The organism is Halorientalis marina, from assembly GCF_023028345.1.
GTDB lineage: Archaea > Halobacteriota > Halobacteria > Halobacteriales > Haloarculaceae > Halorientalis > Halorientalis marina.
Genome location: NZ_CP095488.1, coordinates 287274 through 342736, shown reverse-complemented (window position 1 = coordinate 342736; position 55463 = coordinate 287274). Strand labels below are relative to the sequence as shown.

The following is a 55463-nucleotide window of genomic DNA, read 5'->3' as shown; positions in this document are numbered from 1 at the left end:
AGGTGGACCGCCGGATGGGTCGGGTGACGGCACCGGGGACGCCGACGCGGCCGGAGACGACGACACGGCGACCGACGGCTCCGACTTGACCGGCGACGACGAGGCCGTCACCGACGGAGGCACGGACTACCCAGACACGGCAGCCGACGCAGGCGGACCGCCGGACGGGTCGGATGACGACACAGGGGACGCCGACGCGGCCGGAGACGGCGACACGGCGACCGACGGCTTCGACTCGACCGGCGACGACGAGGCTGTCACCGACGGAGACACGGACTACCCAGACACGGCGGCCGACGCGACCTCCAAAGTGTCGACCGATCGCGACGGGACCGAGGCCGACGAGTCTGACGCGGACGGCGACGGGTCGACGGACACCGATGCTCCCTCGGACGACGACGGGACCGAGGCCGACGAGTCCGAACCGGACGGCGACGGGATCAAGGCCGAGGACCCCACGAGCGGATCCGAGAACACCGCGGACGGATCGGGCGGCGGTGGCGGAGACGCCGGAAGCGACGGTGACGGTGCCGCCGGTTCCGCGACCGAGTCGGCCGACGGGTCGGACGGTGACGGCGGCTCCGGGGCGTCCGGTAGCACCGACGACGGGTCCACGGACAGCGGAGGAGACGACGTCGGGTCGCCAGACAGCGGTACCGACGGCGGCGGCTCCGACGGCCAGAGTGACGGCGAAGGACCGACTGCGGCCACCGACGGGACGACGTGATGGCTCCGAGCGTCGGGAGCAGGGGGCCCAAGCCACCGGGGATGGTCGCCGGCGCCCCGCGACGGAACGCAGTCGTCCTGTTCGTCTACCTGCTCGTTCTCATCATCGCGGCGAGCTACCTCGTGCGGCTTTTTTGATCGCTCGCCCTTACACGCGCCGGCGCACCCTCTCGTGCAGTTCGATCGGCCCGACGGTAGCGATCCCAGTGCGAACTGTCGAAATCGAAGTGTTCCGGGCTGCCGAGTGGGAGCACATCGTCTTCGAAGAAGTCTCTCAGATCCACGTCGGTGCTGCCCCAGATCCTGACGGTCTCCAGCTCACGCTCACTGGCGAGCGGGAGGGGCGCCCGAACCAAGTCGAGACCGGCATTCTTGACGTTGCCGAGCGCAACGAGCCGCTACTGAATTCGTCCATCCCCCGGACGGACGACGGAACAAGTCTCGCGTTAGCAGTCCGCGACAACACGCTATCTTAACCAACAATCTAGAAATTTCCAGCAGATTCTCGACAGGACCGACGTATTGTTGGTTAAGAAAATGCCGTCGGCTCTCGGCGAGTTTGTTCTCTCCGGGCCGGCCGAGAACATGGCTATCCAGACTGAAGCGACCGACGGCCAACAGACTACGTTCAAACAGGTTACAGCTACCGAATCCCGACCCGACAGCCAGCAGATCCGGGCCGCAGTCCAAGAGCAAGTTAGCGACAACAGTTCGCTTCGGACGATCCGTGATCGCGTCCTCAAGACGCTCTGCCAGCAAGTCCCCGGCCTCGGCGTGGCCGACATTCACGACCTTCGGGTGAGTCTCGACATCGACGTTGACGCCGATGCGCCCGTCGACGCCCAGGTCTCGTCGATTCTCTAGGCAACCGTCGCGACGCTCGCCGAGTGGAATCACATCTGAGAAGATTTAAATGTCAGAGAACTTCACGCTCGGAGATTCCGGCGCCGGCGGCCGCCGCTCTCGTGCTGGCGACGTTCGGATCGATGTCGAACAGCGGGCCACCGAGACCGCCGCCGGCCAGTGGGAGTATCTCGCCCACACAGAGAACCGGATCACGTGACACATTCCCGGCGAGACGTCGACGCTAACGCTACACAGAGGCGACACGGGGACGACACTGAAACGAGGGACACGGATCGCCGGGACCGAAGACAGGCTCGTCGACGGACTGGAGTTGGCTGCCGCGTACATGCGTGACCATCCGAAGGGGAAGTCGCGATGGTCCTGATCGAACGCAACGGCTGGCCTGCGGTCGAGCGCCAGCGCGTCGACGAGGCACTACGGCGGGCCCGCTGGTCGCAAGCCATCGAACCGCACAAGTGCCGGTTCTGGTGCGTGTTCGACGACACACTCCTCGCGCACTATCCCGAGTGTCGCTTCAAGCGGGACGAGCAGGTTTCTCTCAGCGATTTTGGTGACGCATGACCGATCCCGACCCAGCGCTTCGCAAGCAGTTGCCGCCGTCCAAACTCCCCGACACATCCAATTTCGACTTGATCAAAGCCGGCATCGCCTGTATGCGGCGCGAGGAAACTGTCCGCGAGTATATCGGCTACGAAAACACCCACCAGCAGCGCGTGGCCATTATCGAGTCGCTCGCGCTCCGGCACGACGAGCTGAAGGAGTAGCTCGTCGACGACCAGCGAGAGCAATCCGCGCTAGCAGTTTGTTCTCCCCGAGTCGAGTGAGGGCCGTGCCAGAGAGCCCGGCCCGTTCGTACCTATGTCCGTCGACGAATCCACAGCCACAAGTCCAGAGACCGACCAGCAGCCGACTCACGTCTGCGCTCTCTGCGAAGCATCGCTCGAGCAGAGTTGCCAACACCTCGCGGACAACCGAGAGACGCTCGTTTACGCGTGTCCCGACTGCCGGATCGGGGCAAAGGCCGTCGTCCAACAGTCCGGCGTGCCCAGTGAACGGTGTCAGCGCCGCCTCGACAGCGTCCAGGCCGATGCCGTGACCAATCCGTCGGTTTACACCCTGGCCGCCTTCGCGACCGACGAGTTTCCCGACGGCCAGTATCACGTTACCCGAACCGGCGAGCATACCTTCGAGATTAGCCTCCCCGAGTCAGCAACCCAGTGGGACATCTTCCGGCTCGTGGATCGGCTCTCCGTGGGGTCACTATCGGCTGTCGCCGAGAACCGGTGTATCGTCGTTCGTGATACGCGCTGGCCTGATACCTCAACAGAGCCTGTCCCTGACGGCGGTATCTTCCAGGCCCGAATTGCAGACGGAACCGTCCCTGATCCCGCCGACGACCCCTTTGCCGTCGCCGACGACCCCTTTGCCGTCGCCGACGACGAGTCCCGTACCAAGCGCGCTAAGCGCGAGGAGATGGACGTTTCGTTTCACCAGAAACCTGGTGTGTACGAGGTCCATTCGGCCTCCGGGAGTTACTACGATATCGACGTCGTCGCGGAGACGTGTACCTGCCCTGACTTCAAGCAGACCTGCAGTGATCCAGACACACCCGTCGACAAGTGCAAGCACTTGCGGCGGGTCGCCATCCAAATCCAGGCCGGCACCGTGCCACGGCCAGACGGGAAACTCCCCGACAGATAGGGAGTCCGAGGAGGAACGAACAGGGAACGCTGTCTAGAACTGGGGTGGGTCTTTATTCACCCGACGTGGCATCATTGGGGTATGTCTTCGTTCGGCGGGCAGTCAGCCCGTGAGCTCGCAGGCGCGGTGCGAAATGGCTCGCTGTCCTCTCTGGAACTCGTCGAGACGGCACTGGAGCGAATCGAGGCGAACGCGGCGTTGAACGCGTTCATCACGGTCATAGACGACAGAGCCCGTGAGCGCGCTCGTATGGCCGACCGAGCGGCCAGCCGCGATGAGAGTCTCGGTCCACTGCACGGCGTCCCGGTTGCGATCAAGGACCTCCGAAGTCGGAAGGCCGGCGTTCGAAATACGATGGGGCTGGCGCCGCTTGCGGAGAACGTCGCCGACGAGGACTCCATCGTGGTCGAACGGATAGAAGCCGCTGGCGGGGTCATCATCGGGATCACCAACACACCGGCGCTTGGCCATACCATCAAGACGGAGAACCGCATCGCTGGCGCAACACCGACCCCATTCGATCACGATCGGTCCGCTGGGGGCTCTTCGGGTGGATCCGCGGCTGCACTCGCGGTCGGCGCGGTGCAACTGGCGACCGGGTCGGACATCGGGGGATCGCTCCGGGTCCCGGCCGCCTGTTGCAACACCCTCGGCCTGAAACCGACGTTCGGACTCGTCCCCGAGCGCGTCCCGAGTGACGGATTCAGTACCCATTCGCCGGCGTTCGTCAGCGGGCCGATGGCTCGGACGACCGAGGACCTGGCCGTGTTTCTCGACGTCCTTGCAGGCCAGGACAGCCGCGATCCGTTCAGCGTGCCACGGCCGGAGATGGATTACGTGGTAGCGACTGAGCGGCCGACAGACGATCTCGCGGTGGCATACAGCCCGAATCTGGATCTGCAGCCAGTCGCACCGTCGGTGCGTGAGACGGTCGATGCCGCCGTCGATTCCCTCGCGGCTGCCGGCGTGACCGTCGATCCCGTTGACCTGTCGCTGCCCCCGTACGAGGAACTGTCGATGGCGTACGTCGAGCAGGTTGGCGTCTTTTTCACCTCGTTCGCCCAGCAACTCGCTGAACAATACGACATCGACTTCGAACGGGCGGACATCGAGGAGACGGTTCGCTCGACGATCGCACTCGGAACGGGGATCGATGCCACTGCCGAGCGGTTGCAGAACGTCCCTCGGACTGCCGCGTACGACGGCATCGAGGACGCGCTCGCTGGCTCTGATGTCCTCGTGACACCGACACTAACTGTGCCACCATATAGCAAACACCTGGCTGATGGGTACCCGACAGAGATCGACGGCCACTCGGTGCGGGGCGTTCCGACTGACGCGATGCTGACGTGGGTGTTCAACCTCACAGGACATCCCGCAGTGTCCGTGCCTGCCGGGTTCACTGACGACGGCCTGCCCGTCGGGCTCCAGATCGTCGGAAGGCGGTTTGCTGAGGCTGATATACTGAGCGTCGCCGCAGCACTCGAACGGGTCCGACCCTGGATGGCACAGTATCCCGAATCCTGAGCGACCGAACTATCTCTGCTCCACTGCCGACCCGCTTCCAGTAGTCGGCCAACAGACCACCCGAGCAGTCACGATTGGCTCACAGCATAACCTTCCCCGAACTCGGTCAGGCCTCGAAAGCAGCCAACCGCGGGGTTTCCAGCCCATCAAGGTCCTGTTCGGCTATAGTGCGAGCCAATCTGAGTACGCCATCATTGCTTGAACATCGACACTGTCCAGCGTCTACCACAGTGGTATATAGTATCCTGTAGCATAAAGATAGATATGGGTGCCAAGCCGAACGAGATCGGTCGGAACACGCTCGGAGACGCCGCAACCCGGGCGGCGCGGCGAACACCAAACAAGACTGCGTTCGCCGTTGTCGAAACCGGTCGCGAGGTGACGTTCAAAAAATTCAACGAGCGTGCGAACAGAGCTGCGCATGCATTCCGAGCTGCGGGGCTGGAGACGGGGGACCGGGTTGGCTTCGTCACGGGCAATTCCGAACGGATGCTCGCGGCAGAGTTCGGTGCGCTGAAAGGGGGGCTAGTTGCGGCCCTCAACAATACCGACCTCGACACGGGGACAGTGACTTACCAACTCGACAATGCCGACGTGGAGGCGGTCGTCGTCGACGAGCAACTGTATTCGAAGGTCGAGCCGTATGTAACGCAGGCAAACGTCGACACTGTCGTCGCAATTGAATGGGACGGCACTGCGGAGGGCGAGCGGGAAGCCTTCGAGTCGTTCATTGACGGGCATTCGAGTACCGAACCCGATGTCGAACGTGACGGTAGCGATCCGGCACTCATCCTCTATACGAGCGGGACGACATCTCGACCGAAAGGCGTCCTGCATACGCACGCGTCGTACTCGTACAATACGGCCAACGTAATGATCAAGCACGATCTGCAGAGTTCCGATGTCGTGGCGAGCGTCCACCCGCTCTTTCATATCGTCGAGACGTATCTCCGTGCCGGCGTCGAACTCTCGGCAACGAACGTGATACTGAGGGAGTTCGAGCCAGAGCGGTTTCTGACGGCGATCGATGAGTACGACATTACGGCGTTTTATCTCATGAGTTCCATCTACCGCCGCCTCAGCAACGAGACCGACTTGGACTCCTACGACCTCTCCAGTGTCCGCCACTGTGGATACGGGATGCCGATGGAAATGTCGCTTCGGAAGCGGGTGATCGACGCGTTCGACGCTGACCTCCAACTGGGAATGGGCCAGACAGAGGCGGGCATGATCATGTTCTTCGACCCGAAGTGGCAGCTCAAGAAAGATGGAAACTACATCGGTCGGTCGGGCCCGTACGCGGACGCGGCAATCATGGACGACGACGGAACCATCCTCCAACAGGGCGAAGTGGGAGAGATCGTGGTCCGCAGTCCCGCAGTCATGGATCGGTACCTCAACAACGAAGAGAAAACGAGGGAGTTGTGGCGCGACGGCTGGCATCGCACCGGCGATATCGGAAAGTTCGATGAGGATGGCCTTCTACTGTTCGTTGACCGCAAGAAGGACATGATAAAGACCGGCGGTGAGAACGTCTCGACGACGAAGGTACAAAACGTCGTGAGTGATCACCCTGCCGTTGAAGAGGCAATCGTCGTCGGACTGCCACACGAGAAGTGGACCGAGGCCGTCACGGCATTCGTCATTCTAGCCGATACTGCCGACGCGACCGAAGCCGACATCCGCTCTTTTCTCCGCGAGCGATTGGCGAGTTTCGAGGTTCCGAAAGACATCGAGTTCGTCGACGATCTTCCGCGGACTGCAACCGGCAAGATCCGGAAAGTCGAAATCAAAGAGGAGTACGAGGACAAGTATCGATGACCGTCGGTTTGCGAAACACCGCTACAGCGGATTAAGTCTCGGACGCAAACTCGGTCGGATCCTTTCCCGGGTCAAACCCAGGCGGTGCACCGACCGCTAAGACGACGCCGATGTCGTCGCCGACGTATCTGTGCCCGTGGCCGGTCTTCGGGCCTGCGACGTAGAACGTTCCGGGCCCTGCCTCCCTGTATTCCGGGTCATCGGGATCACCGAGTTTGAGTGAAAATTCGCCTTCGAGAATGTAGTAGAACTCCTCCTGCTCGGTGTGCGCATGATAGATTACCTCGTCTGCGGGCTCAAAGTACCAGAGTTTGATCTGTAAGTGTTCGGCACCGAGCGCGTCGTCGATCGGTAGCAACGACAGGTTTCGAAACTCGTCTTTCTCGCTCGGGTCGTCGACGGTGTCTAGATTACGTGAGTAATACTCCTCGATGGTTGTCTTCTCGATGTCGTCCTGATCGACCACTTCGTAATGCATAACACGGAATTTCGACTGAGCGCGTACTAAAGCCACCGGTAACACCACCTGTAATGGATTTTCCACGGCCTGACGTGACCGGGACAGACCTGGAGTCGCCGAACAGTCGCATTGAAACGTGATGTCAGCCATGTTAGGAAATCGCTTACATGTGTGACTACTGGATGTGGGACCAGTAGCCATGAGCAAGACGACAGCATCCGGTAGTGCGCCCATCACCCTATATCGGTTGCAGGCCCGTCCGTTCTGTGAGAGCGTGGCCCGAACACTTCGAGACCTCGACTTGGCCTACGATTCGCGGTTCGTCGAGGCACTACACTCCGAACGCGACGAAGTCAAACGCAAGACCGGTGTCCGGACCGTCCCAGCGATTGTTGACGAGAACTCGGGTGTGACCATGGCCGAGAGCGGGAACATCATCGAGTATCTCCACACGACCTACGGCGACCCGGCGGACGCGGACAGTACGTTCGAGGTGAAAGAATTCGACGAAACCGACTACCCCCGCGTCGGCGAGACAGCTCCGGACTTCGTCCGCCCGCTCGTCAACGGCGAATATTGGGAAGACGTAGCGCTCTCGGAATTGACGCCTGATGGACCGGTACTGCTGGTGTTTCACTCGATGGACGGGGCGTTCCCTGGGACGTACATCTGGAACGAGATCAGCGATCGGGCGTGGGACGATCGCTACGACGTCACGCTTGTCGGCCTCTCTATTTCCACACCGAACGAACATCTGGAATTCGTCCAGCAGCGAGAAATTGATTATCGGCTGTTCAGTGACCCACAGAACGGCGTCGCGGAGACATACGATCTCGTCAACGATCTTGACGGTATGACCGGTGTCAGTGAGGCACGGCCTGCTATCTTTCTCCTTGACGAGGACCGGATCGTGCAATACGTGTGGACCGCGGACCAGTGGCCCGAACTACCGGACTACGACGATATCGGGGAGGCGCTCGAAGCAACAACTTCTGGACGAGAGTCTTGACCAATTGATACACTGAACGGAGAGCCAGACACCATCTCTCACTGCTCACTGTTCCTGCCAACCTACCGCGGTCAATTCTACCAGATTGTGTTAATTTTCTCGGAGTGCTGCTGAATACAGAGTACAGATACCTTGTTGCACGTTCAAAATTAATTCACCGGACGACGCAGTCGGACCAGAATCTGGCCCAGCAGTGACGAGTCAGACTCAGATACCACTCTCAATCTGATAGATCTGGCTGAATTCGCTGGTAATCCACCCTGATCAATCAGAATTTAGTCACGAATACGAACCGCCTGAGAGCGATGCCTCTCAGGCGGTGGCATGCGCGCGGGTTCCCGAACCGGTCAGATGAGTCGGCTTGGAGATTTCACCGTGGATTCGGAGATACTCACGAACGGCAGTCTTATGTGAATCAACTGTGTTCTGGCTGCTGTCGGATTCGGTAGTGGACATACCTTGAATCCGACTTCCCACCTAGCGAAAGTGACTATTTCTATCGTTGGTGAAAGATATGCTATAAGTCTGAGCTAATCTCGAAACCGTGCAACGGGCTATATGAGACTGATTCTATGACGCCCTCGTTGTGTTGGCTATCCTCTGGCTCTGTTGAAATCCTTAAGAACTGATAGGATCGGCGTGCGAGATACAGAGGATCAAGTCAGCACGGGCTCACTTTCATTCGACGCTCTCCCGAATGAATCGGCTGCTCACTGCGTGTGCATATCGGTCAATTCTCAACGGGTGCGTCAAAACCCGGAAGTACTACCCTGGTATAATATACAAAATACGTGGCTGTGATTAACAGATATAGTCCAGTGGTCAACAGAGGGGGCCAGTCCAGCACAAAAATCAAAAACACGGCCCAGAACCCACCGAACACAACACCACCCACCGAAATGATATGCAGTCCCTCCGTAGACTGAATCTGTAGATCGTTGCCGGTTATCAGCCGAATTCCGATCATTCCAACTGTGAGAGACGCCCATGTTAGAATCGGAAGTCCGAGAACTGTCCAGACGGCGGCTGGCAGTTGACTGGATGAACTAACGAGTATTGCCCACCCGAACAAACCGAGTCCGGCCCACCCAATACTCCGCAGGAGTTCTTCACGGAGTATCTCGTGGACTTGTGGGTGCTGTAGGAATTCACGGAGTGGATTCTCTGTGCTGGCTGACTGTCCGTTCAATGCTTGTTTTCCCTCTGGAGAGACTGGCCACTCAGATTCAGGATGATTGATATAATACAGGGTCAGTGAGTCCGAATACGTCTCTGTCGCAACGATACCGCGCTCTTCTAGATCACGTAACCGGTTACGGACGGTAACTTTCGAGACATCTGGTTTGACTCGGTCTCGAATCTGCTGCACCGAGAAGAGTGGCCGATCAGCCTCGTGCATCGTCTCGACGACGTGCTTGTCGGTCAGTTTCGTATTCACCTTCCGGTCGTTCTCCAACTCTCGGGAGATCCACGACGGAAGTGACATGTCTTAGGTGAGTAGCGATGGACGATTATCAGTTTCGGATAGCTACGCGAGTGGACGGTGTACGGGGCGAGATTGGCAGACGTATGTCGTCCAGCAGACGTCCCTCCAGTAGCGATACCTGACTCTGACGGGCAAGCGTGCCAGAAGGGAAAATCAGTTGCGGACTATGCAGTCGTTTCGGAGGGCAAATCCGGCAGTCGCAGGTACCAGTACCAGCCGACCGCAGCTATCGTCACGACGACATACGCGACCGTTATCCACAGGGCAGAGTAGCCACCTGCTGCAACGAGGTACACTGCGCCGACGCCACCAAGCATGATCCCGAGCGCTAGACTCATCGAGAGACCAGCCGGTGTCTGAACCTGCAACTCCGTAGACGTCACCGTACGGGCCCCGATCATGCCTGCGGTTAAGAGCGCCCACGTGAGGACGGGCAGTCCGAAGACCGTCAAGACGCTCGGCTCTACCCAGGCCACCTCTGAAATCACGATTGGCCACCCGACGAGTCCGAGACCGATCCACGCGATACTTCGAAGCAGTTCTTCTCGGATGATACGGCGTCGTTGTGACTTCATATCTACACGTCAATCAAGGGGTTCTGCTCATAAATCACCACAGAGATTTTTGTGCCCGGACAGGGGTGTTTTGGAGCGACAAAATGCACTTTATACCAGCAAAGCCGGCTTTCCGTCCCTGAAATTGCACTGTGCGCTTTTTGTGCAATCTCTCCTATGGGTGTACCGTGGCCGAATCAACATCCCTCCGTGAGCGACTGCATGCTGACCTGACAGACAATCTGCCCGTGACAGTAACGGCCATCGGTTTGGCGCTGGCAGCGTTTGCGCTGGTATCGCTCGACAGTATTCCACTCGCTCTCTCGACCGACTTCGGTGCGAGATTCTTGCTATCGTTGAGTCTGCTGGATATGGCGTTTGCATACGACGAGTACTGGCCTGTTGCGTACAGTCCGATGTACGCTGTCACGTGGACGCTTGTGTTTGGAGTACTCACAGCAGGACTCTTCATCAGTATCTACGAAGTCGCACTCCCGAATCTTGGAAATACGGTTGCAAGCGTCGCGGCGTTCGTGACGGTAGTCAGTATCCAATTCGGAAGCGCAATGCTGTACGCTCGCATTCGCTAACAGAACGTCGCCACTATGAATTCATATTCTAGTCGCTGCCCCCGGATTGTTCGTGATCTACAAGTTTCTGGTCGTGCCGAACAACGTGTATTAGAGGGAATTATTTGATGCGTATGAACCAGTTCTATCTGTACCACCTCTCGCTTGGGGTTATGGGGGCAGTATGGGGGCTGAGTGCAGTCTGGAGCATACTGGCCGACGGAATGAGTCTTCCTCTGGGGCTGGCGGGGGTTGGTGGCGTTGGATTGGTCGTCGCAGTCGTGTACGAACTCGCTACGGCGGACCCCGAGGAGTTTTCTGTGGGACGAGTTTCGGTTGGCCTCGTCGTTACAGGCGCTGTCCTCACACTTGTCGGAGCCGGTCTTGAGCTGATTGGGTAAAAGGCAGTTCCTCGTGGCTTCACTGGCTGAAGCCAGCCAGAGACACTGGGACGGCACAACACATATTGACACGACAGGAGATGAACCAGGTATCGTGTCCGACGTGCGAGATCCCGAAGCGCTCGCAGACCTGCTCGGTGACGAGTGTGCACGCACGATTCTTATCGAGGCGAAAAAGGAGCCCCGCTCGGCGGCAGAACTCAGCGACTGCGCCGGAGTTTCGGAACCGACAGTCTATCGTCGGCTCGAACGACTCCGCGAGTACGATCTCGTCACCGAAGACATCCAGCCAGTCACAGATGGGAAGAACTATAAGCTCTATCGGACAGAACTCGACGGCATCGAACTCGATCTCAGCGAGGACGGCTTCGAGATTACTGTCTCGCGTCGTGAACGGATGGCCGACCGCTTCACACAGTTCGTAGAGGGAACGTGATATGCTCGATATAACGCTTCAGTCAATCGATCTCGAAACGCTGCGAACGGTCCGCCAAGCCAGCGAGGCGATCATCATTCTCTTCGGGCTGGCGATTAGCTACATCGCCTACACGGCATACCGACAAAATCAGAGCCGTCCGATGCTGTTCATCGCGGTCGGGTTCGTTCTGGTGCTGTTCGTTCCGGGCGTTGCGGCGGTTGTCCTGTTTCTGTTGCTGGACGTGCCCAGCCCGATTGTCAACAGTATCAACCAGTTTTTCGAACTCGCCGGTCTTGGACTGATCCTCTACGGATTGTGGATGCCGCGGCGGGACTGATGAGCGGGCCAATCTGCGTGTTACTTGTGGCTGACGAGCGAAGGTGGACCTGTATCTGTCCGGGACATTCGTCGTGTGTAGCCTGCGCCGAGTACAGGTCTACGAGATTGCCGCTTCCAGCCCCGATAGCTCGAGGGACTACGCCAGCAGGGATGGTCAGGCTCGAAATGAAATCGAGTGTGGCAGTACCATAGCTTCAGCGAGTGAAGCCAAGCCCATCCAGAATTACTTTTCCCCCCACAAGCTGCTACTGTGATGAGCAAACGCAGACCGTCTCTTGCACGCCTCGCAAATGACTACCCGGTCGCCCTGTTCGCCCCGTTAGCGCTGCTGCTCTCGTGGAGCGTCTGGGTCGGCGTCTTCTCGCTGACGCCCGCGCGGTCGCCAGTATGGTTCCTCGGAACCGGCGTTGGTGCCTGCGGTCCCGGGATAGCAGGGGCCCTCGTTCTCCGTCTTCGCGGAGAGTCGGTTCGAGCGTGGCTCTCAGACGGGTTCAGATCGCGTCACAGTCTCCGGTGGGCGATCCTTGGACTTGGGGCTCCTGCTGCCGCCGCCCTCGGCGTCGCCGCGATCGTCTTCGCCTACGCGGGCGTCCCAGACGCGGGAACCCTCGTCCGGTTGGCACCCCAGCTCGCGGTGGGTTTCGTCATGACGACGCTTTGGACGGGAGGGAACGAGGAGTTCGGCTGGCGGGGCTTTGCGCTCCCGCACCTCCAGGAGCAGTACAGTGCACTCACCTCGGGGCTGCTCATCGGCGGTCTCTGGACCGTCTGGCACACGCCGTTGTTCGTTTACGGGCTCTATACGATGCCGCCAGTAGTGTACGGGGTGGGAGTCCTCGCGCTCTCGGTCATCCTCACGTGGTACTATAATACGACCGGTGGGTGGCTTCCCGGCGCGATACTGTTTCATGGCGGTGTCAACACGTTCCTGAACATCCCTCAGTGGGCACTCGGAGGCGACGGAGCGCTTGATGCTCTCCCGATCCCGTACTTCGGGGTGGTAGCCATCGTTATGCTCGCCTTTGGAGGCATCCTGCTATTGCGCTACGGTGGCGAAACGCTGACCCATGGCGGTGTCGTCGGCTGCACGTGGACTGACCGTGGTTCGGCCTCCGACACAGAGACTGCCACAGAAACTGGACGCAGTCGGTCACACGCAACTGAGGGAGTGAACTAACGGACATGCCGGGAGCAGGCCGCTCGGAGTCAACAGTAGTGAGAACTGTCGGAGCGATCGTCGCGCTGATCGCCGCCGTCGGATACAGGGCTTTCGGAAGGTCATTCAACTGTTCTGGGGCCACTGTCGCCGCAGCTATCGGTAGAGACAATACGCTGATATGTGGCCCGTCGTAAGCTCGGAGTATGGACAAGCCGATCAAAGGATACGGTGGCATTGGCTGGATACTTACTAGCGTTTTCATTTTTGGTGCGGCGCTCGTGATCGAACCGCTCGCGGCCCAGGCTCTACTTGCGCTGTTTGGGTTGGGGACACTGATTTGGGGTGTTCGTACGCTCAAGGAGGGTTTGGCTGGCTCATAGAACTCTGGAAGGTGCTGAGTTCACGCTGTGAACTACCCCTGCCTACTCACTCGCGGCGTAGCCGCTCGTTCCGTGAGGCAGGGGCTTCCTGCTTCTAAGACGCGCTTTGCAGGAACCGGGGTGGTTCCCGCAGGGAGCGCAGTCTCTGCAGGCGTTGCTTCGGAGTGAACCACTCCTAGTTGCTCCAATCCACGCTTGAGAACGTTCGCAGCTGCATTCAAATCCCGATCCGCCTCAAACCCACACGTTGGACACGAGTGTTCACGCACCCACAACGGTTTTTTGACGGAACAACCACACTTAGCACACTGCTTGGTCGTGTCGTTCGGATCAACTGTCTCGACATGACACCCATTCTTCTTACCGTGGTGCTTGAATACCGTGATTAAGTCACGCCAGCCGACCTCAGCCATATTCCGCGCACTCCCATCCCCTTCCATGAGACCAGTTACGTTCAAGTCTTCGAGGAACACCGCGTCGTACGCGGTCGTGTAGAAGTGCGCGAGTTTATGCTTGAAGTCACGCTTCTTGTTCGCCATCATCGCGTGCACCTCTGCAACGGTTTGTCGTTGCTCCGACCAGTTATTCGACGCGTGTTGTTTCCGTGAGAGCGACCGTTGCTCCCCTTCGAGACGTTCCCGATTATCTGAGAGGTCGAGTCGGGTGATCTCACGCCCATCGGAGTCGTGGATGAACGTGTTGATACCGAGATCAATCCCAACGCAATCATCGGAATTAATCGTGTCCGGTGAAGGCTTCTCCCGTTCTTCAGTTTCGATTGTGAACGAGACGTACCATGCACCGGTTGGTTCTTGCTTAACGGTTAGCTGTTTGATCGAGTCGTTGTCGGGGAGGTCGCGGTGGAGGCGGATTGGAACCGTGATGTTGGTACCAGCGATTTTCTTCAGCGTTAGTTCACCTCGGCCGGAAGGACCGCTCTTCTTGTCGAGCTCGAAGCCCTTCTTGTTGTAGGTGAAACTCCGAAAATCGCGTGGTGCTTTCCACTGCAACTCCCCGACGTCGTACCCTTGTTTCTTGAGTTGGCCGAGACTGTCGATGTTTTGCTTGATACGCATCACTGCGTTCTGCAGCACAGTCGAGTACACACCGTTAAGATCGTCCCACCATTGCTTCATCGATGGGAGTTCGTCTCGAACTTGGATAACTCGCTGTCGAACCGTCCCAGCATCTTCAGGAATATCGTTGAATCGGTTCAACGCGTCGTTGTAGACTTGCCGCACAACGTCAACAGTCCAGGCAAGTCGCTCCCGTTGCTGCTCGTCAGGGAGCAATCGATACCGTGGACTGTACTTCATGCGACTGTACCAAAATCGATGGACTGCATCGACTTAAACGCCGGCAAAACGCGTCGCCGCAGCACTATACGCAACAGGTGGTTCTGTATCTCCACCCTACTCACTCGCACCGCTCGTTCCTTAAGCACGGAGGCTTAGAACCAACCGAGGCTAACCAACATCACCAGAATATCAACTTGTCCGGGTAATTTGTTGGTTAAGCTTCTATCCTGCTCGACCCGGCGTGAGTTTTTGTCCTCCGGCCGGGTGAGAGTATGTCTTTCCAGATCGATGCACCCAGCGGCCAGCAGCGTGCGTTCGAACAGCTCATGGCCACCGGTTCCCGGCCCGACAGCCACCAGATCCACAGCGCGGTCGTCGAGCAGATTGGTGACGAGAGTTCGCTGCAGACGGTCCGCGACCACGTCCTCAAGACGCTCTGCCAGCAAGTCCCCGGCCTCGGCCCATATCGGGGCTTTAGTCACGAGCGACGGGAATCGACACATCGTCGATCACCGCTGCCTGCCGGATTGCACAGAGGTCAAAACAGACTCCGTGTTCGTCGAACTGAGCGCAACTACACCACCCGACGTGGCCATCCTCGCGTTCCGCGAGACTGCAATTCGCGGGAATTTCACCGCTGGCGTCGACGAGGAACAGATCCGGTCGACCTGCTTCAGAAATTTCAACCGATTCTTCGAGTGCAGTCTGCCAGATGTCCGGTCGCTGTTCGCGCTCGGCGTGGAAATCAACCTCCACGGCGTCGTCCGGGATTCGACTAACCAGGGTTCGAGGCGTCGACGGAGTATCGCGGTTCGGAGCAGTGGACTCGGCTGTTTTCATCGGGAGTCCTCACTGTTTCTTGTTACACTATCTAGAAGTAAGATATTACCGGAATCGGTCGCTCTCGGTCAGTTTTTCTCGCTCTCTGGGGTGCGAGCATGGCGTCACTACAAGTCGACACGGATCCGATTGTTTCGATGCTCAACCAGATCCAGCAGCGCGGCCACAGCGCCTACACGATTTTCGAGGACTGGGTCGATCTGATGCTGTATGCCCTCCAGCGTCGCGATGATCCGTACCTGGAGATCGTCGACGAATACAGTGAGTCACGTGATATGGACCACCCCAGGGGTGAACGTACGGTCGACCTCTTCGCCAACGCCTTCGGCCAACTCCAGAAACAGATGGCCGATACAGACGCCGACGTCCTCGGCGCCGTCTATGAGGAGTACGGCATGAGCAGCGACAATTTCGGCCAGCATTTCACGCCACATTCTGTCTGTGAGGCAATGGTCAGGATCACTCACACCGTTGACGACCAGCCCCGAGGCGACGGCTCCCAGCAGGTCGTCACAGACCCGACCTGTGGGAGCGGGCGGATGCTCCTGTGTGCAGGCCGCCGGCTTCCCGAGGTTGTGTTCGTCGGCCAGGACAAAGACCCCCTCTGCGCGAAAATGACCGCGCTGAACCTCTGCTTCTTTAATCTTGACGGGTATGCGATCCTCGGGGACTCACTTACACTCGAGTACCGGCGCGTCTGGCAGACGACCCACTCGCCCCAAGGCGGCGCTGTTCGCGAACTCGACGATGAACAGATCCAGACTCTCCGAGACAACCTCGCTCCAGAAGACGGCACCGACACGCCCGAGGACGGTTCAGCAGTTTCGAGGCGGAGCCTCCGGCCTCAAGTCGTGAGGGACCGGAGGTCCCTCTGACCATTCGAACGGGCGCTTCGCGCCCGTGAGAAGAGAGCGAGGACTTCCGCAGAGTTCGACGCGTACGACGCCCTTCTGACCGATCTGGAGTACACCAAAGCGTTCGATAACGATGTGGCGAATGTGTACGAGGGACGAATTGTCCGGTATGCGAAACCAGTTGGTGACAACGCGGTCGAATTTGACGCACTCGTCGGCGCACTTCGCTGTCGGCAGACCGACGCGGAATGGTCGTACCGTTATCTCCACGAGCACAGCGTCGTCGAGTCTCTCGAAGTCACAGAGAGTCTGACAGCACGGATTCCCGAGCCGGCACTGCTATTCGCGCTCAAACTCCACAGCGGTCGGCTCGCGGATGCGCGGGACCTGGTGATCGTCGGCGCCGAGGCAACTTTCGATAGCGCCGAACAACACATCCATCGCGGAAATCAGAAGCAGTTGGCCGAGCAAATCGAACGCGTACTTGTGGAACTCGAAAGCGACGAGTTCGCAGACTCGTTCAAGGGTGTGTTCCAACAGAAGGAACTCCCAGAGGACAACATCGACGACCTGATCCAGTTCTTGCGAACCCAACTCGACGGGCTATGATCGGAAGTTGTATCTCGGCAAGAACGAATGGCACAAGACGACACTCATCTACCGTCGGAAAGAGGACTCCGAAAACGACGACCACCGGCAATACTCGGTGGTCATGACGAATTGCGGGAGTGGTCACCTCACGGAGTATGGCTACAGGTGGGAAATTGAGAGCGGCTACAGATCGATAAAGCGATTCATGGCCGCGACAACGTCGGATAATTTCGGGCTTCGATTCTTCTACTTCGCGTCCGCCTGTCTGCTATACTCGATCTGGCGAGCAGTCGATCTGTTGGTACAGGTCGAGTTGACCGGTGAATATGAACATTCGCCGATCGTGACGGCCGACAACACGCTGACGCTGTTGAAGAAGGAAACCGGAATCGGATAGCGAGAATCGCTCATCTGTAGAAGTCAGTACTTAGGATCTGCTCGAACCAGTTGTCGCTGTTGAGGATCCAGCCCAAGAAGTTCAGATAGCCCTGTAAGTGGTGTTTTGAGACGCCTCGGAACCTTCGCAACCAGTTGCGAAGGAAGCTATGCCGGTTCTCACAGCTGTTTGTGTGAGCGTCACCCACTACGTAGTGTTCGTCGTGATTGATGGCTAAATGGCCATCAATCTCGTCGTACTCGTCGATTCCGTCGTAGATGCTGTACTGGTCAGTACAGAGGATCACGGTTTCATCGCCGTACTCGGCGATGTCTTCGTCAACGCCTTCGAGATCATCGCGGACAAGGAACCGAACTCGTCCGTCGCTCCGACGGACGAGTGTCACGACGGGTGGTTTGTCTGACTCGAAGGTTCCGCGTCCTTTTTTGAGAGTCCGCGCGAGCGCGGACTCCCCTCCTCATCTTCGAGTCCCTTCTCGCCAGCAACGACGTAGACCTCGTCAGCCTCACAGACACCGGAGAGGTCAAACTTAGAATCCTCCTCCAGAGCGTCTTGGACTTCATGAACGAAGTCCAAGACCGTCTTGTAGGTACGGGTGAGTTCTTGGAAGATCTCGTTCGTCGTGTGTTCTTCCATCCCTCGGATGATGTGGAACATCTCTGGGATGGTGAGCTGATGTTCCGCAAATACCGTCGCTGTGAGATCATTAAATATACTCTCACAGTCCTGACAGCGATAGCGTTGAGCGCCCTTTCGTGTCGTTCCCTTCTTGATCGTGTCCGCACTCTCGCAGTGCGGACACGTCACCCCCTCCGGCCATCGCTGCTCACGCAGATACTCTAAACAGTCCTCTTTGTCAGGCAGAAAGACCTCGTTGACACTCTCTCTGCTGACCATGCTGGGTAAGGCTACGAACTCCAGTCATGAGAAAGTACTCACCGCTACAGATGAGCGTAAGGAATTTTTATTTATCAAAAGTCGTTTTATTTAATTCACTGAATACCCAGAGAACGTTAGTAAAAAGATCATAAGACTCGCTCCCTCTATTCAGCACTCGATTCCCGATAGAGATTGGGAAGGTTCCTGGTCACAGCAGTATGTGTTTTCTCCGTTACCGTCGGCAGAGACGTGCGAAACTCTTCTCTGACACCGTTCAGGTTTAGCTAAAGACCAGGGAGATGAGGACAAACGACGAGCCATCCTGAGAGGATCTTCGTATGATATACTTAGATGAATATTGATAAATAAATATATTTAAACGAATATTGCAGAAGGGCATCCGTCTTATTTGAGCCGTTCTTGAAGAACAGCCGGGCAAGCCGTGGTCACGCCCTGAATGGAGAGGATCTGATCGCTAACGATTTCATTCAGCTCGGTACTTCCTGTCGCCTCGAGTTCGGCCATCAACATGTGGTCCCCGGTCGCGGTATATAACGCAGTCAGCGAGTCGAGATCTCTGAGTTTACTCGTCGCCTCAACGTACTGGTCGCTCTCGACGTCAATTCCCACCATCGCAATGCTCTGGTGGTTGACTTTCTTTGGGTCGATCTCGACAGTGTACCCGACGATAGCGCCTTCCTCCTCGAGTTTCTGGATATATTTTCGAGCGGTAGGTCGCGCGACGCCAGCCTGGTCGGCGATCTCTCCGAGAGAAGCTTTCGGATCCTCTTTGAGAATGGAGAGCAGACGATGCTCGAGTTCCTCAGCGTCCATTGTACCTGATTTTATATGAAGCGGTGATCATCGTGCTGGCAGTCGTGTTCAGGTGCGGAAAGATTCGCCACAGCCACACTCCGAGACCAAGTTGGGATTTTCAACATCAAAGCCTGCGCCTTGGAGACCCGTCTCATACTCAACAACACTCCCCGCAATATATTGGATACTCGCGGGATCAGCGAACACTCGCAGGCCCTGGTGCTCGTAGACGATATCATCTTCGTCGGGACTCGTATCGAACCGCATCCCATATGACAGACCCGCGCATCCTCCTTGCTGGACGAATAGCCGAAGTCCTGCCGTGTCAGTGTCCAAGCTCTCTTCCTCTAAGAGAGCCAGAGCCTTATTCGAGGCAGCTTCTGAAACTTCGATTTCAGGTTGTTCACTCTCCTGGGCCGTCGTACTCATACGTTGAGTTGATTGGGCCAGGGTGTTAACCATGACGCTCAAATCTGTGACGTAGAGTTAAGGCTCGAAATTGTCGAGAGACAGCTATACGCGTGGTCTCAGAGCGGTAGATTCCGCTGAAGACAGCCATCGCTGGACATCATAGAAATCGATCGTCGGACCGAGTTGACCGGATCATGGGCCGTGAGGCGTCAAGCCACCCTATTTCAACGTTGATATCCGGCACATCGAATCGGGGGACCAACGCAGACACAGAGGCTGCCTTGTAATAGTCGTCTTCAGAATCTCATGACGATGTGGACGAATTCTTGAGCGCGTGTTGCTCAGTATCCCGTAGTGTGTTCGACTCTCGTGTCTCGCCGAACGGTATTTCGACGGATCGCCCAACGAAAATACGGTGAGTGGCCGGCGTATAATTCGACACCACTGTACGATCGAACGTCGCTCGCCGGACTGGAATCCGATATCCGGACAGTCTCAGAGACGTGGTTCGATCACGAAAGCCACGACTCGGTCAAGGAGTTCGTCTGTGCACTCCCCTTGGCCTACTTCCGGTTCAGTGCCCACGACCGGTATGCGGGGCCGACCCGCTACCAGATGGACACCCTCTTTCGGGTGTTTGTATTGAAAGAACTCCACGGGTGGGAACACGAAACAGCACTCGTCGACTACCTCGGGACCCGTCCTGAACTCTGCGAGCAACTGGGTTTCGAGACGATCCCAGACCAGTCAACACTATGGCGGAGCTGGCACGAGCGGTTCACCCCTGACCTCCGAGAGACGGTCGAAACTGCGTCTCGAACGATCCTCATCAAAGCCCAGAATGCAGGTGTCAAGATTCCGCGTGAACCGGAACGAAAGCTTCGGCACCACGATGACGAGTCTGGTGAGCTAGAACCAGCCGATCAAACCACGTTGGAGCAGGCAGAGAAGGTCACCGACCACGTCAGCCGCATCGTGTTCCCGGCGTTTTCGCTGGACCGTGGGAACGGCTGTGAGATACACGAGAACGCCTACTGGGACCTCCAGACGTATCTCGGGTTGCGCGAGCGGCTGGCTGCGAACGAAGGAGCCCGCAGTTTCATTCATGAGTCAACGCGGGATCGAACACCACTCGGACACGCCCACCGCGACCACATTCGAGGTCTCTCTATCCAGCAGATTCGTGAGATGTACGGACAGGCGGTCCGACAGCTCATCGTCGAACTCGCAGAGACAGAGGAGTTCTACCGAGCCGGAATCGTTGCCATTGACATCACCGAAGCCGACCCCTTCACAGGCGACCGCACTGGACACGAGGACGAGATAATCGGAACGAAAGAGAGGAACGACGAATACGCCCACCAGTGGGCGACAGTCCAGCTGGTGGGCAACGCTGTCCCACTCGTCCTTGATGCCCGCCCAGTACGGAAAGGCGAGTCACGGAAGGAGATCGTCGAGGACCTGCTCGACTCTGTCCAGGACCTCGTTCACGTCGATAACGTGCTGATGGACCGGGAGTTCGACAGTCAGCACATCTTGGAGATGATTAGCCAGCGTGGGCTCTCCTATGTCGTGCCGAAGCGGATGCAGACGAGCGAAAAAGCTCAAGCCAAACGGTTGCTCCAGCGCAATCAAGACCGGTACGAGACCGACCGCAAACTCCATCTCGGGAAGAATGAGTGGCACGAGACGACGCTAATCTACCGTCGGAAAGAGAAGTCCGAGCATGACGATCACTGGCAGTACTCAGTGTTCATGTCCAACCGAGGTGGCGGCTTTCTCAGTGAGTACGGCCATCGATGGGATATTGAGAGTGGCTATCGGTCGATCAAGCGATTCATGGCCGCCACGACGTCGAAGGATTTTGGACTGCGGTTCTTCTACTTCGCGTTCGCGTGTCTGCTGTACTCGATTTGGCGAGCAGTCGATCTACTCGTACAGGTGAAGTTGACCGGAGAGTACGAGCATTCGCCAATTGTGACAGCTGACAATACGCTAACCCTGTTGAAGAAGGAAACCGGAATCGGATAGTAACGAGACGCTCTCCGCGATAGCGGGGCGTCTGAGTGGCAACACTATTCAGAGTCTCGGAAATCCGCTGGAATAGTTGCCTACAGAACAAGAGCGGCCGTTCAGAAAGCGATCTGACGCAGATTCCGGTTGTCGATTCGGCCAAAACCATGCATTACAGGCCCGCTATACCTACTGTAGTCTCAACTTCCCCACGCTCTAATTATGTATAGCGGAATGTAGTTTATAAACTGGGGAAGTCGGTCTGTAAGGGTTCTATCCCGGATATTCGGCCGATAATAGCGAAAGCAGCAGTGGTCATGATTACACGAATAATCACGACCACTTTGAAGTACCCCGCCGCCGTCGGTGAAGCACGAATGCTGCAACCCCCTCATTACGACGCTTACCCCGGGGTAGAGCCGCCAAGACAGAGGTTCGGGATTTCGCTGAGTTTCCTCAACTGAGCTCGAGACGATACTGAAGAAAAGAATTCAATATAGGACTAATGGCCTCAATCTATATTAAGACGCAGCTCGAACGATGTTGTATGACCGAAGACGGGTCGAACCCTGAGAGCCTGATGGAACGCCAGACCACGGGTGAAGACCGGGTTCGGATGACCGCCCGGCAACTGTCGGAGCCGAGGACGGCAAACTGGATCGCCTCCGAAGCGGACTGGTCACACGAACCAACCAAGCGCGTGCTCGAACGGCTCGTCGACGACGGTATTCTCCATCGTGACGAGAGCGGCACCCACACGACATATTACCCTGACTACCGTCGCCAGGCGATGCAGGAGGCGATGCGTCTCCGGGACAGCGGACACACTGTCGAGGAACTCACAGACCGTCTCGCCGATATGAAGACGCAAATCCGCGACTGGGTGGACGAATTCGGCGTCGAGTCACCGAACCAACTTCGCGGAACGCTCGCTGACGAGTCCGTCGACGCTGACGAGGAAGACCGTCGCCGTGAGATTGCCCGTGAGTGGGAGCACCTTCAGCGACGGATCCAGATCGTTGGCTTCGCCATCCGCGAATGGGACTTCCTCGCTCCGACGACAGAACCTGCTGAGGCCAACAGCTAACGGATGTCTGTCCCCCATCCAGGTGGTGATCCGAACGCGAACCTCTATGCGCAGCTAAAGCGGGATGTCCTCGATCGTGTGCCACAGATCACGGCCGTCGAGTTCGTTCCTGATGATATCGAGGCCAAGCAGCTGCGGGCGGTTTGCGATCCGGCCCGTCTTGATCCCTCGACAGGCCCTGATTCACCGGAACTCACCATCAAGTGGTATCGACAGGATCCAGACGATTGGTTCCGTATCAACTACACGGATCCGAACACGGGCTTTCACGCCGGCTGGCACCAAGACGAGGATCATCCTGATCTCGGGCAGGCGCATTTTCAATATTCAACCGCCAATACGGAGGATCGCTGGGGAATTAGATTCAAACACGAAACCCCCTCCCTGATCCTTTGGGAAATCATCGAAGAGCTTCTCGAGGACGTCCGTCCGACCTACCAGTACGCGAACGAAGAATCATGACTCCGGGTACACCTCGAAACCGTTCCGATAAGACACTTGCAGGTTCCTTCGAGCGCTACCTCCAAGACAAGGGGAAAGGCCGCGGCGGCGGGGGCGGGAACTACCGCCGGAACGCCGCCCGCGAGCTCGACCGATTTGCGGCGTGGGCCGCCGGCGACCGCGGCGCCGGCGACTGGACCGGGATCGTCCCCGACGACGTCGACCGGGAGCCCACCTTCGACGATCTCGACGAACGCGTCTTCCGGGAGTACGCCCGGCATCTCGCTGGTGACCGTGGTCTCAAGCAGAATACCGTCCAAACCTATTACCGCTATATCTCTGCGTGGTGTGGCTGGTGTGTCAACGAAGGGTATCTCGAGGCGCATTACGCGCAGCGGGCGAGTGCGATGGCCCCACTCCCGGAGGATGACGGCCGCAAGCCCGGCGATCAGCAGGCCTGGACGTCCGAACAGCGCCACGCCCTCACCCGCTACGTCGACGAACGGGCCCGCGACGCCGTCGAGGCGTACACGACACTCCCGGAGGATACTGACCCTCTCGACAAGCAGCGAGCACGCTACGCGGCGCTGAAGGCCGCTCGTGACCGGGCTCTGGTGTTCGTCATTGCGTACACGGCCGTTCGGGTCGGGGAGCTACTACGAGATCCGAACGACCCGCGCCGGCGCGGCGTCCGCTGGGAGGACCTCTCCCTCGACGATGGGAGTATGGACGTCTACCGGAAGAAACAGCAGTGGGACGCTGCGTCCCTCCCCGATCCTGTAATCACCCCGTTGGGGAGCTACCGGAAACTGATGGACCCGCCGACGGAACGGTGGCCAGTATTCCCGACACTCGACCAGCGGACGCTTGCAGGGCTCGTCCGTGAAGAGCTAGCCGAACGAGGGGAACACCCGGATGTGATTGAAGAGCGACGTGAAGAGTACGCTCGTGACCTCCTGCTGGCGCTGGACGAGGACATCCGCCCGCCGTCGATCACGACAGACGGCGCCCGGTCGATTCTCCAGCGACTCTCGGCGGCCGCGGAGATCGACATCGACCACCCGAAACACGACTATCTCGCACCGCATGGCGGTCGTCGTGGGATGGGTGAGGTTCTCGTCCGAGCATTCGGATACACTGTGGCAGCCCGATATCTCGACAATTCAGAGGAGATGGTACGGGAACGATATTCGCATATCGAAGCTGGTGAACTCGGTGATGTGGCGACAGAAGCTCTCAACGAAGTTGATTCTCTGAACCTGTAACGGTTGTTGCAAGTGCGATTTCTTTGTTTCGTCGGTCCTATCGTTAGTTCCCTTCTTGAGAGTAGTCCGCACACTCTTTGAATCGGGAGCAGTACGATTCGATACCCTGAGTTCGACGGTCCGAGTCGTGAAGACGCCCGACGTGCACCACGAAGAACCCCGCCTCGAGGGAACGCGCGTCGGCGTCCTCCAGGTCGGCGAACTGGTCCGGGAGCGTGAGTGGGAACGCGACGACGTTGCCGACCAGCTGGACCTCGATATCGCGCAGTTGATTCGGTCCTGCGCGTGGTCGTCGAGATCTTCGTAGGTTTGCTTGGCGGGCTTGCGAAACTGCCAGGTCCAGTCGTTATCACTCATCGCCGTCGAGAATCTCCTCGCGGGAGAACGTCTCGCTCTCGCCGGTCCGACGGGCGTGCTCGACGGCGGCAATCTCCTTCCAGCTCTCTCGCGTCAGGTCAGGATGCCGAACGGCGTCGCGCAGGGCATCCCGGATGAATTCACTGCGGCTGTTGTAGCCTTCGTCTCGCCACGTTGCGTCGATGTCCTCGAGAAACGTCTCTGTCAGCCGGATGTTGATGTTCGTCTTCTCCGGATCGCTGCTTGCTGTATCTGTATTCGACATACAAATGTGTTACAGCAATCGGGCAAAGAGTGTTTTCTTCCAGTCGCTCAGGCTTGCATCCGTTACGGAGTCCAGATGGTGCCTTCACTGACCAGGCGCTTCAGCCCTTTTTCACCAGTCAAAAGTTTGCTCACAACCCTGCAAACTGTGGACGTTCCCCGCCAGGGCCCATCTCGGTTTTGCACGGGTATGAGCCACCGGTTTCGTTGCACAGCGGTTCTGAAACGGCGAATTTCTATTGTGACCTAATCGGAGCAACGGATTTGTTGGCGGTCGGTCAAAGTCAGCCAGCGAGCCACTATCTTCGTGCCTTCACCGATAGCCAACGCAGAACTGGGAGGTAATCAATCGCCGATTGATTCGTAGCGGTGACCGAGCAGCCAAGAAAGGGAGTCTGGTGCCGTCGGGTTCTGTGTCCCCGGTCCACCCGCCTGTATAGAACGTAAATATTCGGGGCTTCTCACCGCCACTACGCTGGCGCGTGGCCACTCTCTTCAGCCTGGACCGTGTTCTCGGGGGAACCGCCGGCAGTCAGCTGGTTGTACGCCGCTGCGAGCGTGGCGAGCGAGAAGATGGTCGTCACCGCGCCAGTGAATTCCGTCACGAGGACCTCGGCGAGACCACCGGTCAGCCCGCCGATGCCGAAGACGACGCTGACGAGAATGTTGATGAGCACGACTGCGAGACCGAGCAGAAACAACTGGAAGCGGCTACCACGGGTCAGTGCCCAACTTTTCTGCATTCCCTTGATGAGGTTCCGGTCGTCGACTGCGACGAAGACGGCCCAGAACGCGAGCGTCACGAGCAGGAATATCCCTGGGACGACCAGGAAGACGAGGCCGATGGCGACGACGATGGCGAAGACGATGGTGCCGACGAAGAAGTTCAGGCCCGGTATAACCATGTTCTCGGTGAAGTACGCACTCGGGAGGCGTTCGGTCTCGTCGCTGACGAAGGTCCGGATCGCGCCGATGGTGAGCACGATGGTCACGATGCCGAGTGCCAGTGAGACGAACCCTCCGAGTACCGGAGGCACGGCGAATATCGCAGCCCCCACTTCCGGTGGAAACGGGGCGTTCACGGGAAGGATGTCACGGGCAGAGACCCACCGCGCGATACCCAACCCGACAATCGCGTTGACGGCAGAGACCACGAACAGGATCGCCGCGAGGAGCAACCCGTTCCGGGCGACGGTCCGGGAGAATCCTGTCCGCAGTGCGGATTCGATGTTGATAGCCATACGTCTCTAGAGACGTCACTGAAGGAGAAATAGATAGAGATGGATTCTCATCAGGTGAGAGTGTGTCCGTGGTGGGGAGAGCCGAGGCGTGACGGTCTCACACTCAAGGCACCCACCTTCTACTATAAGTGCAGTTACCGAGAACACGCTGGCGTGCCCACCCTCGCTCGACTGAACCTCGCACGGCGAATCGGGAGGATGATCAATCACGAGGATGTCCGTGTCCGGTTCGTCTCGCTCTGGGTCGTCGTCGCGACGGTGTTCACTGTTGCCTGGGTCGGGAGTTACTACCTGCTCCCGGCCGGCCTCCTCCGCGGTTCGAATCCAGCGGCATCGATCCCGTATGCGGGTAGCGTGTGGCGGGAGTTCCTGACGCTGTTCGCCTGGAATGTCGGGGTCACGCTGATCGCAATCGGGGCGAACACGCTACGGTCGGTGAACACGCCGCTGGGCTACGTGGTGCTACTGGTCCAGGCTCCGCAGTACGGCATCGTCTGGGGAACCGGGTCGCTGGCGGTCGGCAGCGGTGCGCGGATCGTACCGTCGCTCTCTGTTCTTGTCGAGCGGAGTGGCCCACTGGAGGTTACCGCCGTCGTCGCCGTCGTGGTCGCGACCCGCGAGACCATGCTGTGGCACCAGCAGTCCGGCCCGCGCTGGCGCGAGGAGTTCGAGCGCGTTCGCTCCCCGCGTGACTGGTCGCTGACTCGCCGTGAATGGGCGGTCCTCGCGGCCGGCTACCTGCTGCTGGCGCTCGCGAACTACCGGGAGGCACTCGCCATCGCCAGTCTGGCCGGGTGACCGGCGCGTCGTATCATTTAATCCGGTGGGCGGGGACTGTCGATGCAACCACACGTGCGACTCCTTGAGTACGTCCGTCGGGGTGAGTGGGCCACGGTCGTCGGGTACGTGCTGTTCGTCGTCCTGATGGCCGCCGGCTACTACTACAACATCACATTCGTCCAGCTCGGCCTCATCGATCTCGGGGTGCGACTGGTCGGGATGACCAGGGCGCAGGTGTCGATGTGGATGGCCGGCCTCGCACTGCTGACGTTCGTCACCGCGATCGTCGCCGGCGTGACGATGGACCGCCGCGACTGGAGTACGGACCTCCCGATGAAGCTCCGACTGCTCTTTGCGGTGGTCGTCGTCCAGTTCGTCCTGACTGTCGTCGCACCGCACATCCGCTCTGTGCCGGCCTTCGGCGCGTGGATCGTCGTCGGCTCGCTCTCGCTGGGGGTCGGCTTCCCGGTCTCGTTCAGCCTCGCCATCGACCTGATTCCGGTCCCCGACCGCGGGCACGTCGCAGCTGTCATCACCGCCGTCACGTACTTCGCTGCGAACGCGTACCCGCTGGACTGGTCGATCGACGTGTTCAGCCAGCTCTTGACGGCGGCGATGCTTCCCGGCGTGGTCGTCCTCGGCGTCCTGGTCTCTGAGCGAGTCGGCGTGCTGAACGACCTTCTCGACCAGTTGGCCGACCAGCACGAGCAGTTCGGGACCGGGCGGTTCTGTCACCCGAATCCAGTGGGAACCCGAACCCTCGCGTTCTGGTCGCCAGTCGTGTTGATGTTCGGCGTGTTCTTCGTCGATAGTCTTGGCTTCCTGCGCATCATCGAGACGCCGGCGCTCGTCCTCAGTTCCTGGCAGTCCCCCGAACTCTCGACGCGGCTGGCTATCGCTGTCGTCCACGCTGTCGGAGCACTGATGGCTGGCGTCCTGTACGTGAACTTCGACCGGAACGGCCTGTTCCTGTGGGTCTTTGCCCTCTTCTCGTTGACGTACGTCCTCTACACGACCGATCTCCGGGTGGCGACGCTCTTTCCCGGACTGGCAGGTGGAGGTACGTCGATTCTGAATCCCCTTCTGTATTCGCTGACGGTGAGTTTCTACACGACGCTGAACTTCGCGCTCTGGCCGGACCTCTCGACGGCCGAGACGATCGGCACCCACTCGGCCATCGGCATCGGGATGGCCGGCTGGCTCGCCACGTTCCTGAGCACGGCCGTCTCGCTATACTTGGACGCGACCGAGGTCGGACTCCTCTCCCATCTCAACCTCGTGAACGCACTCGCACTCCTGCTGTTCGTGGGACTGGTCGTCGGGCTCTACGGCAAGCAAGTGCTCCGGTACGCACGGGAGGGACAGGCGGGATGAGTCTCGCCGAGACGCTTCCGCTGCTCGTGGTCGTGCTCCTCGTCCTCGCAGGCAGCGGTGTCGACCCCTCGTCGATGGAGATCGTCTTCGACGGCGAGCGGACCGTCGAGACCACGCCCGATGCCTACGTCGTCGCCGGGGGGACCGTGACCGTGCCGGAAAACGCGACGGTTCGCGGACAGGTGTTCGTCGTGGGTGGTGACACGCGAATCGCAGGCAGGGTCTCGGGCGACGTTCGCCTGTTCGCGGGCAACCTCTCGGTACCAGAGACAGGGACCGTCACCGGCGAACTCCAGACCGTGGCTGGCACTCTCTCAGTCGCACCGGGTGCCGACATCGGACGACAGACGACTCTCGACGTCGACACACAGCCTCGCTCACCACTCGCAACAGTTGGATTCCTCGCGATGCAGATGGTCCTTCTCGGCGGCGTGGCCGCGTTGCTCGTCCGTCGTGTGCCCGGGCTCTTTGCGACTGTCGGGGACGCCGTCACACATCACCCGGTCGTGAGCGGGGTCGTCGGCTCCATCGCCGGGACGACGATGCTCGTCCTGTTCGTCTACATGGCGTTCACCCTCGTCTTGCTCCCGCTCAGCATCGTCGGGCTCGTCGCCGAATTCCTGCTCGTCCTCTATGGCTATCTCGTCTACGGCTACCTCGTCGGGCAGCGCCTCCCGGTCGAGCGGGTCGACATCGCCACTGGCTTCGGCGTCGCCGGGGTCCTGCTCGGTGTCGACCTGCTCGGCAGGGTCCCGTATCTCGGGACCGCGATGCAGTTCCTGCTCGTCGTCGTCGGTCTCGGTGCCGTGCTGATAACGTACCTCGGCGTCCGACGGTTCGAGCCGCCACAGATACCTGGGGCGACGTGACCTCTGTAGACCCGAAATTTCGACTGCTGCTCTCCTGCCAACCGGGAGGGCACTCCCACCGATTGAGATTCGCCTGCGCCCTTGATAGTTCGAGCGTGCGTCTCTTCAGATATGACTGCCTATGCCGACGCCCGCCCGGACAGTTCGGGTGGGCAGCACGTCCCCGCGTACGGCCCGCTCGAGGCTGTACTCGGCTACGCGCTGTTCTACGTCCTCGTCGAACGCGCAACGCCGACGATCACTGCCACGTTCACCGACATTCTGTCGGTCTCGCCGTCGGTCGTCGGGTTCGGGCTGGCAGCTGCGCTCTGGTTCGTCTTCCTCGTGACTGCTGTCGACCAGGCTCGCCGCCAGCTCGCTGCCATCGGTGTAGGCACCCACGAGGCCGTGCGTCGAGACGAATCTCGGCCACGGACACTCTCGGAAACGCGTGCGCTTGGCTACCTCACGCTGGTGCTCGTCGGCAGCCTCGTCGCGCTGTGGACGGCCGACGCGGCGATTTCGTCACTCGTGGGCGTGATGGAAGTCGTCTCCGCGGCGGACGCCGGCGCGTTCGTCCTGTCGGACCTCGTCGTGGTGCTGCTGTTTTTCGTCGCCTACGGCTCGGTAACCCACGCACTCGACCGGCTGGTGATCGGCGGTATCAGGGAACTGCTGGTCGAGTGACCCGCCAGATAGACACCGGCTGTCGGATCCACTTTGGAAAATACACACGTGGGAATTGGTGTGTGCGTCGAGCGGTGTTGTTCGTGACTGTGCGGATAGAATGCTTTTGTGTTCACGAATCGAACGTCTACGGGTCAGGGGTCTGCCGATGGGTGTAATCGAAGCCACTGGATTGACGAAGTACTACGGTGAAACCCGGGGTGTCGAGGATTTGACGTTCAGTGTCGAACAGGGCGAAGTGTTCGGGTTCCTCGGACCCAACGGGGCCGGGAAGACGACCGCGATCCGGGCGCTCATGGGGTTCCAGGCACCGACTGGCGGCTCCGCGCAGGTCCTAGGACACTCGATCACTGACGAGCGAGCGATGCAGGAGGCACGTGCCGACATCGGGTATCTACCCAGCAATCCCGGCCTCGACGAGACGGTCACCGGGAGGCGATTGCTGGAGTACTACGGGTCGCTTCGGGGTGACGAGCGCAGCGAGGAGTTACTGGAGTTGTTCACGCCACCGCTCGACCGGACGATCGGCGAGTACTCGACGGGGAACAAGCAGATGCTCGCCCTGATCCTCGCGTTCATGCACGACCCGGAGTTGATCATCATGGACGAGCCGACATCGGGGCTCGACCCGCTGAAACAGGAACGACTCTACGAGTTCATCCACCGCGAGCGCGAGCGTGGTGTGACGTTTTTCTTCTCCTCGCACATCCTGAGCGAGGTCCGGAAGGTGTGTTCGCGGGTCGGGATCATCCGAGACGGCAAACTCGTCGAACTCGAGGACATCCAGACCCTGCTCCACCGCAGTGGGAAGACCATCACCGTTCGCCTCGCTGACGCCGTAGACGTCGACGGGTTCGACCTCGACGGCGTCCACGACGTGAGCCGGAGCGTCCAGCCGCGACACGAGGCCGCCGGACAGGCCACGACGCTCTCCTTTACGTACACGGGTGATTACAACAGCCTGCTCTCGACGCTCTCACAGTTCCAGATCCTCGATCTCGAGATCGAGGAAGCACCACTCGAGGACGTGTTCATGCGCTTCTACGGCGGTGACGACAGCGGCGATCGCGTGGAATCGCTGGAGGCGACCGATGTTTGAGATACTCCGCTACGAGACCGAAAAGCGGGTGCTGTCGGCGCTCGTGATCACCGTCGGGCTGTCGCTGTACGCGGGGCTGTTCTTGGCGATCGCACCTGACATCATCGCGAACGTGGACTTCTCGGCGTACGGCGAGGCACTCCCCGAGGCGATGCAGTCGGCGTTCGGCGTCGACGCCCTCGGTTCGCTGGAGGGGTTTCTCGCGGCCGAACTCTACCAGTTCGGCTGGGTCCTGCTGCTGGGGCTGTACTTCGCGTACACGGCCGGCGAGACGGTCGCTGGCGACGTCGAGCGCGGGCGGATGGACATGCTGCTGTCGACGTCCGTGTCACGTGACCGCGTCGTCGTCGAGAAGTACCTCGCGCTGGTGCCGACGCTGCTTTTCATCAACGCAGTCGTCGCTGGCATCGTCTACGCGGGCGCCTTGCTCATCGGCGAGCCAGTGTCACTCGCGGACGTCGTTGCCGTTCACGCACTCTCGATCCCCTACCTGCTCGTCTGTGCGAGCATCGGACTCGGTTTCTCGGTCCTGGTCCGGCGCGAGAGTCTCGCCCAGCGGGCTGGCATCGCGACCGTGTTCGGGCTGTTCATGATCGAATCCCTCGTCATCGACACGGACTACGAGGTGCTGGGGTTGCTCAGCCCCACCCGGTACTACGACCCGACAGAGATCCTCGTCGAGAGCACCTACGACCTCGTCGGGGCTGCCATCCTCGCCGAGGCGGCGCTCCTCCTCGTCGTGGGCAGCGTCGTCTGGTTCAACAGGAGAGATATCTGATGTACGTCCGCCCCATCCTCGTCGACCAGTTGCACAGTGATCAGCCATCCGCGACGCCTCCGACTCAGGAGGGTCAGCACAGATGACGCGCTCTCGAGTCGGAATCGCGGTCGTCCTCGTCATGGTCGTGCTGGCGTCGTGGCCCGGCCCGGCAGCGGGTGCCGTCAGGGGTGAACCGGATCTCGCAGCTAATCTCGCCGACGGGTCGATCGCGCCCGGTGAGGAGACGACGCTCACGCTCGTGCTGACGAACGACGCCACGCTCAGTCAGGTGTCGCTGACGAACCCCGGCCTCGCAGAGCGAGTGACGACTGCGAACGGCGTCTCGGTGACTGTCGAGTCGGGCAACGCCCCCCTGTCGATCGAGCGGGGCGGCGACCAGTTGCTCGGGAGCATCGTCGACGGTGGCCGGGTGACGGCAGACGTCGGCGTCACTGTCGACGCGGACGCGGATCCCGGCACCTACCACCTCGACGTAACCGCGGAGTACTCCTACGCGAGTTCCATCAGCGACCGGATCGGGGCCGTGAGCCAGCGCACGGTCGAGGCGACCTTCGAGGTCGAAGTGGTCGTCGAGCGTGACGATGTCCGGTTCCGTGTCGTGGACACCCGAACGACGCTCAGAGCCGGCGAGTCGGGCACGTTCGCCGCGACGGTCGAACACACTGGCCAGCAGACGGCGCGTGACGTTCGCCTCCAGCTCCGGTCGCTGGATGGGGCCGTCTCACCAACTGGAGCCGGACAGGCGAGTCGCTACCTCGGTCCCTGGCCGGCCGGCGAACGCCGGACCGTCAGCTACCGGGTCACCGCGAGGCCAGACGTGACTGCCACGGCCCACGCACTCGAACTCGTGCCGACCTACGAGAACGCCCACGGCGACGCGACGACGGGCCGACCACTCGCAGTCGGACTCACGCCAGTCGCTGGCGAGCGCTTCCGCGTTCACGGCGCGGCGGGTCTCGACAGCCGTGGCCAGCCACAGCTGGGCGTGGGCGGGAGCGATGCAATCACTGTCGCGTTCACGAATCGAGGACCGGGCGCCGTCGGGAACGTCAGCGTCCAGCTTGCGACGACGTCACCAGCGACGACTGTCGACGGTGGCGCAGTTGCAGAGCGGGGCGTCGGTCGTGTGCAGACCGGTGAAGACCGCACAGTGGCGTTCGACGTCGGTGCCTCGCCGACGGCTCGCGGCGGGAACTACACGTTCGACGCGACGGTTACCTACGACGACACGACGGGCGCCACGGTGTCGAGTCGAACCCGGCCAGTCACCGTCCGCGTCCAGCCGTCGCCGACGATCACGCTGGCAGACCTCGACAGCACGCTCTACGTGGGCGAGCGCGGCACGCTTTCGGGAACGATCAGCAATACAGGCCCGACCGCGGCACGCAACGCGGTTCTCAGAGTCACCGACGCACCGCTCGGTGTCCAGTTCACCGAAACGGCGTACCCGGTCGGCGACCTCGCTGGTGGGCAGCAGGCGTCGTTCTCGCTGCCGGCTCGTGTGCCCGCGGGCACGACGACCGGCCCGCGGGCCGTGACCTACGTGCTGGCGTACGAGACGGTCGACGGCACCGTCGTCACGAGTGACCCACTCCGGGCGAGCGTGCCGGTCCAGCCCGAACGAGACACGTTCGACCTCGCCGCCCGCAACGGCACGCTCGCGCCCGATAGCACCGAGGTACTCGCCGTCGAAATCACGAACACGGGAGACACGCCACGGACGGACGTCCAGGTGTCGCTCGCGCCCGCGCCACCGTTCACCAGTGTCGCGCCTTCGGTGTACGTCGGGCGACTCGACCCCGGCGAATCGGCGACGGTTCGGTTCCCCATCGAAACCGACGAGGACGCGGTCACGGCCAGCCACGCCATCGCAGTCAACGTCAGTGGTGAGACCGACGACGCCCTCACAGAACACGAGCGACACCGCGTGACGGTCTCGGTCGGGACCGACGACCAGCCGGTCGATACGGTGCCGATCGTCGTCCTCGGCGGGCTCTCGGTCGTGCTGGTGGCTGCACTGGGCTGGTGGTGGTTCACGCGTCGCTGATGCCGTTCCGCTCGGCGACTTCGACTGGGTGTCGTTCTCGTGGAGAGAGAATCGGCGACGTGTTTAGGAAGCCACCGACCGAAATTCAGGTATGGGGCTGCGCTCCTCTCGACGGCAACTGCTTCGAACTACGGCGACAGCCGTCGGTGTCGCAGTCGCTGGCTGTGTGTCCGTTCCGCAGGCAGACTCGGAGGAGGCCGAGTCGCAGAGCCCGTCCCGGCAACGTGGACAGCAACCACGGTCGAACGCCGGACCCCACGGCCCGATAACCGACGAGCATCGCACCCAGCACGACCAGATGGGGCCACACCACAGCTCCAGCGGGCACCACGACCAGCTGGGGCCACACCACGGGCGAGGAACTGCCGACTCCGGGACGGCAGGGACGCTGGCGGACTGGTTCGCGAACGTCGACAACTATACCGAGGTGGTGGACCGCAGGGGATTGTCGACAGTGACGGTCGCCGTCGGAGCGGCGGGCAACGGCGGGGGCTTCGCGTACGACCCGCCGGCGATTCGCATCGACCAGGGGGCGACTGTCACCTGGGAGTGGACGGGTGAGGGCGGGAGTCACGACGTCGTCGCCGTGGACGAGACGTTCGCGAGCGACCTCGTCGCGTCGGCCGGCCACACCTTCACGCACACCTTCGACGAACCGGGGACGTTCCGGTACTACTGCACACCCCACCGAGCACTCGGTATGAAGGGTGCAGTCATCGTCGAGTGACTCCCGGCCGGCCGCACGTGGTGACGACATCGACGGTCAGGATGGTCCAGACGACGCCGATCGGCCGGTCTGTCACACCTAGGGCGATCGCTGCGCCAGCGGTGAGGGCGTTGAAGGCTGGCCAGAACACCAGGATGACGAGTCACCACTTCATCGATATGCGCCGGACATCCACGAGCCGTCGGCCCAGATCACGAACCCGCTCACTCCCACCCGTGACCCATGCCATCGTGACGCCGGCCAGAAGCGGACTCGCGCCGCCGACGAGGAATAACAGGAGGTTCGTGCCGTCCCAAACGGAGGTGTTCGAGCCGAAGATCGGGAGCCAGAACAGGTACGCCCACCCAAGATAGACGAGAGGGAACCCCCACGGTGTGAGCCTGTTCCCGAACCGCTGTATCTGATTCGAAGCTATCATTCTGTGTGGGATTGTGGTGGGCTATCGCCAGACGCTCGAATAAACTTACCGTCGCCGCTTCCGGAGCGAGATTGGGTAGTCGGCGTCGACGCGTGTGCTACGGGTTCAACGGCCCTCCAGTAGTCCGCGGATGCGACGGATTTCACCGACAGATTGTACGTTCCGGGCTGCCGATTTCCAACCACGTGAGAACCGCCCTGTGCGCCTATCGTGTTGGGCGCCCAACTCGTGGGCGTGAGAGAGATGCGAACGACATCCTCGGTTCCCGAAAAAACGGACCCTTCGACGAAGCCGGGAGCGGGCCGTCGCTGGGAGGTTCTCCGCATCGTGCTGGGGGTGATGTACCTGCTGGGTGCATTCGCACACGTCGCGCTTGGGGTACTGGCACCCGAAACCTACCAGCAATTCGCGAATCAGGCACTCGTGGCTCTCTACACAGACCTCTGGCAGTCACTCGTCGTCCCGTTCCTCGCGATTCTGCAACCGCTGGTAATTCTCTTCGAGCTCGGCCTCGTGGTCGCTCTCTGCTGGCGCGGCCGTGCTGTCCTCCTCGGTCACGCCGCTGGTGCCGTGTTTCAGGCCGGACTGGTCCTCTCTGGTCCGTGGGGTCCGATCAACGCCGCCCTCGCGCTGCTTCACGTCGCTGCGCTTCGCCGAGCGTATCCGAGGACTGTTCTCGAACTCGTTCGCCGACGTGAGACGGGTACGTAGCCCTCGAGAGTGGCGACCCGACAGATGACGACTCGTCCCCTCGGGCGGTCTCTTCCTCGTTCTCACCCACCGGGAAGCGCCGTCTCTATTTATATTATTATCTAACCAACAGTAATACGGTGAACAATACATGAGTCAACTCGAATCTACGGCTGAGCCGGTCGTCTCGATTCGGGGGGTGAGGTTCACGCCCCGAACACTGGCGGGTGTCTGCTTTTTCGCACTCGCTGCACAGTTTATGACCGTCATCATGCTCGCGGCAGCGATGGTCCCGGGCTACGATTTCCGTGGGGGTGCGATCAGTGACCTCGGGGTACTTCCCGAGACAGCACTCCTGTTCAACGTCTCGCTGATTCTGGTCGGCGTGTTGAATCTGGCAGGTGGATACTTCTTCTACCGCAGCCACGGGACGCGCTGGCTCCTCGCGATCTTCGCGCTGGCGGGCGGCGGTGCGATCGGCGCTGGCCTCTTCCCGCTCGACACCGGTGGCCTCCACGGCCTGTCCGCACTGCTCGCCTTCGTGTTCTTCAACGTGCAGGCCATCGGGAGCGCGACTCGCTTCCGTGGCGTCATGCGGGCACTGGCCGTCCTCGCTGGCGGGCTGGGGCTCGTCTTCGTCGTGTTGATGGCCCTCGGCGACGGTGGGAACGCCGCCGCGTTCGGCCCCATCGGTCACGGTGGTACCGAGCGGATGATCGTCTACCCCGTGATGCTCTGGCTGGTCGCCTTCGGCGGCTACCTCCTCGGAGAGCGCGAGCATGCGACTGTCTCCACTCGGTAGGTCGAATGTTCGAGCGACGAATACGTCTCCTCGGCGCGGTCGCACTCGTCGGTACACTCCTGAGCGCGCCGCTCATCGCGACAGCCACTCCGGTTCCCGACTCGACTGCGACGCCGCAAGCCCACGTATCCACGCCGACCGAGCAGGTCGCTCTGACGAACCAGACGGAGACCGAGGCGTGGCTTGACGAGACGATGGCCCGCCAGCTGGAGGAATACAACGTCCCGGGCGCGGCCGTCGTCATCGTCAGCGATGGTGATGTGGTTCTCGCGAAGGGCTACGGGTACGCGGACCTCGCATCGGAACGATCCGTCGACGCCGACGAGACGGTGTTCAGCGTCGGCTCGACCGGCAAACTCGTGACGTGGACGGCCGTGATGCAGGGTATCGAGGACGGACGGCTCGAACGCGACCGCGACGTGAACGAGTACCTGACGGACTCGGCAGTCACGGTCCCGGACACCGACGACGAGCCGATCACGTTGAATCACCTCGCCACCCACTCGGCGGGCTTCGAGGACATCTTCAGGGGGATGGTCACGGACAACCCCGACGAGATACGGCCGATGGAGGCAATCCTCGCCGACCACCGGCCAGCACGCGTCCGGCCGCCAGGACAGTTCGTGGCGTACTCGAACTACGGGACGGCCCTGGCCGGACACGTGCTCGCCGAGCAGTCCAGCGCGAATTTCACCGATATGGTCGACGAGCGCATCTTCACGCCCCTCGGGATGGCCGACACGACCTACGCCCAGCCGCTTCCCGCCCGGCTGGAGTCTCGACGTGCCATCGGCTACACGTACCAGAACGGCGAGTACCAGCCGCACCACCCCGTCATCTGGACACTGCCGCCCGAGGGTGGGTCGCTCCGCACGACCCCCACTGACATGGGGCGGTTCATGCTCGCCCACCTGAACGAGGGCGCATCCGGCTCGGAGCGCATTCTCGAGGCCGAGACGGTCCGTGAGATGCACCGGCGACAGTTCACGAAGTCCGAAGCGGTCCCGGAACTAAACGGGATGGCCTACGGCTTCATCGAGATGGACCGCAACGACGAGACGATCGTCGGCCACTGGGGCGACACACCTCGCTTCAAGAGCCTGCTCGCGCTCTACCCCGAGCGCGACACCGGCCTGTTCGTCGTCTACAACAGTCCCGGCGGCGGTCCCGCCCGGTTCGAACTCCTCCAGGCGTTCACGGACCGGTACTACCCGCGGTCGGATACGCCAGTTGTGGAACCACCGGACGGTGCCGCGGAGCGAGCGCACGACCTGACGGGCGACTACCGCTCGCTGACAGTGTCTGCGTCCTCCTGGGAACGTGTTCTCGGCGTGATGACCCGAACCTACACCGTCGGAGCTACTGACGAGGGGTACCTGACCACCAGCCGCCTCGGCGAACCCACTCGCCGGTGGGTCGAACGTCGGCCCGGAGTGTACGAGGAGGTCGGTGGCAGTGACATGCTGGTCTTCCGGTTCGACGAGACTGGCCGCGCGACCCACATGTTCCGCCACGCTTTCGGGCCGGCCACGTACGAACGCGTCCCGTGGTACGAGAGTCTCACGGTGCTCCAGACTGTCCTCGGTGGGGGCGTGGTGGCCTTCCTCTCCGTCCTGTTGCCCTGGGTCGGTGGCCCGGTGTGGCGACGATGGCGAGGCGGTGACCTCCCGACCGGCCGCGAGCGGGCGGCCCGCTGGCTGCTCGGCGTGGTGAGCCTGCTCTGGTTGGCAGTGCTGGTCATCTTCCTGCTGGCCTGGATCAACTTCGACGCAGAGGCTGCCTCGCCGTCGCTGGCGCTCCAAGCCGGGAAGGTCCTCAGATGGATCGCCCTCGCTGGGACGGTCGGTGCCGTCGTCGCGACCGGGTTCGCGTGGCGCGACGGCCTCTGGACTCGCTGGGCCCGGCTCCACTTTTCCGTGGTGACGGCGCTCGCACTCCTGTTCGCCTGGCAACTGTCCCTGATCGGGATTCTACCACTGTAAAGACTCGAGATACATGATTTCAACACCAGCAATCGACCGAGGGAGTATCGAACCATGAGACAGCGGATTCGCAGGCTCGTCGACGTCCATCCGGTCGCGACGTTTTTCGCCCTCGCGTACGCCATCTCCTGGCTGGCGTGGCTCGGTCCGGTCCTCGGACTGGCCGAGCCGATACGGACGCTCGGGTTCATCGTCGGCGGCTACGGCCCGGCCCTGGCGGCCCTCGTCGTCGTGTGGGTGGGGAGTGATTCAGTCCGGGTATGGGCACGCCAGATCGTCGCCTGGCGCGTCGCGCCGCGGTGGTACGTCGCCGCGCTCACCATCCCGCTCGTGCTCATCGCGCTGACGAGCGCGGGCCTCGAACTCGTCGGCACGTCCGTCGACCCCGGACTCCTTCCGGAACGAGTCTCGCTCGTCCTCGTTTCCTTCGTCAGCATCGCGCTCGTGGGTGGGGGCAACGAAGAACCTGGCTGGCGAGGACTAGCGCTCCCGAAACTCCAGGAGCGATACGCACCGGTGTCTGCGACCCTCGTTCTCGGCGTGGTCTGGGCGCTCTGGCACCTCCCGTTGCTGGCGACCGGTCCCACCACGTTCCACGGGCTCGCGGAGTTCGTCGACATAGCGCCGTCGATCGGGGTTCGCATCCTGAACATCGTCGGCGTCGCGTTCATCCTGACGTGGATCTACAACGAGACCGGAAGCGTCCTGCTCGCCATCCTCGCACACACCGGGTTCAACACGGCCAACAGTACGCTCGTCCCGCTCCCACTCGACGTCATCAGCGCCGGCGACTCCACGACGATCCTCGTCGTCACGACGGTCGCTATCTGGGTGATCGTCGCCGCGCTGTTCGTCGCTACCCGCGGCCAGTTCGGGTACGAGACCGAGGACAGTGCAGTAGCGACACGGACTGCCGGTAGCAGTTCGGAGGTACAATGACGGGGGAAGACGGCGGTGCCACAACTGGTTTCACGACGCCGGGAGCCGACGAACCCACGTCCTCGACCGCGAGTCGACCCTCGTTCGGCCGTCGGTTCGGTGTGGCTCTGTTGCTGGGCCTACCCGGGATCCTGGCGCTCGTCGGCTACATCTACGTCACGACGCCGCCGAGTGCCGTCCCTGCCGGTCTGTCGCTCCCGTTGCTAGCCGTCGTCTCGGCTGTCAACCCACTTCTGCTCCTCGGCATCGCGTGCCTGCTTGGCGCGTACGCAGCACCGCGGGTCGGACTGCGCTCGTACGCGATCGAGGGGACTGGCACCGACGACAGCATCTGGCAGCACCTCCGCCAGGAGGTCGGACTCGCCGTCGGAATCGGCATTCTCGGCGGTATCCTGATCGTCGTTCTCGACGCAGTGCTGATGCCGTTCGTCGCTCAAGATTTGCCACAGTCAGCGATCGGGGCAACGAGACCGACGGTACTGACCGTCCTCGGGTACGCACCCGTCCGATTTCTCTACGGCGGAATCACCGAGGAACTCATGCTCCGGTTCGGTCTGATGTCGGTCCTCGTCTTCGCCGGCTGGCGCGTCACCGGCCGCCGTGCGGACGGCCCGCGACCGACTGTCGTCTGGGCAGCGATCGTCGTCGCCGCCGTCCTGTTCGGCCTGGGTCACCTCCCGGCACTCGCCCAGGTAGTCGCCCTCACACCGGCACTGATCGCGCGGACGGTCCTCCTGAACGCGGTCGCCGGCGTCCTCTTCGGCTGGCTCTACTGGCGACGCAGTCTCGAGGCTGCGATGGTGTCTCACGCCTCGTTCCACGTCCCACTGTTGTTGCTCTCGGTCGTACAGGTCGCACTGCTCTGACGGGACTGCAATGGGTGACGTCGAGGACGGAGTTGAGCCCACGGCGACCGTCCCACGCTCCCTCGGTGTGACCTCCCAGCGGGCAGATAGATTCTCAGCGGACGAGAATAATAGTCTATATTGACACTCTCGGGTGGCGTACTCTCGGATATGATCAGAGAGGTCGTGGAAAAGCGCCGTCTAACCTCGTTTTTCCTCCTCGCATATGCTCTGGCATGGGGTGTCGAAGCGGTTCCCGACGTTGTCGGGATGACCCAGCCGTCGTGGACGAGCTGGTTCTTCGCCGGCTTCCTGAGCGCGCTCGCACCGTCGGTCGCAGCCGCAATCGTCGTCTGGGCCAGCGGCGAGAGCGTCCGCGGCTGGTTCAGGAGCGTCGCGAAAGTCCGCGTCCACTGGAAGTGGTACGTGGCAGCTATCGCCGTCCCGTTCCTCATCGTCTACGCGGCCGGTGTCGCCTCGTGGGCGCTCGGGGGCCCCATCGACTGGTCGGCGTTCGAGATCAGCCCGACGACCATCGTCTTCGGCATCGTCATCGGGACGCTGCTCGGCGGCGGACAGGAGGAGTTCGGCTGGCGCGGGTTCGCCCAGCCCGAGTTGCAGGAACGCTACGGCGCGTTCCTGGCTGCCATCGTCGTTGGCATGTTCTGGGGCCTGTGGCACCTGCCGCAGTTCATGCCCGGCGGCTTCCGTGCCGACTGGGGACCGCTGATGATCGGGTCGTACTTCGTCGGTATCATCGGCTTCTCCGTGCTGCTGGCGTGGGTGTTCAACGGCTCCGGCGGGAGCGCGTGGCTCGCGATGGTGATGCACGGGGCCGACAACGCCACGCAGGGACGGCTCCCGATCGACCTCTCGATCGTCGCGCCCGACGGCGTCTTGCTCCCGTCGACGCTCGTCACGATCAACGTCCCACACGCACTGCTGACGTGGGTGGTCGCGCTCGCCGTCGTCGGACTCGCCGGCACGGCGCTCTATCGCGACCGCGTTCGTGGCCGGGTCGCCGGTATCTCACCGTCACCCGGAGGTGACTGACCGTGGCCGCCATCGAGATCGACGGGCTGACGAAACGCTACGGCCACGACGTCTACGCTATCAATGACCTCTCGCTGACCGTCGCGGAGGGCGAGGTGTTCGGTTTTCTGGGGCCGAACGGGGCCGGGAAGTCGACGACCATCGACGTCCTGCTCGATTACGTCCGCCCGACCGCGGGCTCGGCGACGGTGCTGGGCCACGACGCCCAGCGCGGTGCGGAAGAGATCCACCAGCGCGTCGGCATTCTCCCCGACGGCTACAGCCTCTACGACCGACTCAGCGGGCGCGATCACATCGAGTTCGCCGTCGATCTGAAAGGAGCGGACGACGACCCCGACGAGGTTCTCGACCGTGTCAGCCTCGACACGTCGGCCGCCGCTCGACCGGCAGGAACCTATTCCAAAGGGATGAGCCAGCGGCTCGCGCTCGGGATGGCGCTCGTCGGCGACCCCGACCTCCTTCTCCTCGACGAGCCCTCGACCGGTCTCGACCCGGACGGCATCCGCGACATTCGCGAGATCACGCTCGATCACGCCGCTGATGGCGGGACCGTGTTCTTCTCCTCGCACATCCTCAGTCAGGTCGAAGCGGTCTGTGACCGGGTCGGGATCCTGAACCGCGGTCGGCTGGTCGCGGTCGACACCATCGAGGGGCTCCGCGATGCCGTCGGGACTGGCTCGGGCATCACGCTGACCGTCGACACGCCACCAATGGGGCTCGACGCCGAGACGCTGGATGGCGTTTCCGACGTGGTCGTCGACGGTGAGACCGTCCGCGTGACCTGTACCGAACCGCTGGCGAAGATGGTCGTCATCGACGCGGTGCGGGCGGCGGGCAGTGCCGTCCTCGACATCGAGACTCACGAGCCGTCGCTCGAGGACCTGTTCACCGAGTACACGCACGCGGACGACCGGACCGCCTCGGGCACGGGGGTGAGCCGATGAGCTGGCGAATCATCGCCCGACGGGAGTTCACCGATGCCGTCCAGTCCCGACTGCTCTGGGGACTCGTGGCCATCGTCGCCATCATGATCGCGCTGACGTCTGCCGTTCCGCTGTTGCTTCCCGGGGCGACCGCGTCGGCGCTGCTGGGACTCGGTGCGGCCAGCGAATTCGCCGCGATGCTCGTGCCCATCGTCGCACTGGTCGCCGCCTACCTCGCCATCGCCGGCGAGCGCGAGTCCGGGAGTCTACGACTCCTGCTGGCACTGGAGCCGAACCGCCGGACCATCGTGGTCGGAAAGTTCCTCGGTCGGAGTGCCGTCGTCGTCGCCGGGCTAGGCATCGGGTTCCTCCTGGCGAGTGTCGTCACGTGGCTCGTCTACGGGGCACTCCCACTCGGTGCGTTCCTCGCTGTTCTCGGCCTCAAAGTTTCTCTCGGTGTCGTCTTCGTCGGTCTCGCGGTCGGCATCTCGGCGGCGACGGCGACCCGCGCCCGGGCGATGACGCTGGGCATCGCCAGCTACCTCGGACTGGCACTGCTCTGGGACCTGCTTCCCCAGGGCGCCCATCTCGTCGTCGAGGGCGGCCCGCCCAGCGGAACCGTTCCGGGTTGGTTCCTCCTGCTCGAAGGGCTCAGCCCGTCAGGGGCCTACAGCGCACTCGTGACTCGGGCGATCAGCGCGAGCGACCCCGCAATCCCCGGCCCCGCGGAGTTGCTCGGCGGGCCGATGCCACTCTATCTCCAGTGGTGGGTGTTCGTACTCCTCCTGCTCGCCTGGACCGCACTGCCACTCGCAGCCGGCTACTGGACCTTCAGCCGGGCAGACCTGAACTGACCCTCGACGCAACCCATGACCACTGAAACAGTCACCGACGACCCACAGACGCCAATCGAATCGACTATCGACCACTCGTTCACCCAGACGCAACTCCGGCGCGGGGGTATCATCCTCCTCGCGTTCGTCCTGATGCGTGCGCTGCTCTGGGGCCCGCTCTGGACGCAGCCGACGCCCACCGACCCGCTCCAGTACGGTGGACTGGTGCTCGTGACGATCCTCGTCGGCTCGGTCGGACTGGTCTACCTCGGGTTCACCCGCTGGGTCGGCGTCGACATCGTCTCCTGGTGGGTCGACCGCGAGCACCTGTTCCGAGACATCGCGTGGGGCCTCGCCGGGTTCATCCTCGCGCTCGTCGTGACCGCTGGGATGGCCCTCGGGTTCCAGTCGCTGCTGGGGCCACGGCCGCCGAACGCACCGGTCGCGGAAGCTCCCTCCCCAGTCGGGACGCTTCTCCTGATCGTGTTCGGGTTCGCAGTGGCGTCCTTCCAGGAGGAGACGCTGTTCCGTGGCTTCCTCCAGACCGAACTCGCCGACCGATACGGCGCGTGGCCCGCAGTCGTCCTCCAGGCCGGCGCGTTCTCGGTCGCCCACGTCGGGTACTACCCGTTCACCGCGTGGTACCTGTTCGCGGCGGCCTTCGCCGGCGGCCTCGTCTACGGGTGGCTCCGGAAGCGTCGTGGACGGCTCCTGTCGCCCGGCATTGCCCATGGATTACTCGGATAGTTCAGATCATATGAGAGAACAGCTTGAGACACCGATTGCACACAGGGTGATCACATCGCCGCTCGAACGACTGTTCCACTCTCGACTGTTCGAGCGATTCAAGATCGCGTCCGTCGATACCGAGTTTCGCGTCCTTCGGGCGCGAGCAGCCGCCGATCTCACTGCGTGAGAACCACAGGAATTGTTATCCTATTGTATATTTAAATGACAGGTGGCCTATGGTGTATCCAGGCCACTATAGGACGAACCATGCAAGAAACAGAGGACACGACTCTCGGTGGTGTTCCGATCCGACTCTCGAGTCCGTGGGTGTTCTTCGCAGTTGCGTTCGCGATCACGTGGGGGTTCTGGCTTCCAGCCATGGTCATGGGTCTCACCTTCGATTCCGCACTCGGTCTCGGGTTCCTGCTACTCGGTCTCACTGGGCCCGGAATCGCAGGGGTCGGGCTGATGTACCTTCTGTACGACGACGAAAGCCGGAGCGATTTCTGGGACCGGGTGACGAATCCGCGCCGAATTGCCGGCCGGTGGTACCTGGCCATTTTCCTGTACCCGCCGCTCACCTTTGCCGTCGCCGCTGTGGCTGATATCTTGCTCGGTGGGCAGGGCTACACCGTCGGTGCTTGGGTCCCACAGCTCACGTCGAACCCTGCCGCGTTCCTGCCGACGCTCCTCTTCTCGTCGCTGCCCCCTGTCCTCGAGGAACTGGGCTGGAGAGGGTACGCACTCGACCAGCTACAGCGGACCCGGTCGGCGCTGGCTGCTGGTCTGATTCTGGGTGTCGTCTGGGCAGTCTGGCACCTCCCGCTGTTCCTCATCGGTGGGACGAACCAGCACGACGTCGTCGGCTTCCTGACGCTCCGGTTCTGGCTGTTCATGGTCGGTGTCGTGGCACTCTCGGTGGCGTTCACCTGGATCCACAACGGTACTGGTGGAACCATCCTCGCCAGCATCATGCTGCACTCCTGGACGAACTTCACCCTCCAGACCGTCGAAGGGACGCTCCGGACGGACGTGTTCTTCTACGCGATTGTTCTCTGGGCGTTCGTCGTCCTCGTTACCCTCGTCTGGGGTGCCGAGACCCTGACGAGTGATGACGATATCCCATATCCGACCCTCAAAACGCGATCTGGAGGGTAATCGCGAGGGTCAGCCCCTCCGACACCGACCACACGGGATGGACACGCGAGGGTGGCTTCCAGTCCTGGACGCTGGTTCTGGTCGGGTCAGGCCTCTTCTCGCGGCTCCAGCCCACGGGCGTCCTCGACGAGTTCGCCGAGCGCTGAACGAACCGCGTTGCCGGTGCGCCCTCGACGACGTCGTGGTCGAACGTCACCGTTAGGTTCAGCAACTCGCGGGTCGTGATCTCGCCGTCGACCACTCTCGGCTTCTCGCTGATGCCACCGATGGTCACCTGGAGCGTGTAGTTCGTCGGGCTGATTGCCCACCCACCACCCTCGCCGAACATCCCCACGGAAGTGACGGCGACGGTGCCAGCCACGTCCTTCCAGCGCCGGGGAAACCACTGGGGGAGTCGCCACACGAGTCGCCGAACGAATCCGGGGAGTCGTAGTGCCAGTTCGTCCCACCGTGAGAGGTCCGTGGGGTCCCAAGATTCCTGTGCGGCCCGGATCTCCTCGTGGATCGACCGGACGGACCGTTCGTTTGCCGTCCTGACGACGTGGGGGACGGCCATTCGCTCGCCGTTGACCGTCGACTCGACGAGGACGTTCACGTCGACGTCCTCGAACACGTGGACGCGACCCCGCCAGTCTCGATACGCGTTGACGTGCGGATGCTCCTCGAGTGCTTGCGCGAGACAGAAGACGAGAAACGCGGTGAACGACAGCGATTCGCCCGTCTGCGCCTCGATGGTTTCGATGCGCCGCCGGGCCTCAGTCACGTCTACCTCGATCAGGCCGTGGACGTTGCTCCGCCGGCCTGCGGTTCGCATGTAGTCGACCGTTCCCTGGCGACGTGGAGAGAACGGCTCGATCCGATCACCACGGTCGCTCATATCACGCGTTCTCCACGCAGAACTATACCTCTTGATGCCTTGCCATGTCTGGAAGGGTGTGAAACAGGCGAGTGTCCAGTCAGCTCCGCATCCATACTGTCAACGTATTTGTCGACGCTCCGCACATCTCCTTCCAGCTGTGGCCACAGATCCAGTGATTTCCCGTCTCCGGTTTCATCCCCTGCAAAGCTATTGTTCGGATCGCTCCACCTTCGAAATCGAACGTAGCGTTCGGAAGAGGAACATCATGCTCTTTCGCATATACGACCACTGGTTGAAGGTCCCGATCAGATAGACGTCGATCGTGGGATTGTACACCATGAACGCACTGCTCGCACCCAATCCACCCCACGAGTGGAAGCGTTTGAGAAACGGCAACGGCCGGATGCGGACGACGCCGTAGCCGTAGTCGATTCCCTGCCACAGTTTGTTCCACTGCTGCATCTCCTGGAGCGTCTCCTCGGCTACGAGCTCCCCCTCGACCAGAGCCCGATGGAACCGGAACAGTTCTTCTGCGGTGTTTACCGTCTGCCCACCGGCGTAGAAAGCGCTCAACGAGCGCACGTCATCCACGTCGATCCTCGTTTCGTCGATGTAAAACGGGGCCGTGGGAAGCTCACTTTCGACAGCAGGGTCAGAGAATGGCGGTAAGTACGAATGCTCCATCGCCAACGGATCAAAAAGGAACTCCGCTAGCGCCTCGTGATACGGGTGCCCAGTGACGCGTTCGATGAGCAACCCGAGCAGGTTGTACCCGAACTCCGAATAGTAGCAGTCCTCGCCGGGCGGGAAGTGCGGTTCCAGATTCTGTTTTGCCCACTCGATCGTCTCTTCCGGTTCCCAGATCCGGTCCGGTTCCTCTAACATCTCGTCGAACAGTGTGTTCCCCTCGGGGGATTCTTCCAATCGCGTGTTGAAGAACATCTTCCCGCCTTCGGGAAGGGAATGCGGGAGTCCAGAGGTGTGACCGAGGAGATGATGGATGCGGATCTCGTCTGTGTAGTCTGTGCCGTTAATCGTGTGAAGACCGTCGAGAAGTGACTCCGACAGGTACTCCGAGATCGGGTCATCGAAGTTCAGTTGTCCGTCGTCGGCGAGCATAGCCACGATTGTCGAGGTAAAGGTCTTGCCAATGCTGGCTGCGTAGTATGGTTGCTCTGGCTCGGCTTCGATCCCCTCCGTCTGACCAGTGGCGAGATTCCAGTGAAGATCACGGCTGTCGGAATGGACCAACAGGTACGCGGAGTGGAGGTCGGGACTGTCGTTGACGGCAGATTGTAACCTGGATTCCAGACGAGATCTGGCTTCCTGGCGTTCCATGACGTGCAAATATTGGTCTTTAATGATTTTAATTTAGGTGTCGTCTGGGCAGTCTGGTACCTCCCGCTGTTCTTCTTCGGTGGCACGAACCAGCACGACGTGGTCGGCTTCCTGACGCTCCGGACGGACGCGTTCTTTTACGCAATTGTCCTCTGGGTGTTTGTCGTCCACATCACCCTCATCTGGGGTGCCAAGATCCAACATCCAACACTCAAAAGTCCGAGACAGAAGACGAGAAACGCGGTGAACGACAGGGATTCGCCTGTCTCCGCCTCGATGGTCTCGATACGCCGACGCGCCTCGGTAACGTCGACCCCGATCAGACCGTGGACGTTGCTCCGCCGTGCTGCGGCCCGCGTATAGTCAGCCGTTCCCCGACGACGGAGCGGGAACGGTTCGATCCGGCCACCCTGGTCAGTCATGGTCTCTTCTGTCTGCCAGGAACGCCTCGAGCGGCCAGCGGGGCGTGTGGTCGACTTCCGCGTCGGTGTACCCGAGACGGAAGAGGTGCTGTGGGTTCTCGGTCGTTCCGAGTACCTCGGCGAGTTGTGCCCGCATCTCGGGACGCTCGAGCGTCTGACTCATGGGGTGGACGGCGATGCCTTCGCTGTTGGCCAGCAGCGCAATCCGCTCGAACGCCTGCCCGGTCCTGACTCGGGCAACCGGGTCGTCGGTTTCCGTCGTCAGCACGCCGACGACAGGTGCGCTCTGTATCAGCTTCGAGTTCTGCTTCGCTTCTCGGTCGCCGATGTCGAGATGCGTGACGACGGCCTGTCCGATGCGAGCCGCGAGCCAGGAACTGCCGAGCGCGCCGTTGCCGATCCAGTGGCCCAGTTCTGCGCGGTACTCGGGGTCGTCCATCTGGAGACGGTCCGCCTCCGCCTGCAACTCGCTAATCCCGACTTTCGCCTCCGGGTCGTCGACGAGATGGAGTGTGACACTGGCTTCCCGGACGATGTCCTCCAGTTGCTCGCGTGTCTCCGTTTCGGGCGGTCGGTTCTCGAATACCTCGTGGCTCGTTGCCCGCGTGGTGAGTGCGTCGAACAGGTCCGACGGCCGCGGGTTCGCGGACTCACTCTCCGCGAGCGTCACCGTCGCCACGAAGTCGCCCGATTCGGGATCGTGATACTCGACCTTCGGTTCGAAACCGAAGTGTTCGGCCGCGATACAGTAGTTCTCGACGGCACAGCCGACACTGATGTACAGTTCTCGCCTGTCCGGGTCGGCGGCGTCGAGCCAGCGCGACTCGTCGGCGTCGATTCGAATTTCGTCGCCACCGACTTCGAACGTCCAGGGCTGGGAGTTGTGACTCGATGGTGCCAGGATGGCGTACCGGAGCAGGAACGTGGCCTGGTCTTCGATGCTCCCGTCCGTCGGAAAGTCGTCGGCGCCGACGTCCCAGACCGATCTGGTGAGGGCTGCTGCTGGCATACTGGAAACTAGTCGGCAGGAATCATAACCGTGGACGGTCAGTATCAGCCAGTGGGAATACCGGATGATGGGGTGAGTGGGAGCTACGTCCGTGGACGGCCCATCCCGGGACCGTCGACGCAGTCAGAGATACGGTGGGACGATCGCCGGCACGAGCCAGAGGACTGCGATACCGACCACAGTCCACCGGAACCGGCGTTCGACCGTCAGCACGGCCAGTTCTGTCAGGACCGCGGCCAGCACGAGCAGGGCGACCGACGACAGGACGACCGTCGTCACGAGCTGGAAGGTGACGAACTGGGTCGACAGCAGGACGAACGCCCCGACGGGACCGACGAGAAACCCGAGGTCGAACAGCGCCGAGCCGATCCGTGAGTTGGTCCAAGACGTCGACGACGCGGCTCGGTCGAGGAGGAATCCGATGCCGAGCAACAGACCGCCCAGCAGGACGTACTTGGTCGCCTGCGCGGGCATCGGGCCGAAGTGATAGACGCGCTGGGAGACCGTCGTGTGCAGGACTGCCGCGAAGCCCGCCAGCCACACGAGCGCGACGACGCCGTCCCGTCGCTGTCGGTCGTCGAGCCGCCCTGTGAGGACTCGCTTCGACAGCGCCGTCCCGGCGAGGACGCACACGAGACCGAAGAGAAACTGATACAGCACCGACCCGATCGACCGGACGGTGATGTCGAGCGTCTCGGGCGGAGACTCACCAACCGACCGGAGCGCCCACTCGGTCGACTCCCGAACCAGCACAGGGTCGTCAGCTTCCGAGAGGTGCGTGGCGCCCTCGGCGACCGTGAGGCGGGTGGCCGTTCCGTTGGCAAACGACCCGACCTGCTGGCCCGGCGCGAGCTCACTGCCGGTCAGTTGTGCGGAGACGTTCGTCAACTTGCTCGGTGGCACGAGTGAGTCCTCGCTCCCGGTCGCCAGGAGGAGATTCGTGGGGAAGGGCTCGTCCGTCTCGGGTGGGAACCGACCTGCGATGGCGACGACCCCCTGGGCGTCTCGTTCGTAGGCCACCCGATACGCGCTGTTTGCTCCACCCGAGTGGCCGCCGAGCACGAGACGGTCTTCGTCGACTCGTGGCTGTGAGGCCAGATAGGTCGCCCAGTTCGCGTAGTTGCCGGCCGCCAGCTCGAAGATGTTCGACGTATCGCGTCGGATCTCCCAGTAGATGGGGTTTCCAGCCTCCAGTTCTCGCGTCTGGCCAGCCACGAGGACTGCGAACCCGTTCGTGGCGAGCGCCGCACCGTAATTCGTGTAGAGGGCGGGTGCCGTCCCGGAGCCGGCCCCGAACACGACGCCAGGGACTTGCTCGTCGCCGTCGGGGAGGTACAGCGTGCCCGTGGTGATGCGGTCGTCGGCCCGGATGTAGACGTGTTCGACACTGTAGTCGCTGCCGCCAGCGCTCGGCGTCTGGACGAACGGCGCGAGCCAACCAGCGATCCCACCCACGGTTACCACGAGAAGCACGGCGGTGACGTACGCGGCAGGAATCCGCAACCTCATGTTCTTTCATTGGTTGCTGAGACTACAGTAATGGCGACTGTTCTCACCCCCTGGGAAACGGTCGCGTATCGGACACGAGGCGTCAATAGCGGACCGGTTCGTGCGCTACCGAGCGTCGACAGCCGGATACAGCGCCTACTCTCGGCGTGACCTTTCGGCAGGAAGTCGTGGGGCCACGAGCGCCGCGAGCGTCACGCGCGGCCGATTCGACAGCCCTCGGGACCCGTAAACGGCGAGGAGGACGCTGCCGGCAACGACGAGAACCAAAGTATAGGATCCGTATCCCGTGACAGTGCCGACTGCCTCGACCCCGCCGGTCGGGAAGTACGCGGCAATCGGATTGATACCCCCGTGATACAGCATCGGGACCAGTACGCTCCCGGAGGAGTTGTATAGCCACGTGAGGACGATCGACCCGAACAGCAAGGCGACGACGTACGGAACCAGTGGAAGGTCACTCTGGGTACTCCCGGGGAGGAAAAACAGTGGGAGGTGCCAGAGCACCCAGACGAGACCGACGGCGAGACTGGCGAGCAGCGCCGAGAATCGCTGCTGGAGTGCGGGGAGCGCGAACCCACGCCAGCCGAGTTCCTCCTGGCCGCCGCCGACGAAGAACACGACGACGACTCCAATGGGATAGAACCACAGCGGGTTGCTCGCGTCGGGATCGACGCTCGCGCCGAACACGACGACGTGGACGAGACCGGCGAACCCGATGAACAGTGGCGGCAGGACGAGCGCCCAGCCGAACCACCGTGCAGGGATACGGATTCGGACGTTCGAGCGGACCCACTCTCGGATGCTCCCCCCGGTCACGTAGAGCGCGACCAGCGCGCCGACGAGCGGGCCGAATCCACCGACTCTGGCCAGGATACTCAGCGCCGACGACGGCACGAGGTCCACGAACAGGAACACCCACAGGCCCCACGAGAACGCGAGCGTCCCCACGAGGAAGACCGTGAACGCTCGGAGAGTATCGTCACCGGTCGAATCCATGCTGAGGAACACTTCACCGCAACGCAAAACTGTTGAACCCGATTGTCACTGGCTGAGAAAACCAGCCAGCGGGTCAGCGTACCGTCGAGGCGAAGGTCCGGGAGACGTGCCGGCAACCCCGATAGCGAGTTCGTGGTCGTAGCGACTGTTGGCCGCGATTCTGCGACTCCCTCTTTACAGACGTTCACCAAACGAGGTTCCATCATCGATACAGTGGGTCGTGACGAATTCACGAACGACCTCTGTGTACGCGTCGGGCCGTTCGAGGTTGACCGTGTGGCCGGCATCGCGGACGACGACTGGCGTAGCCTTCGACAGTTCCGCGCACCGGTCGAGTGCTGCCGGGCGGTTGATCCGGTCGTCTGCACCGTTGAGGAGACAGACCGGGCCGTCGAACGCCGACAGGCGTGATTGGAAGTGTCTCCCCACGAGTGCCAGTCCGGACTGCCCCCACGCGTCCAGCGACAGCCCCGTGTCCAGTATCTCCTCGATTACCCTATCCGAAAGTGGGAGTGACCGCAACCGGTCGGCCATCTTTCGCTCGAATCGACCGTCGACGCCGGGAATCCGCGCGCCGAGCCGAAACAGGGAGCTACTGGCGGCCGTCCGAAGTCCCAGCAGCCCACGGTAGTCGGCACTGCTCCCGGAGAGGACCAGCCCCGCCACGTCGTCGGCATGACGGGCTGCCACGTCGGTCACCACGTAGCCGCCGAGCGACTGGCCGACCAGCACGACACAGTCGCCCTCCAAGTCGGTCAGGAGTGACTCGACGGTCTCGACGGCGGCCTCGAAATCGAACGGCTCGTCGGTGCGGTCACCGTGGCCGGGGAGGTCCGGCGCGATGGTCCGGTACTCCGCCGAGAGCGACTCAGTCTGTGGCAGCCAGAGCTTGCGAGAGATGCCAGCCCCGTGAACGAACACGATGGCTGGCGCGCCGACCGGGCCGCGCACATCGACCGACGTCGAAGTCGAGAGCTGCTCGACCACATCGAGAAGGTGTCCGCGCAGCGGTGCCGGTTGCAGCGTCGCCGTGACGTGCCCGCGGTCGACGACCGCGAATTCGGACTCCTCGTAGCACTGGCGCTGGACGTCGTACTCGACATACTGGTCGTGTCTCGCCAGCAGCGGATAGACCGCCCCTCCGTCGCTGGCCTGGTAGTCGTCGCCGAAGTCCAGTGTCTGCTCGACCGTGGTCGGGTTCTCCCGTCCGGCCTGTCCGAGCAGGCGACGGTAGGTCGACTGCGTGAACAGCCTGCCGAGAGCGGCCCCAGCGAGCATCGGGACGTACGCATCTGCGGTTCCCTCGTAGGCACGATGGAGATTCGTCACCGAGCCACCGAGGCTCACACCCGAGACGACCACGGGACCGCCTGGTTCCAGCTGGTCGACGATTCTCCAGACGGTCGCGACCGACGTCGCCAGCATCGCGACGAAGTTGGCCAGGTCGCCCATCTTCCGTGCGTACTCCCGGGTCGTCCCGTCGTGAAACGGGGCTCGGAGTCCGACGATGTTTGCCTCGAACTGGTCCGCGTGCTCGACCAATATGTCCCGAAACGTGTTCGGCGTGAAGCGACTCGCCGAAAACGGCCGCTCGTCGTTCCCGTGGTGGTAGACGACCGTCGGATACTCCGTCCCGAGCCACTGTGCCACCTTGAGTCCGACACTGAGGGTTCCGACGGGAGTTTCTGCTGACAACTCGTATAGCCCCTCTCCGGTCAGGGATGGCACAGAGACGTCGATTTCCGGCAGCATCTCGTCGACACGCGGGGAGTCGACGCTGCTGGCGAAGAAACCGTCATCACCGACGAACAGTGACCCGAGACGGACGGTCGCTTCGTCGACGAGCGCGTGGTGAGACCGCATCGCTGGTCACGGTTCCGGCGACGGGTAGTTCCCACTCCCGGTCTCGGTGTACCCCTCGGCGGTGATCCAGCCATCCTGCGGACCGATGGCTCGGACGGTGACACGGTCGGTGTACTCGTTACCGGTCCAGCCGCCGGTGAACCACTCGTTGTAGCCACCGAACGTCGCGATGCCGGTGACGCTGGCATTCGGCGGCGCGTCGTATGCGAGATACACCGGTGCGTCGTAGGCGTAACAGACTGTTTCGCCCTGGTTCGGCAGGCGGCACTCGGTCGCGGCTCGCGTCACTGCATCACTCTGGTAGAACGTCGGCTCTGTCCCGACTGGCTCCTGTGTTTCGAGTGGGTAGTCGGCATTCACCGTCACGGAGACGCTGGCCGTCCGGAAGTCGACCCGCTGGTGGTCCGGATTCGACGGGTCGTACTCGGAGCGCGAGATTTCTTCACGACGTCCCTGCCCACCTTCCTCGACGACCCGGTAGTACCGGGTTTCGACACGCAACTCGGCAGTCGTCAGTTCCAGCATCGGGCCGGATTCCGTCTCGACGACGGTCGCGTTGAACGCCCCGTCGACGGTTCCATCAGGTGCGACGACGCTGGCGTTGACCGCCGTCGTCCCATCGGTCTGGGGAAGTGGCATCCGAATCGTCGCGTTCTGGATTGTCGCGTTCGCGTCGATGCCGACGGTGTACTCGTAAGTACTCGTGTAACTGTCCGGGTTCGGTCCGAGGAACGAACAGCCAGCCGTCAACACCACGCATGCGAGCAGCAGAACCAGCAGTGATTGTCGAGACATGACTCCTTGTTGAACGCTACCACGAAATCCTACAAAACCGTTCGCATCCAGCCGGTCGGCTTCACCCCACGCTCCAGTCCGGTGGGAATCGACGGCAGATATTAACCGAGCCATTCAGAACCGTTGTCACATGACGCCCTCCATACGCGGGTGGATCGACCGCCATCGGATCGCGAGTTTCCTGGCGGTCACCTACGCGTTCACCTGGACGATACAGGGGATCGTCGCGCTCTCGGGGATGACCGCGTCCTGGACGATGTCGATACTCATCGGCTTCGGCGGCTTCGGCCCACCCGTGGGGGCGGCCGTGGTCGTGTGGGCCTCCGGTGGCAGTCTCCGGTCCTGGGTCGGCCAGTTCTTCAAATGGCGCATCGGTGCGAGGTGGTGGGCTGCTGCACTCCTGATTCCGCTCGTCGTCCTCGCGCTTGGAAGTGGTCTCTACGTGGCACTGGGTGGCCCCGTCGACCTCTCAGCGTTGCCGTTCCCGGGCATCTACCTGTTCGTGATGGCCTGGGGGACCGTCTGGGGTGGCGGCCAGGAGGAACTGGGCTGGCGCGGGTTCATGGTCCCGGTGTTGCAGGAGCGATTCAGCGCGCTCGTCACGAGCCTGCTCGTCGGCGTGGCGTGGGCCGGCTGGCACCTTCCACTGTTCCTGAACGCCAACACCACCCACGGCAGTTGGCCAATCTCCCAGCAACTCATCTGGGGGTTCACCATCCTCGCTGGGTCGGTGCTGTGGACGTGGATGTACAACAACACGGGGAGTGTCCTCGCGGCCGCGGTGTTCCACGCCGGCATGAACAGCATCGGCGTCTTCCACCCCGCCGACAGGGCGGCGCTCGTCCCCGGCGGGATTCCGGACCCGTGGCTGAACTTCCTCGCGGAGATCTCCTCGGCGGTCGTGTTGGTCGGGTTCGCCGTGGTCGTCGTCCTCGCGTTCGGGACCGACCGGCTCTCGAAGCACGAGGTGCCCGACACCAGCGTCCTCGGACTGGGGGACGGTGAGCAACGACCGTCTGGGGGACCGGACGGGAGTGCTGCTGCCGGCCGGGAACCGTAAGGATGAGCGACGACCCCGAGGACACCATCGCGGTCCTCGGCAACCTCTCGACGATCGACCAGGCCCACGCGATCAGTCGCCTCCAGAGTGCAGTGTTGGACAGTTTCTACTGACGGGTAGCAATTCTCACCGGGAGAGAATCTCGACAATGCTCAAATAGATATGAGGTCAATTCTATACTATGGCTCTCAGTGTCCGTAGATACATCAGTAACCGTCCCGTGACGACGTTCTTCGTCGTCGCGTACCTCCTCTCGTGGATTGCATGGGTACCGCTGGTCTTCAGCGACTGGTGGGCGACGTGGTCGCCGTTGGTGCTCGCAGACGATCTCCAGACGATGCTGTTCATTATGCTCGGGGGATTCGGGCCGCTCGTGGCCGCAGCGCTGGTTACGTGGGTGATCGGCGACAGCGTCCGTGCGTGGGCCGGGCAGCTCCTCCGGTGGAAGGTTCCCATCAGGTTCTGGCTGTTCGCACTACTGTTCCCGGCCATCGCCGTCATCGCGGCGAGTGCCATCCACATCGTCGTGTTCGATGGCCAGTTCGACCCCGCGTCCACCAGCACCCTGGTGCTGTATCCGGTGCTGTTCCTCCAGGTCTTTCTCGTCGGTGGCGGCAACGAGGAACTCGGCTGGCGCGGGTTCGCGCTGCCGCGGCTTCAGGAATCCTACTCGGCACTCGTTGCGAGCCTGATCATCGGCGTCGGCTGGTTCGCCTGGCACCTGCC

General features: G+C 61.7%; 63 protein-coding genes and 2 pseudogenes (2 of these 65 cut by a window edge). 45 read left to right on the top strand and 20 right to left on the bottom strand.

Translation table 11 applies throughout. From position 1 onward, the window contains the following. The 10 genes from MUG96_RS20670 to MUG96_RS20625 all read left to right on the top strand — a co-directional run. Positions 1-727, top strand: partial view of a hypothetical protein gene (locus MUG96_RS20670; RefSeq protein ID WP_246989033.1) — the 3' portion only. 581 nt of this gene lie to the left of the window's left edge; the window shows 727 of its 1308 coding nt (coding positions 582-1308); its start codon lies off the left edge, out of view; its stop codon occupies positions 725-727. Continuing rightward, positions 727-864, top strand: a complete 138-nt coding sequence (locus MUG96_RS20665; RefSeq protein WP_246989031.1) for a hypothetical protein — start codon at positions 727-729, stop codon at positions 862-864. Before MUG96_RS20670 ends, MUG96_RS20665 begins: the two co-directional genes overlap by 1 nt. A 68-nt stretch (positions 865-932) precedes the next feature. After that, the gene (locus MUG96_RS20660; protein WP_246989029.1) at positions 933-1202 is read left to right on the top strand and encodes a hypothetical protein; all 270 of its coding nucleotides are present in this window, start codon (positions 933-935) and stop codon (positions 1200-1202) included. A gap of 61 nt (positions 1203-1263) precedes the next feature. Next, complete coding sequence (locus MUG96_RS20655) at positions 1264-1590, top strand: hypothetical protein (RefSeq protein ID WP_246989027.1); 327 nt, start codon at positions 1264-1266, stop codon at positions 1588-1590. Between the two features lie 49 nt (positions 1591-1639). Next, complete coding sequence (locus MUG96_RS20650) at positions 1640-1789, top strand: hypothetical protein (RefSeq protein WP_246989025.1); 150 nt, start codon at positions 1640-1642, stop codon at positions 1787-1789. A 158-nt stretch (positions 1790-1947) separates the two neighbouring features. Continuing rightward, positions 1948-2154, top strand: a complete 207-nt coding sequence (locus tag MUG96_RS20645; RefSeq protein ID WP_246989023.1) for a hypothetical protein — start codon at positions 1948-1950, stop codon at positions 2152-2154. Further along, entirely contained in the window at positions 2151-2357 is a 207-nt protein-coding gene (locus MUG96_RS20640) for a DUF8129 domain-containing protein (RefSeq protein ID WP_246989020.1), read from the top strand. The genes MUG96_RS20645 and MUG96_RS20640 overlap by 4 nt, the downstream gene beginning before the upstream one ends. A 94-nt stretch (positions 2358-2451) precedes the next feature. Next, the gene (locus tag MUG96_RS20635) at positions 2452-3294 is read left to right on the top strand and encodes a hypothetical protein (RefSeq protein ID WP_246989018.1); all 843 of its coding nucleotides are present in this window, start codon (positions 2452-2454) and stop codon (positions 3292-3294) included. A gap of 81 nt (positions 3295-3375) precedes the next feature. After that, on the top strand, positions 3376-4821 hold the full coding sequence (locus MUG96_RS20630; protein WP_246989016.1) for an amidase: 1446 nt from the start codon (positions 3376-3378) through the stop codon (positions 4819-4821). A 198-nt stretch (positions 4822-5019) separates the two neighbouring features. Further along, entirely contained in the window at positions 5020-6642 is a 1623-nt protein-coding gene (locus MUG96_RS20625) for a class I adenylate-forming enzyme family protein (protein ID WP_246989013.1), read from the top strand. 31 nt (positions 6643-6673) lie between these two features. Here MUG96_RS20625 and MUG96_RS20620 read toward each other — a convergent pair whose 3' ends face one another. Continuing rightward, the gene (locus MUG96_RS20620; RefSeq protein ID WP_246989011.1) at positions 6674-7120 is read right to left on the bottom strand and encodes a cupin domain-containing protein; all 447 of its coding nucleotides are present in this window, start codon (positions 7118-7120) and stop codon (positions 6674-6676) included. Between the two features lie 181 nt (positions 7121-7301). On the opposite strand from MUG96_RS20620, the pseudogene MUG96_RS20615 reads away from it, so the two are divergent. Both MUG96_RS20615 and MUG96_RS20610 read left to right on the top strand, forming a co-directional pair. Beyond that, a pseudogene (locus MUG96_RS20615) lies at positions 7302-7559 on the top strand (glutathione S-transferase N-terminal domain-containing protein); the annotation flags it as partial. A 36-nt stretch (positions 7560-7595) separates the two neighbouring features. Further along, entirely contained in the window at positions 7596-8111 is a 516-nt protein-coding gene (locus MUG96_RS20610) for a redoxin domain-containing protein (RefSeq protein WP_256465455.1), read from the top strand. Between the two features lie 730 nt (positions 8112-8841). Here MUG96_RS20610 and MUG96_RS20605 read toward each other — a convergent pair. Continuing rightward, positions 8842-9597 carry a helix-turn-helix domain-containing protein gene (locus MUG96_RS20605; RefSeq protein ID WP_246989009.1) on the bottom strand — a complete coding sequence of 252 codons (756 nt, stop codon included), beginning with the start codon at positions 9595-9597 and terminating at the stop codon, positions 8842-8844. Positions 9598-9761: 164 nt separating this feature from the next. Continuing rightward, complete coding sequence (locus MUG96_RS20600; protein ID WP_246989007.1) at positions 9762-10172, bottom strand: hypothetical protein; 411 nt, start codon at positions 10170-10172, stop codon at positions 9762-9764. A 167-nt stretch (positions 10173-10339) separates the two neighbouring features. On the opposite strand from MUG96_RS20600, the gene MUG96_RS20595 reads away from it, so the two are divergent. The 6 genes from MUG96_RS20595 (at position 10340) to MUG96_RS20570 (ending at position 13417) form a co-directional block, all read left to right on the top strand. Next, positions 10340-10741, top strand: coding sequence for a hypothetical protein (locus MUG96_RS20595; RefSeq protein ID WP_246989005.1), 402 nt, complete (start codon positions 10340-10342; stop codon positions 10739-10741). 113 nt (positions 10742-10854) lie between these two features. After that, a complete protein-coding gene (locus tag MUG96_RS20590; RefSeq protein ID WP_246989002.1) occupies positions 10855-11121 on the top strand; it encodes a hypothetical protein in 267 nt (88 codons plus the stop codon). A gap of 94 nt (positions 11122-11215) precedes the next feature. Further along, positions 11216-11557, top strand: a complete 342-nt coding sequence (locus MUG96_RS20585; RefSeq protein ID WP_246988797.1) for an ArsR/SmtB family transcription factor — start codon at positions 11216-11218, stop codon at positions 11555-11557. A gap of 1 nt (position 11558) precedes the next feature. Further along, positions 11559-11876: a DUF7521 family protein gene (locus MUG96_RS20580; protein ID WP_246989000.1), complete on the top strand. Its 318-nt coding sequence runs from the start codon at positions 11559-11561 to the stop codon at positions 11874-11876. A 255-nt stretch (positions 11877-12131) separates the two neighbouring features. Next, complete coding sequence (locus MUG96_RS20575) at positions 12132-13055, top strand: CPBP family intramembrane glutamic endopeptidase (protein ID WP_246988998.1); 924 nt, start codon at positions 12132-12134, stop codon at positions 13053-13055. A 185-nt stretch (positions 13056-13240) separates the two neighbouring features. Further along, positions 13241-13417: a hypothetical protein gene (locus MUG96_RS20570; protein WP_246988996.1), complete on the top strand. Its 177-nt coding sequence runs from the start codon at positions 13241-13243 to the stop codon at positions 13415-13417. A gap of 32 nt (positions 13418-13449) precedes the next feature. On the opposite strand, the gene MUG96_RS20565 is transcribed toward MUG96_RS20570, so the two are convergent. The 3 genes from MUG96_RS20565 to MUG96_RS20555 form a co-directional block, all read right to left on the bottom strand. After that, positions 13450-14733: an RNA-guided endonuclease InsQ/TnpB family protein gene (locus MUG96_RS20565; RefSeq protein ID WP_246988993.1), complete on the bottom strand. Its 1284-nt coding sequence runs from the start codon at positions 14731-14733 to the stop codon at positions 13450-13452. Between the two features lie 134 nt (positions 14734-14867). Next, the gene (locus tag MUG96_RS20560) at positions 14868-15197 is read right to left on the bottom strand and encodes a hypothetical protein (protein WP_246988991.1); all 330 of its coding nucleotides are present in this window, start codon (positions 15195-15197) and stop codon (positions 14868-14870) included. After that, on the bottom strand, positions 15190-15471 hold the full coding sequence (locus MUG96_RS20555) for a hypothetical protein (RefSeq protein WP_246988989.1): 282 nt from the start codon (positions 15469-15471) through the stop codon (positions 15190-15192). The genes MUG96_RS20560 and MUG96_RS20555 overlap by 8 nt, the downstream gene beginning before the upstream one ends. Before the next feature lie 182 nt (positions 15472-15653). Between MUG96_RS20555 and MUG96_RS20550 the strand changes: the two genes are divergently transcribed. From MUG96_RS20550 to MUG96_RS20540, 3 genes and pseudogenes are all read left to right on the top strand, one after another. Further along, positions 15654-16430, top strand: coding sequence for an N-6 DNA methylase (locus tag MUG96_RS20550; protein ID WP_246988987.1), 777 nt, complete (start codon positions 15654-15656; stop codon positions 16428-16430). Between the two features lie 123 nt (positions 16431-16553). Next, positions 16554-17018, top strand: a complete 465-nt coding sequence (locus MUG96_RS20545) for a hypothetical protein (protein WP_246988984.1) — start codon at positions 16554-16556, stop codon at positions 17016-17018. Next, positions 17017-17397 (top strand): annotated as a pseudogene (locus MUG96_RS20540) (transposase); the annotation flags it as partial. The gene MUG96_RS20545 and the pseudogene MUG96_RS20540, both read left to right, overlap by 2 nt. Positions 17398-17407: 10 nt before the next feature. Here MUG96_RS20540 and MUG96_RS20535 read toward each other — a convergent pair. The 3 genes from MUG96_RS20535 to MUG96_RS20525 form a co-directional block, all read right to left on the bottom strand. Further along, a protein-coding gene (locus MUG96_RS20535; protein ID WP_246988983.1) for an IS1595 family transposase occupies positions 17408-18294 on the bottom strand; the annotation gives its coding sequence in 2 pieces (ribosomal slippage) (positions 17408-17826 and positions 17826-18294; 888 coding nt in all). Positions 18295-18681: 387 nt separating this feature from the next. Then, positions 18682-19110, bottom strand: a complete 429-nt coding sequence (locus MUG96_RS20530) for an Lrp/AsnC family transcriptional regulator (protein ID WP_246988981.1) — start codon at positions 19108-19110, stop codon at positions 18682-18684. Between the two features lie 48 nt (positions 19111-19158). Continuing rightward, entirely contained in the window at positions 19159-19521 is a 363-nt protein-coding gene (locus tag MUG96_RS20525; RefSeq protein WP_246988979.1) for a HesB/IscA family protein, read from the bottom strand. A gap of 336 nt (positions 19522-19857) precedes the next feature. Here MUG96_RS20525 and MUG96_RS20520 point away from each other — a divergent pair, with 336 nt between their 5' ends. The 5 genes from MUG96_RS20520 (at position 19858) to MUG96_RS20500 (ending at position 24616) form a co-directional block, all read left to right on the top strand. After that, positions 19858-21534, top strand: coding sequence for a transposase (locus MUG96_RS20520; RefSeq protein WP_246988977.1), 1677 nt, complete (start codon positions 19858-19860; stop codon positions 21532-21534). A gap of 487 nt (positions 21535-22021) precedes the next feature. Beyond that, positions 22022-22603: a DUF7342 family protein gene (locus MUG96_RS20515; protein WP_246988975.1), complete on the top strand. Its 582-nt coding sequence runs from the start codon at positions 22022-22024 to the stop codon at positions 22601-22603. A 3-nt stretch (positions 22604-22606) separates the two neighbouring features. Then, entirely contained in the window at positions 22607-23065 is a 459-nt protein-coding gene (locus MUG96_RS20510; RefSeq protein ID WP_246988973.1) for a hypothetical protein, read from the top strand. Further along, the gene (locus tag MUG96_RS20505; RefSeq protein ID WP_246988971.1) at positions 23062-24309 is read left to right on the top strand and encodes a phage integrase SAM-like domain-containing protein; all 1248 of its coding nucleotides are present in this window, start codon (positions 23062-23064) and stop codon (positions 24307-24309) included. Before MUG96_RS20510 ends, MUG96_RS20505 begins: the two co-directional genes overlap by 4 nt. A gap of 127 nt (positions 24310-24436) precedes the next feature. Next, the gene (locus MUG96_RS20500) at positions 24437-24616 is read left to right on the top strand and encodes a DUF433 domain-containing protein (RefSeq protein ID WP_246988969.1); all 180 of its coding nucleotides are present in this window, start codon (positions 24437-24439) and stop codon (positions 24614-24616) included. A gap of 42 nt (positions 24617-24658) precedes the next feature. Here the strand turns inward: MUG96_RS20500 and MUG96_RS20495 are convergent, their stop codons facing one another. Both MUG96_RS20495 and MUG96_RS20490 read right to left on the bottom strand, forming a co-directional pair. Further along, complete coding sequence (locus tag MUG96_RS20495; RefSeq protein WP_246988966.1) at positions 24659-24931, bottom strand: ribbon-helix-helix domain-containing protein; 273 nt, start codon at positions 24929-24931, stop codon at positions 24659-24661. A 469-nt stretch (positions 24932-25400) separates the two neighbouring features. Then, a complete protein-coding gene (locus tag MUG96_RS20490; protein ID WP_246988964.1) occupies positions 25401-26171 on the bottom strand; it encodes a DUF7847 domain-containing protein in 771 nt (256 codons plus the stop codon). Positions 26172-26369: 198 nt separating this feature from the next. On the opposite strand from MUG96_RS20490, the gene MUG96_RS20485 reads away from it, so the two are divergent. From MUG96_RS20485 to MUG96_RS20450, 8 genes are all read left to right on the top strand, one after another. Beyond that, positions 26370-26969 carry a hypothetical protein gene (locus MUG96_RS20485; RefSeq protein WP_246988961.1) on the top strand — a complete coding sequence of 200 codons (600 nt, stop codon included), beginning with the start codon at positions 26370-26372 and terminating at the stop codon, positions 26967-26969. 42 nt (positions 26970-27011) lie between these two features. Then, entirely contained in the window at positions 27012-28325 is a 1314-nt protein-coding gene (locus MUG96_RS20480) for an MFS transporter (protein ID WP_246988959.1), read from the top strand. Further along, positions 28322-29194 carry a polymer-forming cytoskeletal protein gene (locus MUG96_RS20475; protein ID WP_246988957.1) on the top strand — a complete coding sequence of 291 codons (873 nt, stop codon included), beginning with the start codon at positions 28322-28324 and terminating at the stop codon, positions 29192-29194. The genes MUG96_RS20480 and MUG96_RS20475 overlap by 4 nt, the downstream gene beginning before the upstream one ends. Positions 29195-29305: 111 nt before the next feature. Next, entirely contained in the window at positions 29306-29860 is a 555-nt protein-coding gene (locus tag MUG96_RS20470) for a hypothetical protein (protein ID WP_246988956.1), read from the top strand. Between the two features lie 148 nt (positions 29861-30008). Then, positions 30009-30959, top strand: a complete 951-nt coding sequence (locus MUG96_RS20465) for an ABC transporter ATP-binding protein (RefSeq protein ID WP_246988954.1) — start codon at positions 30009-30011, stop codon at positions 30957-30959. Then, positions 30952-31737 (top strand): ABC transporter permease, encoded by a 786-nt coding sequence (locus tag MUG96_RS20460; RefSeq protein ID WP_246988952.1) that lies wholly within the window; start codon positions 30952-30954, stop codon positions 31735-31737. The genes MUG96_RS20465 and MUG96_RS20460 overlap by 8 nt, the downstream gene beginning before the upstream one ends. Positions 31738-31819: 82 nt before the next feature. After that, positions 31820-33787 carry a COG1361 S-layer family protein gene (locus tag MUG96_RS20455; protein WP_246988950.1) on the top strand — a complete coding sequence of 656 codons (1968 nt, stop codon included), beginning with the start codon at positions 31820-31822 and terminating at the stop codon, positions 33785-33787. A gap of 91 nt (positions 33788-33878) precedes the next feature. Continuing rightward, positions 33879-34514, top strand: coding sequence for a halocyanin domain-containing protein (locus MUG96_RS20450; RefSeq protein ID WP_246988948.1), 636 nt, complete (start codon positions 33879-33881; stop codon positions 34512-34514). Positions 34515-34656: 142 nt separating this feature from the next. On the opposite strand, the gene MUG96_RS20445 is transcribed toward MUG96_RS20450, so the two are convergent. Together MUG96_RS20445 and MUG96_RS20440 are read right to left on the bottom strand one after the other, a co-directional pair. Beyond that, on the bottom strand, positions 34657-34932 hold the full coding sequence (locus MUG96_RS20445; RefSeq protein ID WP_246988946.1) for a hypothetical protein: 276 nt from the start codon (positions 34930-34932) through the stop codon (positions 34657-34659). A 450-nt stretch (positions 34933-35382) separates the two neighbouring features. Next, positions 35383-35571 (bottom strand): hypothetical protein, encoded by a 189-nt coding sequence (locus tag MUG96_RS20440; RefSeq protein WP_246988944.1) that lies wholly within the window; start codon positions 35569-35571, stop codon positions 35383-35385. A 202-nt stretch (positions 35572-35773) separates the two neighbouring features. Here MUG96_RS20440 and MUG96_RS20435 point away from each other — a divergent pair, with 202 nt between their 5' ends. From MUG96_RS20435 to MUG96_RS20395, 9 genes are all read left to right on the top strand, one after another. After that, positions 35774-36424 (top strand): DUF998 domain-containing protein, encoded by a 651-nt coding sequence (locus tag MUG96_RS20435; protein ID WP_246988942.1) that lies wholly within the window; start codon positions 35774-35776, stop codon positions 36422-36424. Between the two features lie 5 nt (positions 36425-36429). Then, positions 36430-38406 carry a serine hydrolase domain-containing protein gene (locus MUG96_RS20430; RefSeq protein WP_246988940.1) on the top strand — a complete coding sequence of 659 codons (1977 nt, stop codon included), beginning with the start codon at positions 36430-36432 and terminating at the stop codon, positions 38404-38406. A gap of 54 nt (positions 38407-38460) precedes the next feature. Then, positions 38461-39345, top strand: coding sequence for a type II CAAX endopeptidase family protein (locus MUG96_RS20425; RefSeq protein WP_246988938.1), 885 nt, complete (start codon positions 38461-38463; stop codon positions 39343-39345). Continuing rightward, positions 39342-40211 carry a CPBP family intramembrane glutamic endopeptidase gene (locus tag MUG96_RS20420; RefSeq protein ID WP_246988936.1) on the top strand — a complete coding sequence of 290 codons (870 nt, stop codon included), beginning with the start codon at positions 39342-39344 and terminating at the stop codon, positions 40209-40211. Before MUG96_RS20425 ends, MUG96_RS20420 begins: the two co-directional genes overlap by 4 nt. A gap of 150 nt (positions 40212-40361) precedes the next feature. Further along, a complete protein-coding gene (locus MUG96_RS20415; protein ID WP_246988934.1) occupies positions 40362-41243 on the top strand; it encodes a type II CAAX endopeptidase family protein in 882 nt (293 codons plus the stop codon). Between the two features lie 2 nt (positions 41244-41245). Continuing rightward, on the top strand, positions 41246-42187 hold the full coding sequence (locus tag MUG96_RS20410; protein WP_246988932.1) for an ABC transporter ATP-binding protein: 942 nt from the start codon (positions 41246-41248) through the stop codon (positions 42185-42187). Further along, on the top strand, positions 42184-43020 hold the full coding sequence (locus MUG96_RS20405) for an ABC transporter permease subunit (protein ID WP_246988930.1): 837 nt from the start codon (positions 42184-42186) through the stop codon (positions 43018-43020). Before MUG96_RS20410 ends, MUG96_RS20405 begins: the two co-directional genes overlap by 4 nt. Before the next feature lie 15 nt (positions 43021-43035). After that, complete coding sequence (locus MUG96_RS20400; protein WP_246988929.1) at positions 43036-43746, top strand: CPBP family intramembrane glutamic endopeptidase; 711 nt, start codon at positions 43036-43038, stop codon at positions 43744-43746. Between the two features lie 249 nt (positions 43747-43995). Then, on the top strand, positions 43996-44886 hold the full coding sequence (locus MUG96_RS20395; RefSeq protein ID WP_246988928.1) for a CPBP family intramembrane glutamic endopeptidase: 891 nt from the start codon (positions 43996-43998) through the stop codon (positions 44884-44886). Here MUG96_RS20395 and MUG96_RS20390 read toward each other — a convergent pair. The 7 genes from MUG96_RS20390 to MUG96_RS20355 all read right to left on the bottom strand — a co-directional run bounded on the left by MUG96_RS20390 (position 44864) and on the right by MUG96_RS20355 (position 53677). Further along, positions 44864-45763, bottom strand: coding sequence for a 2-oxo acid dehydrogenase subunit E2 (locus MUG96_RS20390; protein WP_246988927.1), 900 nt, complete (start codon positions 45761-45763; stop codon positions 44864-44866). The two genes, MUG96_RS20395 and MUG96_RS20390, sit on opposite strands and share 23 nt — an antisense overlap. A gap of 189 nt (positions 45764-45952) precedes the next feature. Beyond that, positions 45953-47083 carry a serine hydrolase domain-containing protein gene (locus tag MUG96_RS20385; protein WP_246988926.1) on the bottom strand — a complete coding sequence of 377 codons (1131 nt, stop codon included), beginning with the start codon at positions 47081-47083 and terminating at the stop codon, positions 45953-45955. Between the two features lie 414 nt (positions 47084-47497). After that, complete coding sequence (locus tag MUG96_RS20375) at positions 47498-48514, bottom strand: Acg family FMN-binding oxidoreductase (protein ID WP_246988925.1); 1017 nt, start codon at positions 48512-48514, stop codon at positions 47498-47500. A gap of 123 nt (positions 48515-48637) precedes the next feature. Further along, positions 48638-50023 (bottom strand): alpha/beta hydrolase family protein, encoded by a 1386-nt coding sequence (locus MUG96_RS20370; protein WP_246988924.1) that lies wholly within the window; start codon positions 50021-50023, stop codon positions 48638-48640. Between the two features lie 135 nt (positions 50024-50158). Beyond that, a complete protein-coding gene (locus MUG96_RS20365) occupies positions 50159-51019 on the bottom strand; it encodes a type II CAAX endopeptidase family protein (protein WP_246988922.1) in 861 nt (286 codons plus the stop codon). A 174-nt stretch (positions 51020-51193) separates the two neighbouring features. Next, entirely contained in the window at positions 51194-52882 is a 1689-nt protein-coding gene (locus tag MUG96_RS20360) for an alpha/beta fold hydrolase (RefSeq protein ID WP_246988920.1), read from the bottom strand. Positions 52883-52888: 6 nt separating this feature from the next. Continuing rightward, the gene (locus tag MUG96_RS20355) at positions 52889-53677 is read right to left on the bottom strand and encodes a hypothetical protein (RefSeq protein ID WP_246988918.1); all 789 of its coding nucleotides are present in this window, start codon (positions 53675-53677) and stop codon (positions 52889-52891) included. 130 nt (positions 53678-53807) lie between these two features. Here MUG96_RS20355 and MUG96_RS20350 point away from each other — a divergent pair, with 130 nt between their 5' ends. Then, positions 53808-54737 carry a CPBP family intramembrane glutamic endopeptidase gene (locus MUG96_RS20350; protein WP_246988916.1) on the top strand — a complete coding sequence of 310 codons (930 nt, stop codon included), beginning with the start codon at positions 53808-53810 and terminating at the stop codon, positions 54735-54737. A 181-nt stretch (positions 54738-54918) separates the two neighbouring features. Next, positions 54919-55463: the 5' portion of a CPBP family intramembrane glutamic endopeptidase gene (locus tag MUG96_RS20345; RefSeq protein ID WP_246988914.1), read on the top strand. The gene runs 322 nt beyond the window's last position; the window shows 545 of its 867 coding nt (coding positions 1-545); the start codon lies at positions 54919-54921; its stop codon lies beyond the right edge, outside the window.

Coding starts and splice junctions, on each gene's coding strand:
- MUG96_RS20645 (WP_246989023.1), top strand. CDS start 1,948: ATGGTCCTGATCGAACGCAACGGCTGGCCTGCGGTCGAGCGCCAGCGC.
- MUG96_RS20565 (WP_246988993.1), bottom strand. CDS start 14,733: ATGAAGTACAGTCCACGGTATCGATTGCTCCCTGACGAGCAGCAACGG.
- MUG96_RS20445 (WP_246988946.1), bottom strand. CDS start 34,932: ATGATAGCTTCGAATCAGATACAGCGGTTCGGGAACAGGCTCACACCG.
- MUG96_RS20375 (WP_246988925.1), bottom strand. CDS start 48,514: ATGCCAGCAGCAGCCCTCACCAGATCGGTCTGGGACGTCGGCGCCGAC.
- MUG96_RS20635 (WP_246989018.1), top strand. CDS start 2,452: ATGTCCGTCGACGAATCCACAGCCACAAGTCCAGAGACCGACCAGCAG.
- MUG96_RS20390 (WP_246988927.1), bottom strand. CDS start 45,763: ATGAGCGACCGTGGTGATCGGATCGAGCCGTTCTCTCCACGTCGCCAG.
- MUG96_RS20530 (WP_246988981.1), bottom strand. CDS start 19,110: ATGGACGCTGAGGAACTCGAGCATCGTCTGCTCTCCATTCTCAAAGAG.
- MUG96_RS20415 (WP_246988934.1), top strand. CDS start 40,362: ATGATCAGAGAGGTCGTGGAAAAGCGCCGTCTAACCTCGTTTTTCCTC.
- MUG96_RS20475 (WP_246988957.1), top strand. CDS start 28,322: ATGAGTCTCGCCGAGACGCTTCCGCTGCTCGTGGTCGTGCTCCTCGTC.
- MUG96_RS20640 (WP_246989020.1), top strand. CDS start 2,151: ATGACCGATCCCGACCCAGCGCTTCGCAAGCAGTTGCCGCCGTCCAAA.
- MUG96_RS20435 (WP_246988942.1), top strand. CDS start 35,774: ATGAGTCAACTCGAATCTACGGCTGAGCCGGTCGTCTCGATTCGGGGG.
- MUG96_RS20385 (WP_246988926.1), bottom strand. CDS start 47,083: ATGGAACGCCAGGAAGCCAGATCTCGTCTGGAATCCAGGTTACAATCT.
- MUG96_RS20490 (WP_246988964.1), bottom strand. CDS start 26,171: ATGGCTATCAACATCGAATCCGCACTGCGGACAGGATTCTCCCGGACC.
- MUG96_RS20395 (WP_246988928.1), top strand. CDS start 43,996: ATGCAAGAAACAGAGGACACGACTCTCGGTGGTGTTCCGATCCGACTC.
- MUG96_RS20605 (WP_246989009.1), bottom strand. CDS start 9,597: ATGTCACTTCCGTCGTGGATCTCCCGAGAGTTGGAGAACGACCGGAAG.
- MUG96_RS20450 (WP_246988948.1), top strand. CDS start 33,879: ATGGGGCTGCGCTCCTCTCGACGGCAACTGCTTCGAACTACGGCGACA.
- MUG96_RS20650 (WP_246989025.1), top strand. CDS start 1,640: ATGTCAGAGAACTTCACGCTCGGAGATTCCGGCGCCGGCGGCCGCCGC.
- MUG96_RS20515 (WP_246988975.1), top strand. CDS start 22,022: ATGGCCTCAATCTATATTAAGACGCAGCTCGAACGATGTTGTATGACC.
- MUG96_RS20370 (WP_246988924.1), bottom strand. CDS start 50,023: ATGAGGTTGCGGATTCCTGCCGCGTACGTCACCGCCGTGCTTCTCGTG.
- MUG96_RS20460 (WP_246988952.1), top strand. CDS start 30,952: ATGTTTGAGATACTCCGCTACGAGACCGAAAAGCGGGTGCTGTCGGCG.
- MUG96_RS20580 (WP_246989000.1), top strand. CDS start 11,559: ATGCTCGATATAACGCTTCAGTCAATCGATCTCGAAACGCTGCGAACG.
- MUG96_RS20505 (WP_246988971.1), top strand. CDS start 23,062: ATGACTCCGGGTACACCTCGAAACCGTTCCGATAAGACACTTGCAGGT.
- MUG96_RS20350 (WP_246988916.1), top strand. CDS start 53,808: ATGACGCCCTCCATACGCGGGTGGATCGACCGCCATCGGATCGCGAGT.
- MUG96_RS20430 (WP_246988940.1), top strand. CDS start 36,430: ATGTTCGAGCGACGAATACGTCTCCTCGGCGCGGTCGCACTCGTCGGT.
- MUG96_RS20355 (WP_246988918.1), bottom strand. CDS start 53,677: ATGTCTCGACAATCACTGCTGGTTCTGCTGCTCGCATGCGTGGTGTTG.
- MUG96_RS20550 (WP_246988987.1), top strand. CDS start 15,654: ATGGCGTCACTACAAGTCGACACGGATCCGATTGTTTCGATGCTCAAC.
- MUG96_RS20525 (WP_246988979.1), bottom strand. CDS start 19,521: ATGAGTACGACGGCCCAGGAGAGTGAACAACCTGAAATCGAAGTTTCA.
- MUG96_RS20455 (WP_246988950.1), top strand. CDS start 31,820: ATGACGCGCTCTCGAGTCGGAATCGCGGTCGTCCTCGTCATGGTCGTG.
- MUG96_RS20630 (WP_246989016.1), top strand. CDS start 3,376: ATGTCTTCGTTCGGCGGGCAGTCAGCCCGTGAGCTCGCAGGCGCGGTG.
- MUG96_RS20420 (WP_246988936.1), top strand. CDS start 39,342: ATGACGGGGGAAGACGGCGGTGCCACAACTGGTTTCACGACGCCGGGA.
- MUG96_RS20470 (WP_246988956.1), top strand. CDS start 29,306: ATGACTGCCTATGCCGACGCCCGCCCGGACAGTTCGGGTGGGCAGCAC.
- MUG96_RS20590 (WP_246989002.1), top strand. CDS start 10,855: ATGAACCAGTTCTATCTGTACCACCTCTCGCTTGGGGTTATGGGGGCA.
- MUG96_RS20570 (WP_246988996.1), top strand. CDS start 13,241: ATGGACAAGCCGATCAAAGGATACGGTGGCATTGGCTGGATACTTACT.
- MUG96_RS20510 (WP_246988973.1), top strand. CDS start 22,607: ATGTCTGTCCCCCATCCAGGTGGTGATCCGAACGCGAACCTCTATGCG.
- MUG96_RS20485 (WP_246988961.1), top strand. CDS start 26,370: ATGATCAATCACGAGGATGTCCGTGTCCGGTTCGTCTCGCTCTGGGTC.
- MUG96_RS20425 (WP_246988938.1), top strand. CDS start 38,461: ATGAGACAGCGGATTCGCAGGCTCGTCGACGTCCATCCGGTCGCGACG.
- MUG96_RS20665 (WP_246989031.1), top strand. CDS start 727: ATGGCTCCGAGCGTCGGGAGCAGGGGGCCCAAGCCACCGGGGATGGTC.
- MUG96_RS20480 (WP_246988959.1), top strand. CDS start 27,012: ATGCAACCACACGTGCGACTCCTTGAGTACGTCCGTCGGGGTGAGTGG.
- MUG96_RS20620 (WP_246989011.1), bottom strand. CDS start 7,120: ATGCATTACGAAGTGGTCGATCAGGACGACATCGAGAAGACAACCATC.
- MUG96_RS20495 (WP_246988966.1), bottom strand. CDS start 24,931: ATGTCGAATACAGATACAGCAAGCAGCGATCCGGAGAAGACGAACATC.
- MUG96_RS20600 (WP_246989007.1), bottom strand. CDS start 10,172: ATGAAGTCACAACGACGCCGTATCATCCGAGAAGAACTGCTTCGAAGT.
- MUG96_RS20360 (WP_246988920.1), bottom strand. CDS start 52,882: ATGCGGTCTCACCACGCGCTCGTCGACGAAGCGACCGTCCGTCTCGGG.
- MUG96_RS20575 (WP_246988998.1), top strand. CDS start 12,132: ATGAGCAAACGCAGACCGTCTCTTGCACGCCTCGCAAATGACTACCCG.
- MUG96_RS20405 (WP_246988930.1), top strand. CDS start 42,184: ATGAGCTGGCGAATCATCGCCCGACGGGAGTTCACCGATGCCGTCCAG.
- MUG96_RS20400 (WP_246988929.1), top strand. CDS start 43,036: ATGACCACTGAAACAGTCACCGACGACCCACAGACGCCAATCGAATCG.
- MUG96_RS20655 (WP_246989027.1), top strand. CDS start 1,264: ATGCCGTCGGCTCTCGGCGAGTTTGTTCTCTCCGGGCCGGCCGAGAAC.
- MUG96_RS20465 (WP_246988954.1), top strand. CDS start 30,009: ATGGGTGTAATCGAAGCCACTGGATTGACGAAGTACTACGGTGAAACC.
- MUG96_RS20365 (WP_246988922.1), bottom strand. CDS start 51,019: ATGGATTCGACCGGTGACGATACTCTCCGAGCGTTCACGGTCTTCCTC.